The sequence below is a fragment of the Brotocaccenecus cirricatena genome, from assembly GCF_020687045.1.
In the GTDB taxonomy this organism is placed as follows: Bacteria; Bacillota; Clostridia; order Oscillospirales; family Oscillospiraceae; genus Vescimonas; species Vescimonas cirricatena.
Window position 1 is genome coordinate 55,880 of sequence record NZ_JAJEPW010000003.1, and the last position, 56,007, is coordinate 111,886.

The 56,007-nt window shown below is 60.8% G+C and carries 56 protein-coding genes and 2 pseudogenes (2 of these 58 only partly in view); 20 read left to right on the forward strand and 38 right to left on the reverse strand.

Annotated elements, in window-relative coordinates; translation table 11 throughout:
• On the reverse strand, positions 1–722 hold the 5' portion of the coding sequence (gene uvrC / locus LKD37_RS01975) for an excinuclease ABC subunit UvrC (protein WP_302927705.1). Its footprint begins 1,111 nt before the window's first position; the window shows 722 of its 1,833 coding nt (coding positions 1–722); its start codon is at positions 720–722; the stop codon falls past the left edge of the window.
• Positions 723–848: 126 nt separating this feature from the next.
• On the opposite strand from uvrC, the gene LKD37_RS01980 reads away from it, so the two are divergent.
• From LKD37_RS01980 to recG, 3 genes are read left to right on the forward strand one after another with little or no spacing between them, the layout of a single operon-like run.
• Positions 849–1,541, forward strand: a complete 693-nt coding sequence (locus LKD37_RS01980) for a GNAT family N-acetyltransferase (RefSeq protein ID WP_302927706.1) — start codon at positions 849–851, stop codon at positions 1,539–1,541.
• Entirely contained in the window at positions 1,538–2,002 is a 465-nt protein-coding gene (locus LKD37_RS01985; protein WP_302927707.1) for a dihydrofolate reductase, read from the forward strand. The genes LKD37_RS01980 and LKD37_RS01985 overlap by 4 nt, the downstream gene beginning before the upstream one ends.
• A gap of 19 nt (positions 2,003–2,021) precedes the next feature.
• Positions 2,022–4,076, forward strand: coding sequence for an ATP-dependent DNA helicase RecG (gene recG, locus LKD37_RS01990; protein ID WP_302927708.1), 2,055 nt, complete (start codon positions 2,022–2,024; stop codon positions 4,074–4,076).
• A gap of 61 nt (positions 4,077–4,137) precedes the next feature.
• Here the strand turns inward: recG and LKD37_RS01995 are convergent, their stop codons facing one another.
• The 8 genes from LKD37_RS01995 to lepA form a co-directional block, all read right to left on the reverse strand.
• Complete coding sequence (locus LKD37_RS01995; protein WP_302927709.1) at positions 4,138–4,401, reverse strand: HPr family phosphocarrier protein; 264 nt, start codon at positions 4,399–4,401, stop codon at positions 4,138–4,140.
• A gap of 172 nt (positions 4,402–4,573) precedes the next feature.
• Positions 4,574–6,955 carry an endonuclease MutS2 gene (locus LKD37_RS02000; RefSeq protein ID WP_302927710.1) on the reverse strand — a complete coding sequence of 794 codons (2,382 nt, stop codon included), beginning with the start codon at positions 6,953–6,955 and terminating at the stop codon, positions 4,574–4,576.
• Positions 6,948–7,715: a DNA repair protein RecO gene (recO, locus tag LKD37_RS02005; RefSeq protein WP_302927711.1), complete on the reverse strand. Its 768-nt coding sequence runs from the start codon at positions 7,713–7,715 to the stop codon at positions 6,948–6,950. Before recO ends, LKD37_RS02000 begins: the two co-directional genes overlap by 8 nt.
• Positions 7,716–8,069: 354 nt before the next feature.
• A complete protein-coding gene (gene era, locus LKD37_RS02010; RefSeq protein ID WP_302927712.1) occupies positions 8,070–8,975 on the reverse strand; it encodes a GTPase Era in 906 nt (301 codons plus the stop codon).
• A 30-nt stretch (positions 8,976–9,005) separates the two neighbouring features.
• Positions 9,006–9,500, reverse strand: a complete 495-nt coding sequence (locus LKD37_RS02015) for a GNAT family N-acetyltransferase (RefSeq protein WP_302927713.1) — start codon at positions 9,498–9,500, stop codon at positions 9,006–9,008.
• 29 nt (positions 9,501–9,529) lie between these two features.
• The gene (locus tag LKD37_RS02020; RefSeq protein ID WP_302927714.1) at positions 9,530–10,048 is read right to left on the reverse strand and encodes a hypothetical protein; all 519 of its coding nucleotides are present in this window, start codon (positions 10,046–10,048) and stop codon (positions 9,530–9,532) included.
• 17 nt (positions 10,049–10,065) lie between these two features.
• The gene (locus LKD37_RS02025; protein WP_302927715.1) at positions 10,066–10,401 is read right to left on the reverse strand and encodes a tRNA-binding protein; all 336 of its coding nucleotides are present in this window, start codon (positions 10,399–10,401) and stop codon (positions 10,066–10,068) included.
• Between the two features lie 17 nt (positions 10,402–10,418).
• Positions 10,419–12,227: a translation elongation factor 4 gene (gene lepA / locus LKD37_RS02030; RefSeq protein WP_302927716.1), complete on the reverse strand. Its 1,809-nt coding sequence runs from the start codon at positions 12,225–12,227 to the stop codon at positions 10,419–10,421.
• Between the two features lie 362 nt (positions 12,228–12,589).
• Here lepA and LKD37_RS02035 point away from each other — a divergent pair, with 362 nt between their 5' ends.
• From LKD37_RS02035 to LKD37_RS02060, 6 genes are all read left to right on the forward strand, one after another.
• Positions 12,590–14,194, forward strand: a complete 1,605-nt coding sequence (locus LKD37_RS02035; protein WP_302927717.1) for an MBL fold metallo-hydrolase RNA specificity domain-containing protein — start codon at positions 12,590–12,592, stop codon at positions 14,192–14,194.
• 81 nt (positions 14,195–14,275) lie between these two features.
• On the forward strand, positions 14,276–15,628 hold the full coding sequence (gene rlmD / locus LKD37_RS02040) for a 23S rRNA (uracil(1939)-C(5))-methyltransferase RlmD (RefSeq protein WP_302927718.1): 1,353 nt from the start codon (positions 14,276–14,278) through the stop codon (positions 15,626–15,628).
• 167 nt (positions 15,629–15,795) lie between these two features.
• The gene (locus LKD37_RS02045; RefSeq protein ID WP_302927719.1) at positions 15,796–16,494 is read left to right on the forward strand and encodes a LytR/AlgR family response regulator transcription factor; all 699 of its coding nucleotides are present in this window, start codon (positions 15,796–15,798) and stop codon (positions 16,492–16,494) included.
• Between the two features lie 5 nt (positions 16,495–16,499).
• A complete protein-coding gene (locus LKD37_RS02050; protein ID WP_302927720.1) occupies positions 16,500–17,162 on the forward strand; it encodes a sensor histidine kinase in 663 nt (220 codons plus the stop codon).
• Between the two features lie 94 nt (positions 17,163–17,256).
• Entirely contained in the window at positions 17,257–19,080 is a 1,824-nt protein-coding gene (locus LKD37_RS02055) for an ABC transporter ATP-binding protein (RefSeq protein WP_302927721.1), read from the forward strand.
• Positions 19,064–20,938, forward strand: a complete 1,875-nt coding sequence (locus LKD37_RS02060) for an ABC transporter ATP-binding protein (RefSeq protein ID WP_302927722.1) — start codon at positions 19,064–19,066, stop codon at positions 20,936–20,938. The genes LKD37_RS02055 and LKD37_RS02060 overlap by 17 nt, the downstream gene beginning before the upstream one ends.
• Before the next feature lie 302 nt (positions 20,939–21,240).
• Here LKD37_RS02060 and LKD37_RS17815 read toward each other — a convergent pair whose 3' ends face one another.
• The gene (locus LKD37_RS17815; protein ID WP_431833244.1) at positions 21,241–21,753 is read right to left on the reverse strand and encodes a helix-turn-helix domain-containing protein; all 513 of its coding nucleotides are present in this window, start codon (positions 21,751–21,753) and stop codon (positions 21,241–21,243) included.
• Between the two features lie 296 nt (positions 21,754–22,049).
• Between LKD37_RS17815 and LKD37_RS02070 the strand changes: the two genes are divergently transcribed.
• From LKD37_RS02070 to LKD37_RS02080, 3 genes and pseudogenes are all read left to right on the forward strand, one after another.
• Positions 22,050–22,226 (forward strand): hypothetical protein, encoded by a 177-nt coding sequence (locus LKD37_RS02070; protein WP_302927762.1) that lies wholly within the window; start codon positions 22,050–22,052, stop codon positions 22,224–22,226.
• A 119-nt stretch (positions 22,227–22,345) separates the two neighbouring features.
• Positions 22,346–23,131 (forward strand): annotated as a pseudogene (rhuM, locus tag LKD37_RS02075) (RhuM family protein); the annotation flags it as partial.
• On the forward strand, positions 23,131–23,490 hold the full coding sequence (locus LKD37_RS02080; protein ID WP_302927723.1) for a hypothetical protein: 360 nt from the start codon (positions 23,131–23,133) through the stop codon (positions 23,488–23,490). The pseudogene rhuM and the gene LKD37_RS02080, both read left to right, overlap by 1 nt.
• Positions 23,491–23,559: 69 nt before the next feature.
• Here LKD37_RS02080 and LKD37_RS02085 read toward each other — a convergent pair whose 3' ends face one another.
• The gene (locus LKD37_RS02085; RefSeq protein WP_302927724.1) at positions 23,560–23,961 is read right to left on the reverse strand and encodes a MerR family transcriptional regulator; all 402 of its coding nucleotides are present in this window, start codon (positions 23,959–23,961) and stop codon (positions 23,560–23,562) included.
• A gap of 172 nt (positions 23,962–24,133) precedes the next feature.
• Between LKD37_RS02085 and LKD37_RS02090 the strand changes: the two genes are divergently transcribed.
• The 4 genes from LKD37_RS02090 (at position 24,134) to LKD37_RS02105 (ending at position 26,275) form a co-directional block, all read left to right on the forward strand.
• Positions 24,134–24,382, forward strand: coding sequence for a hypothetical protein (locus tag LKD37_RS02090; protein ID WP_302927725.1), 249 nt, complete (start codon positions 24,134–24,136; stop codon positions 24,380–24,382).
• 149 nt (positions 24,383–24,531) lie between these two features.
• Entirely contained in the window at positions 24,532–24,927 is a 396-nt protein-coding gene (locus LKD37_RS02095; RefSeq protein WP_302927726.1) for a pyridoxamine 5'-phosphate oxidase family protein, read from the forward strand.
• A 39-nt stretch (positions 24,928–24,966) separates the two neighbouring features.
• Positions 24,967–25,395 (forward strand): macro domain-containing protein, encoded by a 429-nt coding sequence (locus LKD37_RS02100; RefSeq protein ID WP_302927727.1) that lies wholly within the window; start codon positions 24,967–24,969, stop codon positions 25,393–25,395.
• On the forward strand, positions 25,343–26,275 hold the full coding sequence (locus tag LKD37_RS02105; protein ID WP_302927728.1) for an SIR2 family NAD-dependent protein deacylase: 933 nt from the start codon (positions 25,343–25,345) through the stop codon (positions 26,273–26,275). Before LKD37_RS02100 ends, LKD37_RS02105 begins: the two co-directional genes overlap by 53 nt.
• Before the next feature lie 85 nt (positions 26,276–26,360).
• On the opposite strand, the gene LKD37_RS02110 is transcribed toward LKD37_RS02105, so the two are convergent.
• The 6 genes and pseudogenes from LKD37_RS02110 to LKD37_RS02140 form a co-directional block, all read right to left on the reverse strand.
• Entirely contained in the window at positions 26,361–27,005 is a 645-nt protein-coding gene (locus LKD37_RS02110) for an RluA family pseudouridine synthase (protein WP_302927729.1), read from the reverse strand.
• A 1-nt stretch (position 27,006) separates the two neighbouring features.
• Positions 27,007–27,786, reverse strand: coding sequence for a polymer-forming cytoskeletal protein (locus LKD37_RS02115; RefSeq protein WP_302927730.1), 780 nt, complete (start codon positions 27,784–27,786; stop codon positions 27,007–27,009).
• The gene (locus LKD37_RS02120; RefSeq protein WP_302927731.1) at positions 27,783–28,172 is read right to left on the reverse strand and encodes a DUF4004 family protein; all 390 of its coding nucleotides are present in this window, start codon (positions 28,170–28,172) and stop codon (positions 27,783–27,785) included. The genes LKD37_RS02115 and LKD37_RS02120 overlap by 4 nt, the downstream gene beginning before the upstream one ends.
• A gap of 191 nt (positions 28,173–28,363) precedes the next feature.
• Entirely contained in the window at positions 28,364–29,563 is a 1,200-nt protein-coding gene (gene ilvA, locus LKD37_RS02125; RefSeq protein ID WP_302927732.1) for a threonine ammonia-lyase, read from the reverse strand.
• 194 nt (positions 29,564–29,757) lie between these two features.
• Positions 29,758–30,197 (reverse strand): annotated as a pseudogene (locus LKD37_RS17685) (citrate/2-methylcitrate synthase).
• A gap of 197 nt (positions 30,198–30,394) precedes the next feature.
• Positions 30,395–31,114 (reverse strand): NAD-dependent protein deacylase, encoded by a 720-nt coding sequence (locus tag LKD37_RS02140; protein ID WP_302927735.1) that lies wholly within the window; start codon positions 31,112–31,114, stop codon positions 30,395–30,397.
• 40 nt (positions 31,115–31,154) lie between these two features.
• Here LKD37_RS02140 and LKD37_RS02145 point away from each other — a divergent pair, with 40 nt between their 5' ends.
• Positions 31,155–31,490: an arsenate reductase family protein gene (locus LKD37_RS02145; RefSeq protein ID WP_302927736.1), complete on the forward strand. Its 336-nt coding sequence runs from the start codon at positions 31,155–31,157 to the stop codon at positions 31,488–31,490.
• A 104-nt stretch (positions 31,491–31,594) separates the two neighbouring features.
• Here the strand turns inward: LKD37_RS02145 and LKD37_RS02150 are convergent, their stop codons facing one another.
• The 8 genes from LKD37_RS02150 to LKD37_RS02185 all read right to left on the reverse strand — a co-directional run bounded on the left by LKD37_RS02150 (position 31,595) and on the right by LKD37_RS02185 (position 39,550).
• Positions 31,595–33,280, reverse strand: coding sequence for a Na+/H+ antiporter NhaC family protein (locus tag LKD37_RS02150; RefSeq protein ID WP_302927737.1), 1,686 nt, complete (start codon positions 33,278–33,280; stop codon positions 31,595–31,597).
• 233 nt (positions 33,281–33,513) lie between these two features.
• Positions 33,514–34,959, reverse strand: coding sequence for a sodium-dependent transporter (locus tag LKD37_RS02155; RefSeq protein ID WP_302927738.1), 1,446 nt, complete (start codon positions 34,957–34,959; stop codon positions 33,514–33,516).
• Positions 34,960–35,289: 330 nt separating this feature from the next.
• Entirely contained in the window at positions 35,290–35,475 is a 186-nt protein-coding gene (locus tag LKD37_RS02160) for a hypothetical protein (protein WP_302927739.1), read from the reverse strand.
• Positions 35,450–36,211 (reverse strand): TatD family hydrolase, encoded by a 762-nt coding sequence (locus LKD37_RS02165; protein WP_302927740.1) that lies wholly within the window; start codon positions 36,209–36,211, stop codon positions 35,450–35,452. Before LKD37_RS02165 ends, LKD37_RS02160 begins: the two co-directional genes overlap by 26 nt.
• 10 nt (positions 36,212–36,221) lie before the next feature.
• Positions 36,222–36,518, reverse strand: a complete 297-nt coding sequence (locus LKD37_RS02170; RefSeq protein WP_302927741.1) for a putative quinol monooxygenase — start codon at positions 36,516–36,518, stop codon at positions 36,222–36,224.
• A 13-nt stretch (positions 36,519–36,531) separates the two neighbouring features.
• Entirely contained in the window at positions 36,532–37,380 is an 849-nt protein-coding gene (locus LKD37_RS02175) for an HAD-IIB family hydrolase (protein ID WP_302927742.1), read from the reverse strand.
• A gap of 3 nt (positions 37,381–37,383) precedes the next feature.
• Positions 37,384–38,676 (reverse strand): PSP1 domain-containing protein, encoded by a 1,293-nt coding sequence (locus LKD37_RS02180; RefSeq protein ID WP_302927743.1) that lies wholly within the window; start codon positions 38,674–38,676, stop codon positions 37,384–37,386.
• A 25-nt stretch (positions 38,677–38,701) separates the two neighbouring features.
• Positions 38,702–39,550 (reverse strand): DNA polymerase III delta subunit-related protein, encoded by an 849-nt coding sequence (locus tag LKD37_RS02185; protein WP_302927744.1) that lies wholly within the window; start codon positions 39,548–39,550, stop codon positions 38,702–38,704.
• Between the two features lie 256 nt (positions 39,551–39,806).
• Between LKD37_RS02185 and ppdK the strand changes: the two genes are divergently transcribed.
• Positions 39,807–42,440, forward strand: coding sequence for a pyruvate, phosphate dikinase (gene ppdK, locus LKD37_RS02190; RefSeq protein ID WP_302927745.1), 2,634 nt, complete (start codon positions 39,807–39,809; stop codon positions 42,438–42,440).
• Between the two features lie 471 nt (positions 42,441–42,911).
• On the opposite strand, the gene LKD37_RS02195 is transcribed toward ppdK, so the two are convergent.
• From LKD37_RS02195 to LKD37_RS02235, 9 genes are all read right to left on the reverse strand, one after another.
• Complete coding sequence (locus tag LKD37_RS02195; RefSeq protein ID WP_302927746.1) at positions 42,912–43,283, reverse strand: hypothetical protein; 372 nt, start codon at positions 43,281–43,283, stop codon at positions 42,912–42,914.
• A gap of 9 nt (positions 43,284–43,292) precedes the next feature.
• On the reverse strand, positions 43,293–43,952 hold the full coding sequence (locus LKD37_RS02200; protein ID WP_302927747.1) for a hypothetical protein: 660 nt from the start codon (positions 43,950–43,952) through the stop codon (positions 43,293–43,295).
• 91 nt (positions 43,953–44,043) lie between these two features.
• On the reverse strand, positions 44,044–45,045 hold the full coding sequence (locus tag LKD37_RS02205; protein WP_302927748.1) for a leucine-rich repeat domain-containing protein: 1,002 nt from the start codon (positions 45,043–45,045) through the stop codon (positions 44,044–44,046).
• Positions 45,046–45,478: 433 nt separating this feature from the next.
• Positions 45,479–46,678 carry an FprA family A-type flavoprotein gene (locus LKD37_RS02210; protein ID WP_302927749.1) on the reverse strand — a complete coding sequence of 400 codons (1,200 nt, stop codon included), beginning with the start codon at positions 46,676–46,678 and terminating at the stop codon, positions 45,479–45,481.
• Positions 46,679–46,791: 113 nt separating this feature from the next.
• Entirely contained in the window at positions 46,792–47,337 is a 546-nt protein-coding gene (locus LKD37_RS02215; protein ID WP_302927750.1) for a hypothetical protein, read from the reverse strand.
• Positions 47,338–47,355: 18 nt separating this feature from the next.
• On the reverse strand, positions 47,356–47,892 hold the full coding sequence (locus LKD37_RS02220) for a hypothetical protein (RefSeq protein WP_302927751.1): 537 nt from the start codon (positions 47,890–47,892) through the stop codon (positions 47,356–47,358).
• 18 nt (positions 47,893–47,910) lie between these two features.
• Entirely contained in the window at positions 47,911–48,477 is a 567-nt protein-coding gene (locus LKD37_RS02225; RefSeq protein ID WP_302927752.1) for a hypothetical protein, read from the reverse strand.
• 17 nt (positions 48,478–48,494) lie between these two features.
• Positions 48,495–49,040 carry a hypothetical protein gene (locus tag LKD37_RS02230; RefSeq protein ID WP_302927753.1) on the reverse strand — a complete coding sequence of 182 codons (546 nt, stop codon included), beginning with the start codon at positions 49,038–49,040 and terminating at the stop codon, positions 48,495–48,497.
• An 18-nt stretch (positions 49,041–49,058) separates the two neighbouring features.
• Positions 49,059–49,613: a hypothetical protein gene (locus tag LKD37_RS02235; RefSeq protein WP_302927754.1), complete on the reverse strand. Its 555-nt coding sequence runs from the start codon at positions 49,611–49,613 to the stop codon at positions 49,059–49,061.
• Between the two features lie 200 nt (positions 49,614–49,813).
• Between LKD37_RS02235 and LKD37_RS02240 the strand changes: the two genes are divergently transcribed.
• Complete coding sequence (locus LKD37_RS02240) at positions 49,814–51,589, forward strand: ABC transporter ATP-binding protein (RefSeq protein WP_302927755.1); 1,776 nt, start codon at positions 49,814–49,816, stop codon at positions 51,587–51,589.
• A gap of 98 nt (positions 51,590–51,687) precedes the next feature.
• Here LKD37_RS02240 and gap read toward each other — a convergent pair whose 3' ends face one another.
• From gap to LKD37_RS02260, 4 genes are all read right to left on the reverse strand, one after another.
• Positions 51,688–52,719, reverse strand: a complete 1,032-nt coding sequence (gene gap / locus LKD37_RS02245; RefSeq protein ID WP_302927756.1) for a type I glyceraldehyde-3-phosphate dehydrogenase — start codon at positions 52,717–52,719, stop codon at positions 51,688–51,690.
• Between the two features lie 312 nt (positions 52,720–53,031).
• Positions 53,032–53,616: a hydrolase gene (locus LKD37_RS02250; RefSeq protein ID WP_302927757.1), complete on the reverse strand. Its 585-nt coding sequence runs from the start codon at positions 53,614–53,616 to the stop codon at positions 53,032–53,034.
• Between the two features lie 57 nt (positions 53,617–53,673).
• Positions 53,674–54,207 carry a ferritin-like domain-containing protein gene (locus LKD37_RS02255; RefSeq protein ID WP_302927758.1) on the reverse strand — a complete coding sequence of 178 codons (534 nt, stop codon included), beginning with the start codon at positions 54,205–54,207 and terminating at the stop codon, positions 53,674–53,676.
• Positions 54,208–54,262: 55 nt separating this feature from the next.
• Positions 54,263–55,246, reverse strand: a complete 984-nt coding sequence (locus tag LKD37_RS02260; protein WP_302927759.1) for an AEC family transporter — start codon at positions 55,244–55,246, stop codon at positions 54,263–54,265.
• Between the two features lie 258 nt (positions 55,247–55,504).
• Here LKD37_RS02260 and LKD37_RS02265 point away from each other — a divergent pair, with 258 nt between their 5' ends.
• Positions 55,505–56,007: the 5' portion of a DUF2461 domain-containing protein gene (locus LKD37_RS02265; RefSeq protein ID WP_302927760.1), read on the forward strand. Its footprint extends 163 nt past the window's final position; 503 of the gene's 666 nt are visible here — the first part of the coding sequence; the start codon lies at positions 55,505–55,507; the stop codon falls past the right edge of the window.

Here is a 56,007-nt window from a genome sequence, read left to right on the forward strand (position 1 = left end):
ACGGAGATGGCCCGGATGCGGTCCCGCAGGGCGGCGGCCTTCTCAAAGTTCAGCTCCTCCGCCGCCTGCTCCATCTCCTGCTGCAGCTCCGCCGTCAGCTGGCGGTAGTGGCCGCTGAAGATCCGCACCGCCTGGCGGATCCGGGCCTGATACTCCGCCTGGCCGGGGCCGTCCGGGCGGCAGAAGCCGTCGCAGCGGCCAATGTGGTGATTCAGGCAGGGCCGCTCCCTGCCGATGTCCCGGGGAAACTGGCGGGCACAGGTGGGTAGGTGCAGGGCCCCGCACACCGCCTCGATGGCCAGCCGGGTCTCCCGCCGGCCGCCGAAGGGGCCGAAATATTTCGCGCCGTCGTCAGCGGTCTTTCCCACCAGGGAGAAGCGGGGGTAGGCCGCGTCGGCGTCCAGCCGCACAAAGGGATAGCCCTTGTCGTCCTTCAGCAGGATGTTGTACCGGGGCATGTGGCGCTTGATGAGAGAGTTTTCCAGGATCAGGGCCTCGAACTCCGTGGAGACGAAGATGGTGTCGAAATGGTCCACCTGGGACACCATGGCCCGGGTCTTTTCGTTGTGGGAGGCGGTGTCCTGGAAATATTGGCTGACGCGGTTTTTCAGCTTTTTGGCCTTGCCCACATAGATCACCTTACCGGTTTTGTCCATCATCAGATAGACCCCCGGGGCCAGAGGCAGATCGTTGGCCTTCTGCCGCAGCTCATCCTTGGTCATGGCGTCCCTCCTTTCAGGGTTTTCCCCAGTATAGCACGTTTACCACCGGAAAGGAAGTTTACATTTTCCTCGACAGAAGGTATAATAGGGGGAAAAGACACCACTAAGGAAAGAGGGAGAATCCGTATGCATAACAAATGGAACAGCGCCAACGTGGATCAGGTGCTGCTGCGAAAAGGGGAGGAACATCTGCTGTACCGGGGCCCGGAGGGCAGCGTGGTCCGGAATGACCACCTGGTCATGAGCGATATCGCCGACGGACCGGCTCTGGCGGCGCTTCTGCGCCGCCTGGGGCTGGAAAACGGGGGGCTTTTCTGCGTCCCCCAGGGGGCCAGTGACGAGGTGGCCCGGGCCTTTGGCCTGAAAAAGGGCGTCCCCTGCACCCAGTGGGTCTATGGCGAAAGCCAGCCGCCCCGGGTCCCCGCCGCGGAGGTGCGGCCTATAACGGAGGAATACCTCCCCCTGTGCGCCGCCCACTATCACCCGGAGGACGGCGAGGCGGCATATCTGCGCAGCCGGATGGAGGCGGGGCAGCTGTGGGGCCTGTTTGAAGATGGGCAGCTGGCGGCTTTCATCGGTGTGCACCACGAGGGCAGCATGGGCATTTTAGAGGTCCTGCCGGAGCATCGCCGCCGGGGCCTGGCCATGGCCCTGGAGGGCTGGCTGATCCGGTGGCACCTGGAGCGGGGCTGGACCCCCTTCTGCCATGTGTATGAGGACAACCCCGCCTCCCACGCCCTGCAGAAAAAGCTGGGCCTGACCCCGGCCCCGGAGCAGGTGGTGTGGCTGCATCGTCCCCACGGGGAGGACGAGGAATGATCGCCATTGCAGCCGTCTGCGAAAACGGCGGCATCGGCCGGGAGGGGGCTCTGCTGTTTTACATCCGGGAGGACCTGCGGCGGTTCCGGCAGCTGACCCTGGGGAAAACCGTGGTCATGGGCCGCCGGACCCTGGAGAGTCTCCCCGGGGGCCGGGGCCTGCCGGACCGGCGGAACCTGGTGCTGACCCGGGATACGGATTTCACCGCCCCGGGGGCGGAGGTGATCCATGACCTGGCGGAGGTGCCGGAGGACGCGGTGGTCATCGGCGGGGAAAGCGTGTACCGGCAGCTGCTGCCCCGGTGCAGCACCGTGTATCTGACGAGGATTTTCGCCGCGCCCCAGGCCGACGCGTTTTTCCCCGATTTATCCCGGGACAGTGCGTGGACAGAGGCGGAACAAAGCGAGACATTCACCTCCGGCGGCGTGTCGTTCCAATATGTGACCTACCGCCGGAAATAAGGACGAAGGAGGCGGTCTTATGGCAGACCTGGGCACCAATGTGCGATATATCAAGGGCATCGGCGAGGCCCGGGCCGCCGCCCTGGAAAAGCTGGGCATTACCACCCTGGGGGACCTGATCGCCTATTTCCCCCGGGGGTATGAGGACCGGACCCAGGTCCGCCCCATCCGGGAGCTGACCGCCGGGGAGAGCGTATGCGTCCGGGGCATGGTGGCGGCGGACCTGACGGCCTATCGCATTTCCGGAGGCCGCACCATCGCCAAGACCCGGGTGGTGGACGACAGCGGATCCCTGGACCTGGTGTTTTTCAACATGGAGCACCGGCGGGACGCCCTGCACCAGGGGGATGTGTGCGTCTTTTTCGGCAAGGTGGAGGACAATCTGCGGCGCAAGCAGATGATCAACCCCCTGTTTGAGCCGGAGGGGCGGCAGCAGGTCACCGGGCGCATCATGCCCATCTATCCCCTGACCGCCGGAGTCACCCAGGGGCTGATGGCCCGGGCCGCCCGCCAGGGGCTGGACGCCTGCCGGGAGCTGCTGCCGGACGTGCTGCCGGATGAGGTGCGGCAGGCCCACAAGCTGTGTTATGTAAACTATGCATATGAGAACATCCACTTTCCCGCCTCGCCGGAGGCCCTGGAGGTGGCCCGGCGGCGGCTGGTGTTCGAGGAGCTGTTTCTGCTGACCTGCGGTCTGCAGCTGCTGCGGCAGCGGCGGCGGGACGTGGCAGGCCCGGCCTGCCGGCGGATGAGCATGGAGCCCTTTTACCGGCGGCTGCCCTTTGCCCTGACCGGGGCCCAGCGCCGGGCCATTGCCGACGCCGTGGAGGACATGGTGTCCGGCAAGCCCATGAACCGCCTGTGCCAGGGGGACGTGGGCAGCGGCAAGACCATGGTGGCGGCGGCGTGCATCTGGTTCGCCGTGGAAAACGGGTGGCAGACGGCCCTGATGGCCCCCACGGAAATTCTGGCCCGGCAGCACTATCAGGGGCTGGCGCCGCTGCTGGCCCGGTTTTCCATCCGGTGCGCCCTGCTGACCGGGTCCACCCGGGCCAAGGAGCGGCGGGAGATTTTAGCGGGGCTGGCGGACGGGTCCATCGACCTGTGCATCGGCACCCACGCCCTGCTGACGGAGGACGTGCAGTATCAGAAGCTGGGCCTGGTGGTAACGGACGAGCAGCACCGGTTCGGCGTGAACCAGCGGGCGGCCCTGTCCCAGAAGGCGGAGGACCCCCACCTGCTGGTGCTGTCGGCCACGCCTATCCCCCGGACCCTGGCCCTGGTGATCTATGGCGACCTGGACGTGTCGGTGATCGACGAGCTGCCTCCCGGGCGGCAGAAGGTGGACACCTTCGCCCTGGGGGAGAGCTATCGCCCCCGGGTGCAGGCCTTTATCCGGAAGCTGGCGGCGGTGGGACAGCAGATCTTCATCGTGTGCCCCCTGGTGGGGGAGGCGGACCAGATCCCCGACGAGCGCAAGGCCGTGACGGCCTACGCCAGGCAGCTGCAGGAGCAGGTGTTTCCGGACCTGCGGGTGGCGGTGCTCCACGGGAAGATGAAGCCCAGGGAGAAGGAGAAGGTCATGGCGGCCTTTGCCGCCGGAGAAAGCGACATCCTGGTGTCCACCACCGTGGTGGAGGTGGGGGTGGACGTGCCCAACGCCACCTGCATGGTGGTGGAAAACGCCGACCGGTTCGGCCTGTCCCAGCTGCACCAGCTGCGGGGCCGGGTGGGCCGGGGCAAGGCCAAAAGCTACTGCATCCTGCTGTCGGACAGCCAGAATGAGGAGACCCGGGCCCGGCTGAAGGTGATGACCCAGACCAACGACGGCTTCCGCATCTCCCAGGAGGACCTGCGGCTGCGGGGGCCGGGAGATTTCTTCGGCCAGCGGCAGCACGGTCTGCCGGCCATGAAGATCGCCGACCTCAGCTGCGACATGCGGCTGCTGGACGAGGCCCAGACGGCGGCCCGGCAGCTGATGGAGCGTGACCCGGAGCTGACGGACCCGACCCACCGGCCCCTGCGCCGGCGCATCCGCCAGCTGTTCGACACCAACGCCGATATGCTGAACTGAGGTATGAAAACAAACACCGGAGGGACAGCCGTCCCTCCGGTGTTTTCCGGTTATTTCGTTTTTACTCGCCCAGCTGATTGTCCACCAGCTGCGCCAGGGCCTCCACGGCCTCCTTGGCGTCGGGGCCGTCGGCGATCAGGGTGATGGTGGTGCCCTTCACGATGCCCAGGGACAGAACGCCCAGCAGGCTCTTGGCGTTGACCCGGCGCTCCTCCTTCTCCACCCAGATGCCGCTTTTGAACTCGTTGGCCTTCTGGATAAAATAGGTAGCAGGCCGGGCGTGCAGGCCCACCTCATTGTTCACGGTAACTTCCTGTGTAAACATTCCATTGCACTCCTTTTATGAAGCATTTTCGCAAAATGCGGGGACATACTTCTCTCACACTATAATATTATACCGAAACGGGGAAAGAAAGCAATATCCAAAGCTACAAATTCTTGAAGCGGGGCCTGAAAAAAAGTTTGGCCCTTTTGGCAGAATCCACAAACTCCGTCTGTTATTTCAGCTCCACCACCGTTACGCCGGCCTCTCCCTCGCCATAGCGGCCCAGGCGGAAGCTCTTGACGGCCTTGTTCCGCTTGAGCATCTCGTGGACCGCCTTGCGCAGGGCGCCGGTGCCCTTGCCGTGGATGATGGTCACGGTGCCCAGCTTTGCCATCACGGCGCTGTCGATGTAATTCTCCACCACGCTTTCGGCCTCCAGGGTCTCATAGCCCCGGATATCCAGCTCCGACGAAGCCCGGGACTGGAGATTCAGCTTGGGACTGCCGCCCACCGGAGCGGCGGGCTTCTTTTTGGGCTGGCCCTCCGGCAGGCGCACCTGCTGGGCCTTGACGGTCATCTTCATCTTCCCCGCCTGCAGGAGCAATGTGCCGTCGTTGTTGACGGCCAGCACCGAGGCGGCCATTTTCACCCCGGGAAGCTCCACCAGGTCCCCTACCTCGATGGGGCGGCTGGGGGCGTAGGCAGGCTCCTGGGGCTCGCTGCGCAGGTGCAGGGCCTCCTGGGCCTGGTTCAGACTGTGCCGCACGGCGGCCTTGGCGTCGTTGAGCTCCTGGAAGTTGATCTGCTTTTGCTGCTGGCGGCGCAGCTGGTCCAGCTGGGCGAAGATCTCGTCGGCCTGGGCCTGGGCCTGGCGCACGATGCGCTTGGCCTCGGCCTCGCCCTTGGTGCGGGCGTTTTCCTTGGCCTTCTCCATCTGCTCCCGGAAGGTCCGGGCCTTTCGGGCGTCCTCCTCCCGCTGACGCCACAGGCGGTCCGCCTCGGCCTGGGCCTTCTCCAGCCGCTGGCGCTTCTCCTCCAATTGGGTCAGCACGTCCTCGAAACGGACGGAGTCGCTGTCCATCTGCTGCTGGGCGGCCTGGATCACGGACTCGTCCAGCCCCAGCCGCCGGGAGATGGCGAAGGCGTTGGACTTGCCGGGGATGCCGATCAGCAGGCGGTAGGTGGGGCGCAGGGTCTGCACGTCGAACTCACAGCTGGCGTTTTCCACCCCCGCCGTGGTCATGGCGAAGGTTTTCAGCTCGGCATAGTGGGTGGTGGCGGCGATCAGCGCCCCCTGACTGCGGGCGCTTTCGATGATGGCAATGGCCAGGGCCGCGCCCTCGATGGGATCCGTACCGGCTCCCAGCTCGTCAAACAGCAGCAGGCTCTGGTCGTCCACCTCCCGCAGAATCTGGACGATGTTGGACATATGGGCGGAGAAGGTGGACAAGCTCTGTTCGATGCTCTGCTCGTCGCCTACGTCTGCCAGCACCCGGTGGAACACCCGGACGGCGCTGCCGCTGTCGGCGGGGATGTGCAGGCCGCACTGGGCCATCAGGCACAGCAGGCCGATGGTTTTCAGGGTCACGGTCTTGCCGCCGGTGTTGGGGCCGGTGATCACCAGGGTGTCGAACTGCTCACCCAGCTCCACGGTGATGGGCACTGCCTTGGCCTGGTCCAGCAGCGGGTGCCGGGCCCGGCGCAGGGCCACGCCGCCCCGGCGGCGGACCTCCGGACGGCTGGCGTTGAGCTGATAGCTCAGCTGCGCCCGGGCAAAGATCACGTCCAGGTGCACCAGAATGTCATAGTCCCAGAGGATGTTCTCCATCTGGGCGGCGCAGGCGGCGGACAGCTGCCGCAGGATGCGGTCGATCTCCTTCTGCTCCCGGGCCTCCAGCTCCTTCAGCTCATTGTTGGCCTGCACCACACCCATGGGCTCCACAAACAACGTGGCCCCGGAGGAGGAGATGTCGTGGACCAGGCCGGGCATACTGCCCTTGCACTCGGCCTTCACCGGCACCACGAACCGGCCGTCCCGCTGGGTGATCAGGGCCTCCTGCAGCACCTTGGCATAGGACGGCGAGGAGATGATGCGCTGGAGAATCTGGCGGCCCTTGGAGGCGGCCAGCCGCATTTTCCGGCGGATGTCCGCCAGCTCGCTGCTGGCGGTGTCGGCGATGGTCTCCTCGTCCAGAATGGCGGAGCGGATCTGCTCCTCTAAGTATTTATTGGTGTGCAGGGAGGCAAACAGGCGGTCCAGCACCGTCTCCTCCCCCTGGCGCTGGGCGTCGTAATCCGACACCCGGCGGCTGGCGGTGAGGACGCCGGCGATGTCCAGCAGCTCCCGGGTGTTCAGCATGCCGCCGTGGTCCGCCCGGGTCAGGGCGGCGGATACGTCCTTCACGCCGGAGAAGGACGGACTGCCGTGGAGTCCCAGCCGCTCCTTGGCGGCATCGGTCTCGTCCAGCAGCCGCAGCACCTCCTCCACGTCCGTGGAGGGGGTCAGCTTCAGGCACCGGTCCTTGGCCGCCTGGCTGACGGCCTTGGCCGCCAGCTTTTCCAGCACCGCCGGAAGCTCCAGGGTGCGGATGGATTTTTCAAATAATTCACTCATATTTCGTTTCCTCTTGCGGAAGAATGGTCTTGTAATAGTCCAGGGTACGGAAGCTGCGCTCCAGCTGGGCGGAAACGTAGGCGTCCGCCGCATGGTTCAGGGCACGCAGTCCCTCCGGCGGCAGGGAAAAGCTGTACAGCCGCCGGGGGTCGCCGTAGAGCACGTATCGCAGGGCCGCCAGGCCCGACGCCGTCAGCGGCAGGGACAGGCCCCCTTTTTCCCGGCATTTGCCGCAGTGGACCACCCCGTGGACCACGTCCAGCATGGGATTTTCCGGCTGGGGTGCGCCGCACAGGGCGCAGCCATCGGCCATGGGCTCATAGCCTGCCAGGGCCATCAGCCGGAACTGGAACGCGGGCTTCACCAGCTGAGGCGGCTTTTTCAGGGCGCTGAGGGCATACAGGGCGTTGAGCAGCAGGGGCAGCACGTCGCCGCCGCAGCCGTCGGACACCGCCTCCGTCAGCTCGGCGAAGTAGGCCGCCAGGCTCAGGGCCGTCAGGTCCTGCCGCAGGCCGTCGAACAGCTCGATGGTGTCCGCCGCGTCCAGCATGGTCCACCGGCCCTTTTCATAGAGGGTCATCTCCGAATAGGCCAGCAGCTGGCAGGCCGCGGCCACGCGGCTGCCCTTGCGCCGGGCCCCCCGGGCGATCACGGAGAGCCTGCCCCGGTCCGGGGTCAGCACGGTGAGGATCTTGTCCGCGTCCCGGGTCACCGTTTCCCGCAGCACCAGGCCGCACGTTACGAATCGTTCCGGCTGCATTCAGTCGCCTCCTTATACAGCAAGTATGCCTCCGGCGCTCCGGTGGCCCAGAACAGGGCCCAGCGCTCCTCCATGGCTTTTCACCTCCGCCCATAGCTTGCCGCTTTTCCGGCGGCGTCATGAGTGGAAGCTTTTGGAGGGGGGATTACTGCTCGTCATATCCCCTGGCGCGGATGAAATTCACATTATCCCGCCAGTTTGCCCCAGTCAGATGATATCTGACCGGGGACCCCTCATACCATCTGCTGCGGCGGAAATGAATTCCGCCGGCAGAAATTCTTTGAATTTACGCCGCAGAGCGGCGAGCGGCTGACGCCGCAAGAAAACTGGCACAGCATGGCCGATGGGAAGAAGTCACTGCTCGTCATATCCCCTGGCGCGGATAAAATTCACATTATCCCGCCAGTTTTCTTTGACCTTGACCCAGGTTTCCATGTACACCTTGGCGCCCATGAACTTTTCGATGTCCCGGCGGGCCAGGGAGCTGATGCGCTTGAGCATATCCCCGTGCTTGCCGATGATGATGCCCTTGTGGCTGGCCTTTTCGCAGTAGATGGTCACGTCCAGGTCGATGATGCCGGTGTCCTCCCGCTCGGTGAAGCGGGTCACCTCCACCGCCGTGCCGTGGGGGATCTCCTTGTCCAGGCACAGCAGCATTTTCTCCCGGACGATCTCGGCGCAGACCTGGGCGTCGGGCTGGTCGGTGGTCATGCCGTCGGGGAACAGCTGGGGGCCTTCTGCGGCATAGGTCTGCAGCTGGGCCATCAGGTCGTCCAAACCGTCGCCGGTCCGGGCGGAGATGGGGATAATGGCGTCAAACCCGGGATACACGGCACTGTAGGCGGCAATAACCTCCAGCAGGTCGTCCTTTTTCTCCACGGTGTCGATCTTGTTGATGCACAGCACGCAGGGCAGGTGCTCCTCCTGGATGCGCTGGAGCAGGATCTTCTCCGGCTCCCCCACATGGGCGATGGGCTCCACCAGCAGCAGGGCGGCCTCCACCTGCTCCAGGCTCTCCCGCACCACCTTCACCATGTAGTCCCCCAGCCGGGACCGGGGCTTGTGCAGGCCCGGGGTGTCCAGCAGCACAAACTGGGTGTCCTCCCGGTTCACCACGCCGTAGATCCGGTTACGGGTGGTCTGGGGCTTGTCGGAGACGATGGCGATCTTCTCCCCCACCAGGGCGTTGGTGAGGCTGGACTTGCCCACGTTGGGCCGTCCGCAGATGGTGATCATGGCGGTTCTGGTAATGTTGTTCATAGGTGATCCTCAACTTTCTTTTGAGCAATTTTATTGTGTCAGGGTAAACCGATAAGTGACAGAGTTCTGCCACCGTTCCTCGTTTGCCAGGTCCTGCCCGATCACCTTGCCGCCCATGCGCTCATAGAAGCTGCGGGCGTTAAGATTCTCCGGGACACAGTGGCAGACAAAGGAGGCGGCATGGTGCGCTCTGCAATACGCTTTCACGAAATCGAACGCTTGCCGGCCGATCCCCTGTCTTTGGTATTCGGCGGAAATATACAGGGATTGCAGGGTGATTACATCGGCTTCGTTTATCGTCAGGTAGCCAATGTCCTGCCGATCCTTTCGGACCAAGTACACAGAATACGCCGGATGATGGACCCTCAGCAGCTCCATTTCCCTGTGCCAGTCCCAGTCAAAGTTATCTATCATGCTGTCGGGGTAGACGCCTCGGTATGTGGTGCCCCAGATTCTTTGCCGCAGGGCGATAATGGACGGCACATCCTCTTCGGATGCCTCAATAAACAGCTTTTCCTCGGCCATGCTATCACATCTCCTTCCGGGATTTTTACTCAATTTCCACACTCCGGGGCCGGCACGCTCTCCGCTGCCCGATTGCGGACAGCAAACAGGAACACCGGGCGGAGCAGGCCCAGGGATAAAACGGTGAACACGGTCAGGACGTCCCCATATTTACCGGCGCGGCTTTTATAGATCCGGTGGGCAATCAGGGTGTCCAGGATAAAGACCGCCAACAGGGCCATCAGCAGGAGGATGAACCAAAGGGTATTCAACTCCCGGCAGACGTAGAAATAGACGCAAAGGCAGACGGACAGAAGCGTCAGAAGGGCCGACACGGCGCCCATGACCCGCCGGTCTGCCAGCTTTCCCAGCAGATACTTGCTGTAAAAGGGAATCCAGGCAGGGAATGTATGTGCGTCGCCCGCTTTTTTGCGCATGCAGGCGATGGAAAAGCCCTCCAGCACATAGCTGGCCATGATATACGCCGCCGCGGCGGCAAACACGGCGATGAAGAACAGAAAAATCGCCGATAATATACCCGAAACAATCAGAACGCCGAATCCGGCCATATGCGATACCTCCTATTTTACCCCAGCCGGTCCCCGTTTTCCACGGGCTTGTCCGGCGTGATCAGCACCACGCCGCCCTGGGAGTAGGTCCCCAGCACCAGCACCTCGGAGAAGAAATTGGCGATCTGGCGGGGCGGAAAATTCACCACCGCCAGCACCTGCTTGCCCACCAGCTCCTCCGGAGTATACTGCTGGGTGATCTGGGCGCTGGAGCGCTTCCGGCCCAGCTCCGGGCCCAGGTCCACCAGCAGCTGATAGGCGGGCTTCCGGGCCTTTTCAAAGGGCCGGGCCTCCACAATGGTGCCCACCCGGATATCCAGCTTCATAAAATCGTCAAACGTGGCCTGTTCCATGTGCGTTCCTCCTGTTATCAATCGCTGTCCAGCTTGAGCACAGCCATGAAGGCTTCGGTGGGAACCTGGACTGTTCCAAGATTCCGCATCTTCTTCTTGCCTTCTTTCTGCTTTTCCAGCAGCTTCTTCTTGCGGGTAATGTCGCCGCCGTAGCACTTGGCCAGCACGTCCTTGCGCATGGCCTTCACTGTCTCCCGGGCGATGATCCGTCCGCCGATGGCCGCCTGGATGGGCACCTCGAACAGCTGGCGGGGGATGTTCTCCTTCAGCTTTTCGCACAGCCGCCGGGCCCGGGGATAGGCCTTGTCCTTGTGGGCGATGAAGCTCAGGGCGTCCACGCCGTCGCCGTTGAGCAGCAGATCCACCTTCACCAGCTCGCTGGGCCGGTAGCCGGACAGCTCATAGTCCAGGGAGGCATAGCCCTTGGTGTTGGCCTTCAGGGTGTCAAAAAAGTCGTAGATGATCTCGTTGAGGGGCATCTGATAGTGCAGCTCCACCAGGTGGGTGTCCAGATACTGCATGTCCTTGAACTCGCCCCGGCGGTCCTGGCACATGGGCATGATGTTGCCCACATACTCGTTGGGGCTGATGATGGACACCTTTACATAGGGCTCCTCGGCGTGCTCGATGACCGTGGGGTCCGGGTAGTTGTGGGGATTGTCCACCTTCACCATGGTGCCGTCGGACTTGTACACGTGATAGATGACGCTGGGCAGGGTGGTCACCAGGTCCAGATTGAATTCCCGCTCCAGCCGCTCCTGGATAATCTCCATATGCAGCATCCCCAGAAAGCCGCAGCGGAAGCCGAAGCCCAGGGCCACGGAGCTCTCCGGCTCGAAGGTCAGGGAGGCGTCGTTGAGCTGGAGCTTCTCCAGGGCGTCCCGCAGGTCGGGATACTTGCTGCCGTCCTCGGTGTAAATGCCGCAGTAGACCATGGACTGGGCGGGCCGGTAGCCGGGCAGAGGCTGGGCGGCGGGGTTTTCGGCGTCGGTGATGGTGTCGCCCACCTGGGTGTCCTTGACGTTTTTGATGGAGGCGGTGAAATAGCCCACCTCACCGGCCTGGAGGGCGTCCGTGGGCTCGTTGCCCAGGGGCTTGAGATATCCGCACTCCAGAATGGTATACTGGGCTCCGGTGGCCATCATGCGCACCGTCTGCCCCCGGCGGATGGTGCCCTGCTTGATGCGGAACAGCACCACCACCCCCACATAGGGGTCATACTGGCTGTCGAAGATCAGGGCCTGCAGGGGGGCGTTGGGGTCGCCGGTGGGGGCGGGGACATTGTGCACCACGTCCTCCAGCACCGACTCCACGTTCAGGCCCAGCTTGGCGGAGATTTCCGGCGCGTCCATGGCGGGCAGGCCGATGATGTCCTCCACCTCCTGCTTGGCCTTCATGGAGTCGGCGGCGGGCAGGTCGATCTTGTTGAATACCGGCAGAATCTCCAGGTCGTGCTCCATGGCAAGATAGGTGTTGGCCAGGGTCTGGGCCTCCACCCCCTGGGTGGCGTCCACCACCAGCACCGCCCCCTCGCAGGCGGCCAGGGACCGGGACACCTCATAGTTGAAGTCCACGTGGCCCGGGGTGTCGATGAGGTTCAGGGCGTAGATCTCGCCGTCCTTGGCCTTGTAGAACAGGTGCACGGCCCGGGACTTGATGGTGATGCCCCGCTCCCGCTCCAGATCCATGTTGTCCAGAATCTGGTTCTCCATCTCCCGCTCCGGCACGGCGTCGCACAGCTCCAGCAGCCGGTCCGCCAGCGTGGACTTGCCATGGTCAATATGGGCGATGATGGAAAAATTGCGGATATGGGATTGTTCAAACATTTGCGTTCCTCCTGTAGGTAAGTCCACGCTGACGCGCCAAGTGGCGCGTAACAAGCGTTTTGCGCAGCAAAACCTTGCCGCAGGCGGAATTCATTTCCGCCGAAGGACATTAAATGAAAAGGGCTCCCGGTTTGCCGTCAGGCAAACTGGGAATGGGACTTGCCATGGTCAATATGGGCAATGATGGAAAAGTTGCGAATATGGGATTGTTCAAACATTTGCGTTCCTCCTCAGGGGAATAACAAGTTATATTCCCACCTATTATAACGGATGTTCCGGCAAAATGCAATTCCTGTTGCCGCCGGGAAGAAAAAGTGTTACAATAAAGGCACCCCAATTTTTGAGAGGAAAGGACGAACGCCATGAAGCTGAGTTTTTTCGGCGCTGACCAGTGTGTCACCGGCAGCTGCCATTGTCTGGAGGTAGGCGGCAAGCGCATCCTCATCGACTGCGGATTGCAGCAGGGCCGGGACGAGGTGGACAACCGCTCCCTGCCCTTTGCCCCGGGCAGCATCGACTATGCGCTTATCACCCACGCCCACATCGACCACTCCGGCCGGGTGCCCATGCTCATCAAAAACGGCTTTCAGGGCCGTATTCTCACCACCCGGCTCACCGCCCAGCTCATGAGCATCATGCTCCAGGACTCCGCCCACATTCAGGAGAGCGATGCCGAGTATAAAAACCGCAAGAACCGCCGGGCCGGCCGGCCCGAGGAGGAGCCGCTGTATACCGTGGCCGACGCCCAGCGGGTGCCGGAATTCATCGACACCTGCGAGTATGGCCAGCCCGTTCACCTGTGCGATGGGGTGGACGCGGTGTTTATCGACGCAGGCCATCTGCTGGGCTCCGCCTCCATCCGCCTGACCCTCACCGAGGGAGGCCAGACGAAAACCATCGTGTTCTCCGGCGATATCGGCAACGTGGACCAGCCCATCATCCGGGATCCCCAGTTTTTCACCGGGGCGGACTATGTGGTCATGGAGAGCACCTACGGTGACCGCAACCACACAGAGGTGTGGAGCTATACCGGCCAGCTGGCCCAGATCATCGACGAGACTCTGGGCAAGGGCGGCAACGTGGTGATTCCCTCCTTTGCCGTGGGCCGCACCCAGGAGCTGCTGTATTTCATCCGGGAGATCAAGGATCAGGGCCTGGTGACCTCCGTGCCGAATTTCCCCGTGTATGTGGACAGTCCCCTGGCCAAGAGCGCCACCACCATTTTCTGCGGCGATCTGCGGGGCTATCTGGACGAGGACGCTCTGGAGCTGGTGAAGGACGGCACCCATATGTTCAATTTCCCGGGTCTGCATCTGACGGAGACCGTGGACGAGTCCAAATCTCTGAACGAGGACCATACCCCCAAGGTCATCATCTCCGCCTCCGGCATGTGCGACGCGGGCCGCATCCGCCACCATCTGAAGTATAACCTGTGGCGGGCGGACAGCGCCGTGGTGTTCGTGGGCTTCCAGTCTCCGGGCACCCTGGGCCGCACCCTGCTGGACGGGACTCCCTCCGTGAAGCTGTTCGGCGAGGACGTGGCCGTCCGGGCCAAGGTGGTGAATTTCCAGGGCCTCAGCTCCCACGCCGACCACGACCATCTGCTGGACTGGATCAGCCATTTCAAGGAGCCCAAGCCCCAGCACGTGTTCGTGGTCCACGGCGACCGGGAGGTGGCTCCGGTGTTTGCCCAGACGGTGAGCCAGCTGGGCTTCACGGCCCACGCTCCCCAGTATACCGAGGAGTATGACCTGCTGACCTGCACCCAGCTGGCGGCGGGCTATCTGCCCCAGCGCAAGACCCGTACCTTCGATGGCGCGCCCCGGGTCACCGCGGCGTATCAGAAGCTGGTGCAGCTGGGCGATTCCCTGGTGGGCCTTATCCGCCGCAGCAAGGGCCGGGACAACAAGACCCTGGCCGCCTTTGCCGAGGCGCTGCGTAAGGTCATGGAGAAGTTCGAGATTTAACCAAGTTTTGGAAACCTTTCAGGGGCGGACAGCTCTGTCCGCCCCTAATTTTCGTATGATTCGCACGAAAGGAGGGCGCTTATGCCCGGATTGGAGAAAAACCGCATTTACCGCGCCCATATCGACGGCTATTCCAGCGAGGGCCTGGGCATCGCCCGCATAGACGGCCAGGTGGTGTTCGTCCACGGGGCCATCCGGGGGGAGATCTGCGACGTTCTGGTGATGAAGGTGCTGAAAAACGCCGCCTTCGGCAAGATCGCCGCCCTGGTGGAGCCCTCCCCTGCCCGCCGGACGCCGGACTGCCCCTACTACGGCCGCTGCGGCGGCTGCGACTTCCGGCATATGTCCTATGAGGAGGAGCTCTGGGCCAAGCGGGCCCGGGTCCAGGACGCCCTGACCCGTATCGGCGGCGCGGAGGTGACGGTGGAAGAAATTCTGGGTGCGGAGCAGCCCCTGCACTACCGCAACAAGAGCATCTATCCCATCTCCCCGGTGGGGGAGGTGGGCTTTTACCGGGCCCGCAGCCACCAGGTGGTGAACGTGGAGCACTGTCTCATCCAAAAGCCGGAGGCCGATGCCCTGGCTCAGGCGGTGCGGGACTATATTGCCCGGTTTCAGGTGGAGCCGTATAACGAGGCCACTGGCCGGGGCCTGCTGCGGCACCTGTACGTCCGCACTGGCAGCACCGGGGAATCCCTGGTGTGCCTGCTGGTCAACGGCTCCCGCCTGCCCCATGAGCAGGAGCTGGTGAATATGCTCCGGGCCGCCGCGCCGAAAACCTGCGGCGTGGTGCTGGGGGAAAATACCCGCCGGGGAAACGCCATTTTAGGGGATCGGTACCGGACCCTCTGGGGCCGGGACTATCTGACGGACACCCTGTGCGGCCTGGAGCTGCGGCTGTCGGTGCCGTCGTTTTATCAGGTGAACCACGACCAGGCCCAGCGCCTGTATGAAAAGGCCCTGGAATACGCGGGGCTGACGGGCCGGGAGCTGGCGGTGGACCTGTACTGCGGCGCCGGGACCATCACCCAGGTGCTGGCCCGCCGGGCCAGGCACGTCATCGGCGGCGAGATCGTCCCGGAGGCCATCCGGGACGCGGAGGAAAGCGCCCGCCGCAACGGCGTGGGCAACGTGGAGTTCCTGTGCGGCGACGCCTCCCGGCTGGCGGCGGAGCTGCGGCAGCGGGGCCTGCGGCCCGACGTGATCTGCGTGGACCCGCCCCGGAAGGGCCTGGCGCCCGATGTGGTGGAGGCAGCGGCCTCCATGGAGCCGGAGCGCATCGTCTATGTCTCCTGCGACCCGGCCACCCTGGCCCGGGATGTGGCCCGCTTCGCCCCCCTGGGCTACCGCCCCGTCCGGGCCTGCGCCGTGGACCTGTTCCCCGGCACGGCGAACGTGGAGACGGTGTGTCTATTGACCAAGCGTCCGGACTGAGGCAGAAATGCGGTATCATTGAGCGCGAGAATTACAATAAGCCGAAGCCTGAGGATGCCAGGCAGCCGCAATGCCCACCGGAGAAGGAAAAGGCGATTACGGAGGCACTGCGTCACTTTGGGATGATTTGAGGCGGATGTCTTAATCATAAAGGAAACGGTGAGGGTATGAAGTACAAAATTGCAATCTGCGATGACTCCGGTACGGACAGACAGTTTGTTTTGAATATGGTGCGCGCCTGGGCTTCGTCCGCCGGTCACACGGTGCATATCGACGACTTCCCCTCCGCCGAGAGCTTCCTGTTCCGCTACGCAGAAGAAAGCGACTACGACATTCTTCTGCTGGATATCGAAATGGGCGCGATGGACGGCGTCACGATGGCAAAAGAGCTTCGCAAGAGCAACGACACGGTGCAGATCATTTTCATCACCGGCTATTCCGATTATATTTCAGAGGGCTACGAGGTGGCGGCGCTCCACTATCTGATGAAGCCCGTGAAGGAAGAAAAGCTCCGGTCGGTGCTGGACCGCGCCGTGGAAAAGATAACGAAAAACGAACGGGTCTTGCATTTCGAGGCCGGCGGAGAAATGGTGCGTGTGCCGATTTATCAGATTCGATATGCAGATGTGCTGGGCAACTATGTGACCGTTCACGCGCGAACGGATGTGACGGTGAAAATGACATTGGGCGAGCTTGAAAAGCAGCTCGACGAGTGCTTCTACCGCGTGGGGCGCTCTGCGCTCGTGAATCTGACGCAGATCAGCCGCGTCACCAAGACGGAGATCCGGCTGAGCGACGGAACCGCCATCCCGCTGCCGCGGGGCGCGTATGAGGGCGTCAACCGTGCCATTATCAACATGAGGTAAGGCGTATGGAATTGTTTGCAAAGAAAATCGAAAAGCAGCTCGCCTCCTATCAGCAGGAGCTGATCGAAACGCATTATCGCGAAGTAGACAATATGTACCGCCAGATCCGCGGCTGGCGGCATGACTACCGCAACCATATCCAGACCATGAAGGCTTACGCTGCCGCGGGAGATTGGGACGCCATCCGAAACTACCTCGACCTGCTGGACACCGATCTGCAAACCGTGGACACGGTCATCAAGACCGGCAATCCCATGACCGACGCCATCCTCAACTCCAAGATCTCCCTTGCAAAGGCAAAGGGCATCGAGGTCATGGCCGATGCCCACATTCCCGTCCGGCTGAAGTCCTCGGAGATCGATCTCTGCTGCATCCTCGGCAATCTCTTCGACAACGCCATTGAGGCCAGCATGAAGCTGCCGGAGGACAAGCGCCTCATCCGGGTCTATATGGATATGAAAAATACCCAGCTCTACATTTCCTTCACCAATTTTACCGCCGGGAAGAAAATGCAGAAGGAGGGAGGGCTGTTCCGCAGCACCAAGGGCGAGGGGCATGGCTTTGGCCTTGTCCGCATCGACGCCATCGTGGAGCGGCTGGACGGGTACATCAGCCGCAACAGCGAGGACGGCGCGTTCACCACTGAAATACTGCTTCCGCAGGAGTGAGAGCTGCAATTCATCCCCCGGAAAAAGCGATTCGTCCCCGGAATCAACCGGGGACGATTTTTTCTGCTATGCTATGCGTGTGAGGTGAAACGACATGAAACACAGAGAAAAACCGAAGTACAGCGTCCGGCAAAATGTCTGCTTTATGGTGCGGACCGCTTGGGAGAAGCGCAGGAGAGTGCTGCTCCTTTGCGTTGTGGTCGCGGCCATCAAAGTGGCGTTGGATTTGGCGCAGCTCTACGTCACACCGGAAATTCTTACGAGGGTGGAGCAGGGCGTTCCCGTGGGGGAGTTGCTGACAACTATCGGATTTTTCACAGCGGCACTTCTTCTCTTACAGGGGGCTGCGGCGTATTGCGATGCCATCCGGATGCCCGGTGAGGTCGATGTTCGCTGTGCCATCATCCGCATGATCTCCCGGAAAAGCGGCGAGACCTCCTACCCAAATGTCCACGACTCCAAAATTCTGAAGCTGGAGGAGCAGGCGCAGCGGGCCACCAGCGGCAACGACGATGCGGCGGAGCATATTTGGCGAACGCTGACGGAGCTGCTGGCAAATCTCGGCGGCTTTGCCGTATATCTGCTGCTGTTCTCCCGCTTGAGCCGCTTTTTGATCCTGCTGGTGGTGCTGACCGCCGCAGCAGACTTCTTCGTTTCCCACTACATCAGTGAGTGGGAGTACCGCCACCGGGATGAACGGGAACAGTATGACAAGGAACTGCACTATTTTCTGACGCAGCCTCGGCAGATACAGCTTGCCAAGGACATCCGCGTCTTTGGTTTAGTCCCTTGGCTGCGGGAATTGCGGGAAAAATCCATGAAGGCACTCTCCGCCTTCATCGCCCGCCGGGAAAGGACTTATCTCTGGGCTAATGTGGCTGACGTGGCGCTGACGCTTCTTCGCAACGGCATCGCGTATGCGTATCTGATTCGGCAAACTCTGGTACATGGCTGGCCTGCATCGACATTTTTGCTCTACTTTACCGCCGTCAGCGGCGCTGCATCGTGGGTGACCGGCATCCTGACCCAGTGCAGCCAACTGCATAAGGAGAGCATCGACCTGTCCAAAATACAGGAATATTTGAACATTCCGGAGCCGTTTCGGTTTGAGGGCGGAGCGCAGCCGCCCGCAGCCGACGGATATGAACTGCGGCTGGAGAACGTGTCCTTCCGCTATCCGGGCACGGAGAGGGATATTCTCAGTCACATAGACCTGACCATCCATCCCGGCGAAAAGCTGGCGGTGGTGGGCTTGAACGGTGCGGGCAAGACCACCATGGTGATGCTGCTTTGCGGCTTCTACGACCCCACCGAGGGGCGCGTGCTGCTAAACGGGCAGGATATTCGTGAATTTGACCGCAGCGCGTATTACCGCCTGTTTTCCGCCGTGTTTCAGGGGTTTTCCATTTTGGATACCACCATTGCGGAATGTGTTGCCCAGACCACCGAGCATATCGACAGAGTAAAAGTCGATCACTGCCTTGCACAGGCCGGCTTGACAGAGGCTATTGCCAAATTCCCCCAAGGGGTGGATACCCACTTTGGCCGGGAGGTGTATCTGGACGGCGTACAGCTCTCCGGCGGCCAGACCCAGCGGCTGATGCTGGCGAGAGCGCTTTATAAGGACGGGCCCATCCTCGTTCTGGACGAGCCTACGGCGGCGCTGGATCCCATTGCGGAAAACGATATTTACCAAAAGTACAGCGATATGACGGCGGGTAAGACCTCCGTGTTCATCTCCCACCGACTGGCGTCCACCCGCTTCTGTGACCGCATCCTCTTTATAGCAGACGGCGGCATCGCCGAGGAGGGTACCCACAAGGAGTTACTGGCAAAGGGCGGTGCTTATGCGGAGCTATTTGCCGTGCAGAGCCGCTATTATCAGGAAGGAGGTGTGCAGGATGAAGAAGAAAGCTGAGGGCATGAGCCTGCGGGAGACCTTTGCCATCCACCGCCGGGCGGCACGAGATATGCGCCGGATCGCACCGGGCTGCTTTATGCCGTTTATCCTCTGTGCTGTTGTGGAGGCAGCATCGCCCTATGCGGTCATCTGGCTCTCCGCCCGACTTGTCGATGAACTATCCACCCTTCGCAGACCGGAGATTCTGGCCAAATGGGTCCTTTGGATCGTAGCGGTCAGTGCTGCGGCAGAGCTGCTCAAGGCCGTGCTGGAGAGGTGGAAAAATGTCCGGGGCGAACTGCTTGACAGACAGAAAGAAGTTTTGTATACCGAGAAATTTCTGCGGATGGATTATGCCGACTGTGACAGGCAGGAAACACGTGATCTGTTCTCTCAGATCCGGCAGAATGCCGCCTGGTCCGGTTGGGGCTTTGCCCATCTCAAGCTGTACTATACGCAGGCAGTCCAAGGCATCACCGGCATTTTAGGGGCTGCCGCCTTGACGGTGAGCCTGTTCACCCGGCAAGTCCCGACCTCGGCGGGAAAATTGACCGCTCTCAATCACCCGCTTTTCCTTGTGGGCATCCTTCTGCTGATTGCCGCCGTTACCTGCCTTGGTCCGGCGCTGGTCGGCAGAGCCTATTCTGCCTGGAACACGCTGGCAGAGCAGGTATGCTTCGGCAATCGCGTGTTCAGCCACTTCGTTTTCATGCAGCTGGGGGACAAGGAAAAAGACATGGATCGCAGAATGTACCGCCAGAGCGAACTGGCGGAGCATTATGTCCGCACAGTGAATATCTTCGGCGTCGGCTCTCCCGTGGCAAAGGCGTCCCAAACCACTGTGGGACTGAGCAAGGCGCTGGCCGCCTCTCTATCCGCTGTTCTCTCCGGCGTTGTGTATGTGTTCGTATGCTTGAAGGCGCTGGGCGGTGCCTTCGGCATCGGCAGCGTGACCCAGTATGTCAGCGCCGTGACCACATTTTCCGGCAACGCCGCCCTGCTACTGAGCACCGTCAGTCATATGCGGGCCAATGCTGAGTTCCTCAAGGCCATCTATACGTTTCTCGACATTCCCAATTCCATGTATCAGGGGAGTCTCACCACCGAAAAGCGGTCGGATCGTCAGTATGACGTGGAGTTTCGGGATGTGTCCTTCCGTTATCCCGGCTCGGACATCTGGGCGCTGCGCCATGTGAATATGAGGTTCAAGGTTGGAAAAAGGCTTGCCATCGTGGGCGAAAACGGCAGCGGCAAGACCACCTTCATCAAGCTCCTGTGCCGCCTGTACGACCCGCAGGAGGGGCAGATTTTGCTCAACGGCATCGACATCCGCAAGTACCGCTATGACGATTACATGGGAATATTTTCCGTGGTATTTCAGGATTTCCAGCTCATCTGCCAGCCCTTGGGCAACAATGTGGCGGGCAGCATGGAATATGACCGTGACCGGGCAAAGAAGGCTCTGATCGATGCAGGCTTCGCAGACCGTCTTGCAGCGATGAAAAAGGGTCTGGACACCATGCTTTACAAAAATCTCTCCGAGGACGGTGTCGAGGTTTCCGGCGGCGAGGCGCAGAAGATCGCCATTGCCCGCGCGCTCTATAAGGACGCGCCCTTTATCATCCTCGACGAGCCGACGGCGGCGCTGGACCCCATCGCCGAGGCGGAGATCTACAGTAAGTTCGATGAGATCGCAGGTGATAAGACCGCCATCTATATCTCCCATCGCCTGTCCTCCTGCAAATTCTGCGACGAGATCGCCGTGTTCCACGAGGGCGCGGTCATTCAGCAGGGCAGTCACGCCGAATTGCTCGCCGATCGGGGCGGCAAATACTACGCGCTCTGGAACGCCCAGGCGCAGTATTATACGGAGTGAAGCCGCTCTGCGCGTCAGAAAGAAACCGCTGTAATCCCCATCCCGCGCAAGATGGAGATTACAGCGGTTTTGTGTTTTCAGAACAGACATTGCAAGCTGCATTTTGGCAGTTTGTATATGCACCCGCGAGGAAAATGAGGGATTGTAAAGGGAGGTCTCGCCTGTCGGCTCGGTCAGCGCTTCAAAGCGTTTCACGCTTTGAGGTCTCCACCGGAGACCCGCGCCCCTTTGCCGCTGGGTTTCCAATAGGGGCGCGCAGCATCCCTGTTGGCACACGATTTTCCACAGGAAAGTCTAGTGTGTTATACCTTTGCTTCTATCTGGCGCGGAAAAGGGGTTGGCTTCGCCATCTGCTGTACGGGCAGATAGCGGTTGACAGACACTTTTCGGCGGCAGTATAAGTGACGCTCGAAATCTTTGATTTCGCCAGCGGAACTTATGCAGAGCTGGACAGGCGGATTTTGTGACACCAAGGTGACACAATCGCAGGATTTTTGAGCAGCAAAATCCGACTGGCCGGAAAAGGAAGTGAAGGTATATACATCAATCGAAGCATCACTCAAATGCAGCTCATGCAGAGCTGTGTTTGGGTGATTTTTTGTTTCCGTCCGCCCCATCAGATAATCGCAGGAAACACCGTAATAGTCAGCCAGCAACAGAATGCTGTACGGGCTGATATCCTTGCCATTATCCGATTCATATTTGCCAAGTGCGGATTTCGAGATGCCCACCTCAACAGCAAGCTGCTCCAAGGTCAGTTTTTTCACCACTCGTAAATCCTTCAAACGCTCTCCGATTGTCAGCTTAACCTGCATACATCCACCTCTATTTCAGCTTTTTTGTATGATATCACACTTTTTCACTTTTGTCTAAAAGCGTGGAATTGCCGTCTTTCATGCAACTTTTCCCACCTTTCGGATATACAGGGGAGGGCGCGTTTTCTTACTAAAATTTAGATGGTAACCGCGCAGCACATTGAAAACTTCATGACCGTCCGATGGGATATGTTTTCCGGCGAAGTACCGCATTCCGCGTATCAAGGAGAACGAAACGCCGGGGTGAGATTCTCGGGCAGGAACGGCACCGGGCAGAACGGCAGCACTCAAAAAATTTGGTAGATGAATGGAGCGGCTTCGCCGCTTTGCTGGCAAATTTGATTGAAAAGTATGCCGTGGTTCTGAATCTTGATGCGCTGCCCGATCTCGTCATAGAGGAAGCCGTGCCTGAAAAAGACGGGGCAGATGAGATGATTCACGAAAACGATATTGAGCCCGCGAAAGCGGCATGATATAATTATCATGAAATAAGCGTCCAAACCGCCATTGCAGGAGCAAAAGCTTCTGCAATGGCAGAAAACGAGGTGAAGTGACCAAGGAACGCTGGGAGAATGAGCAGAACGATTCTGAAATGATGATTTTTACCACAGAGGACGGTTTGACAAAGATCGAAACGACCTTCGATGGCGATACGGTTTGGCTGTCCATTGACCAGATGGCGGAGCTGTTTCAGCGTGACAAATCTACCATTTCCAGACATATCAAGAACATTTTCACTGAGGGCGAATTGAAGCGGGAAGCAGTTGTTGCAAATTTTACAACAACTGCCGCTGACGGCAAAACCTATCAGGTGGATTACTATAATCTCGATGTCATCATTTCCGTCGGCTACCGTGTGAAATCCCAGCGCGGCGTGCAGTTTCGTATTTGGGCAACGGGGATTCTGAAAGAGTATATGCGAAAAGGCTTTGCGCTGGACGATGAGCGTCTGAAAAATCTGGGCGGCGGTGGCTATTTCAAGGAGCTGCTGGAGCGTATCCGCGACATCCGCGCTTCCGAAAAGGTGTTTTACCGTCAGGTACTTGAAATCTAAGCCACCAGCATTGACTATGACCCAAGAGCGGAAATCTCCATTCAGTTTTTCAAAAAAGTCCAGAACAAAATCCACTATGCCATTCATGGGCAGACGGCGGCGGAGGTGATTTACACACGCGCCGACGCAGAGAAGGAATTCATGGGTCTGACTACTTTTTCGGGCAGCCAACCCACGCTGAAAGAGGCGGTAATTGCCAAGAACTATCTGAACGAGAAAGAGCTTCGTGCTATGGGGCAGCTTGTGTCCGGCTATCTGGATTTTGCGGAACGTCAGGCGGAACGGGAACAGGCTATGACCATGCAGAACGCCGCCGCGCGGATATGACGCGCCGCCTGAATGACCTCTATGACCAGATTTATAAGGCGGAGGATCTGCTGCAAGAGAGTATGATGAAAAAGGCAACTCTGGAAAGCGAGCAGATGTCTGTGCAATCTATGATCGGAATCCTCTCGTCTTTTGACGCAATCTATGATAGAATGAATGCGGCAGAGCGGCGCGACCTTGTGAAATACCTGATTTCCGAGGTTGAGTTGTTCCCGCGTGAGGAGCAAAAGACGCAGAAACGCTTTGTAAGGGCGATTGCGTATAAGTTTCCCATTGAGCAAAAGGTGCTCACGCAATTTGACGAATGCGGGGCATCTATCGAGACGGTGGTTCTGCTTTCCAAGGACATGCTCTGAATAAACAAGCCGAGGCTTCTTCGGAAGTCTCGGCTTGTTTATGGTATGGGCAGCTGCCGGGAGGGGCGCTTACTCCTTCTCGCAGATCACGTTGCTCTCATAGGGGCGCTGGCCGGAGAGAATTTCGTCATAGAAATTCTGCTTCCAGTCGATATAGGCCACGCCGTCCTCCAGCTCCCGGATAGAGCGGCGCAGCTCCTCCTGCTTCCGGGCCAGCATCTCCTTGCGCTGGGGGATCGTTGACTCTCCCATCAGGCACAGGGACAGATATTCCTTCATCTCCTGAATGCTCATGCCGCACTTTTTCAGGCAGATCAGGCTGCTGATCCAGGCGATGTCCCGGTCATCAAACACCCGGCGGTTGTTTTTGTCCCGCTTGACGTTGGGGACAAGCCCCTGGTTGCAGTAAAATTTCAGGGCCTGGTAGGTCATGTTGGTCTCCTTGCAGGCCTGCATCATGGTGTGCAGCATAACAGACTCCCTCGCAATTTACAGAATGTTCAAATTTTTTCACATGAAAGTTCTTGACCGGTTGCAGCAACCGGTTATTATAATCGACGGTATCAACCGGAAGGAACAACCGGATCATAGCACAGGACTCCCTCCTGCGCAACCGGAAAAACACAGAAAGGATGATACCACCATGAAAAAACTGACCGCTTTACTTCTGAGCCTGGCGCTGGTGCTGGGCCTTGCCGCCTGCGGCAGCACCACCCCGGAGGTCCCCAAGGACGATCCCCAGACCCCGGCCGAAACTCCCGTCCAGGACCCCGCCGCGCCGGAGGAGCCCCAGACCGGCAAAACCCTGGTGGTTTACTATTCCGCCAGCGGCCACACCCGGCAGGTGGCCCAGGCCATCGCCCAGGCCGCAGAGCTGAACAAGGGAGTCTAAAGATCCGGGCAAAAAAATTTATCGCCGAAACCCCAGTAAAATGGGCAATGGTTACCTCCGGGTACCCTTGGTTACCGAAAAGTCACTGCTACAATTGGATCATCAAGAGGAAACACCCCTTCGAAAAGATCACCCTGGAGGTAAATATCATGAACAAAGTCGTTGCATTTCTGAATGCCAATCCCGTGCAGTATCTGGCCACTGTGGGCCGGGACGGCAAGGCCAAGTGCCGCCCCTTTATGTTCGCCGGCGAGCTGGAGGGCAAGCTCTGGTTCTGCACCAACAACCAGAAGGACGTGTACAAGGACATGCAGGCCAATCCCGAGATCGAGATCTCCGTCTCCAGCCCGGAGTACGCCTGGATCCGGCTCCACGGCAAGGCTGTCTTTGAGAACAACATGGCCGCCAAGGAGATGTGCATCCGGAACCCCATCGTGAAGGGTCAGTACCAGACCGCCGCCAACCCCATCTTTGAGGTGTTCTATCTGGACGCCCCCCACGGCGTCATTGCCGACTTCTCCGGCAATCCCCCCTATCAGTTCTGAAATCTGCCCCCGGCAGGTGATCGAAAGGAGAGGCTGACCATGACCCAAAGCGAAAAGCGGCTGTTTCTCATCCAATCGCTGCTGAAGGGGCGGCCGGAGTACCGGCAGGTGGAGACGCCCCGGGACTCGGAGGGCCAGCGGCAGCTTCTGCGGGGCCTGATGAACGTCCGGCCGCCTCAGGCGGCGGACCCGGACTTCCTGCGGGTGCAGGACGCGTATCTGCAGGCGGAGACCGCCGCCCGGGGCATCACCGACCTGGCGGACCTGACCCCGGTGCAGCCGGGGCTGTATGTGTGGCAGGGGAACATCTCCACGGGGATCTTCCGCTTCCCCAACCAACCGGCGGCCCAGATCGCCGTGAAAACCGTCCGGGACTTCCTGGCCGGAAACACCAGCGTAAAGAAGGTGATCTTCAATGTTTTCAAAGACCGGGACAACGAAATCTACCACCGGCTCCTGTCCCGCTGACCGGCTACGGCAGGCCCTGGCGGACTGCGACGCCGTGATCGTCGGCGCCGGGGCCGGGCTGTCCGCGGCGGCGGGCTTCAGCTATGACGGGGAGCGGTTTGAACGGAACTTCGCCGACTTTGAGCAGAAGTACGGCTTTCACGATATGTATACCGGCGGGTTCTACCCCTTCCCCACGGAGGAGGAGCACTGGGCGTACTGGAGCCGCTATATCTGGCTCAACCGCTACTCTCCAGCGCCCAAGCCGGTGTACGATGATCTGCTGAAGCTGGTGCGGGACAAGGACTATTTCGTCATCACCACCAACGTGGACCACCAGTTTCAGGCGGCGGGGTTTGACAAGAAGCGGCTGTTCTATACCCAGGGGGATTACGGCCTGTTCCAGTGCTCGGAGCCCTGCTGTCAGGAGACCTTTGACAACCGGGAGACGGTCCGGCAGATGGTGGAGCGCCAGCGAGATATGCGGGTGCCCTCCGACCTGGCGCCCCGGTGCCCCCACTGCGGCAGGCCCATGACCATGAACCTGCGCTGTGACGACCGCTTCGCGGAGGATGAGGGCTGGCACCGGGCGGCGGAGCGGTATGAAAGCTTTCTCCGCACCCGCCGGGGGCAGAAGCTCCTATTTCTGGAGCTGGGGGTGGGGTACAACACCCCGGTGATCATCAAGTATCCCTTCTGGCGGATGACCGCCGCCAACCCCCGGGCGGTGTATGCCTGCCTGAACCTGGGCCAGGCCGCCGCCCCCCGGGAGATTCAGAAGCAGTCCATCTGCATCGACGGGGACATCGGCGCCGTGCTGGCCGGTCTGGGCGAAAATACTTCTCAGTCTGCAAGTGTGGAATTTGTTCGCTTTCGGCGAACAAATTCTGCGCGCGGCTGACTGCAAGCCTTTTGTCAAAAAAGGCGAAGCCCTTTTTTGACAGTCTCAAGCGCCCGGAGCCAAGTGCTCCGAGCGCTTTTCTGCCTTATTTCCCCGTTTCCGGCAGGGGGAACAGGGTCCAGGGCCAGACCGCCGGGGGCTGGTGGGTGAACACCATATCCCGGCCCGTCTCCGGATGGGTGAAGCCCAGCCGCCAGGCCCACAGGGCCAGGGTCTCGCCGTCTCCGGCCCCGCCGTATTTCCGGTCCCCTACCAGGGGGAAGCCCCGCCCGGCGAACTGCACCCGGATCTGGTGGGTGCGGCCGGTGTGCAGGGTCACCCGCACCAGGGACAGCCCCTCCCGGACGGCCAGCGTCTCATAGGACAGCTCCGCCGGGCGGACGTCCTTCCCCGGCTCCCGGGCGATATATGTCACCCGGCGTACCGGGTCTCTCCCCAGCATGTCCCGCCATATCCCGCCTTGTCCCGGGTCACCCCGGACCACTGCCAGATAGATTTTCCGGAACCGGTGCTCCCGGACCTGGCCGGACAGGATGGAGGCCGCGGCGGCGGACCGGGCAAACACCATGACCCCGCCGGTGGCGGCGTCCAGCCGGTGCACCGTCCGGATGCAGGGGGTGCCCAGCTGGGCCCGCAGCAGCTCCGGTATGCCGCCGGGCTCGTCGGTGCTGAGGACCCCCGGGGGCTTCACCGCCACGGCGATGCGCTTATCCGCGTACAGAAGCTCCATATCACTGGGCGCCTTCACCGGTGCAGACGCTTTCGCCCACGGTTCCGTCCCAGGCGTCCAGGCTCTCGCTGTACTCCACCCGGCCGATGGAGCAGCCCTCGCCGATGCGGACCCGGCGGCCCCGGACCACGTCGGCCTGGGTGTATTCCAGGTCCACGTCGTCGCCCTCGATGTCCCCCACCTGGGCGCAGGAGACGCTGCCGTGGAACAGGCCCAGCAGGGAGACCTGGGTGGGCTTATAGATGCGGATGCTGCTGCCGCCGATGCTGCCGATCCGGATGCCACGGCTGGCGGAGATCTCCACGGTTTCGGCGTTCAGCAGGCCCTGGATCACGGCGCTGCCGGTGAGATGGACGCTTTCGGCCTCCACGCCGCCGGACACCCTGGCCCCGCCGGAGCAGTGCAGTCGTCCGCAGTGGATCTCTCCCGCCTCCAGGCCGCCGGACACGTCTACCTCGCCGCCCTCCAGGCTGCCGTCCAACTTCAGCGCGCCGGAGCTGTGGACCCGGCCGTTGGCCCGGAGACTGCCCTCGCACCGGGTGGAGCCGGAGCAGCCCAGCTCCTGGCAGGTGATGTCGCCGGTGACCCGGTTGCTGCCGCTGCACCGGATCTCCCCGGCGCAGTCCACGTCCCCCTGGACCTTGGCGCTGCCGGAGCAGCGCAGGCTCTCGCAGCGCAGGCTGCCCTGGACCTTGCCCGATCCGCTGATGGAAACCAGGCGGTATTCGCCGCCGGGCATGGCGCTGCTGCCGGAAATTTTCATATCCATGATGTCGTTCATAATGTGATCTCCTTTAATAATTGCAGTACGTCCTCCTGGTGTGTCCCCTCCGCCACCACGGCGCTGCGGACCTCTTCCAGGGGAAATTCCCTGCGGCCATAGGCCGTTTCGATGATGAGCTTTCGCCGGGCCAGCACCGTCTGATGCTTTTCCGCCAGGCTGGCCGCCAGCTCGTCCAGCGTCTGGTGCTCCTTGTTGTCCAGGATCAGCCGGATCCGCTGGCAGATCTGGTCCCGGCGGAAAAATGTCTCCTGTCCGGTGGAAGTGGAGCGGCGCAGAAACCACGCCTCCGGGATCAGTCCCATCCGCTTCCACCGATACAGGGCCCCGTAGGAGATGCCGAACGTCTCCAGCAGCTCCTTCTTGGAAATCAACTCCTCGTCCATACCCTTCCTCCCTGCCATAATAGGTTATCGTACGGCGTTGCGTAACAATGTTCCGTAACACTGTTACGATAATAGCATAACAGTGTTACGTTGTCAATAGGGGCAGGAAAAATTTTTGAAAAGCCCAAAAAATCCCGGTGCCGAAGCACCGGGATTTTTCGTTATAGCAAGCCCCTTCGGGCATTTTCACTTTACCGCTCCATGATGGGATAGCCCTGGGCACGCAGAGTCTCATATATCTGCTGCACATGGAGGGCGTCCCGGGTCTCCACCAGCAGGTGCACCACGCAGGAGCCCACCGGGGCCTTCAGGTTGCCCCGCTCGTGGTTCACCTCCAGCACGTTCACGCCCATGTCGGACATGATGTTCAGCAGAGTGGCCAGGGTTTTGGGCTGATCCGGCAGCACCGTGGCGAAGTTGGCGGTGCGCCCGGCCTTGGCCAGGCCCCGGGTGATGATCCGCTCCAGCATGGTCACGTCCACATTGCCGCCGGACAGCAGGGCGCACACGGTCTTGCCCCGCAGGTCCACCTTGCCGTACATGGCGGCGGCGATGCCCACGGCGCCTGCGCCCTCGGCCACCAGCTTCTGCTTCTCCAGCACCGACAGGATGGCTCCGGCGATCTCGTTTTCGCTGACGGCCACCACCTTGTCCACATACTGGCGGCACATTTCAAAGGTCAGGTCCCCGGGGGTTTTCACCTGGATGCCGTCGGCAATGGTGTGCACGCTGGGCAGGGTCAGGATATGCCCGGCCTCTAAGGAGTCCACCATGCTGGCGGCTCCGGCGGCCTGGACGCCGATGACCTGGCAGGAGGGCTTCAGATGCTTCACGGCGTAGGCCAGACCCGAGATCAGTCCGCCGCCGCCGATGGGCACCAGGATCACGTCCACATCCGGCAGCTGCTCCAGAATCTCCAGACCGATGGTGCCCTGACCGGCCATGACCCGATAGTCGTCAAAGGGATGGATAAAGGTCAGCCCCTGCTCATCCCGCAGGCGCACGGCCTCGGCATAGGCGTCGTCATACACGCCGTCCACCAGCACCACGTTGGCCCCATAGCTGCGGGTGGCCTGGATCTTGGAGATAGGAGCCCCGGCGGGGATGCAGATGGTGGCGGGGATCTTCATATCCCGGGAGGCAAAGCCCACGCCCTGGGCATGGTTGCCTGCGGAGCAGGCGATAACGCCCCGGCGCTTCTCCTCGTCGGACAGGGTGGCGATCTTATAGTACGCGCCCCGCAGCTTGAAGGCCCCCGTCTTCTGCAGGCAGTCCGCCTTCAGATAAAAGTCGCAGTCCGGCACCAGGCCCGGCGCGTGCAGCACAGGGGTCTGGTTGATAACGGGGGACAGCACCCGGCGTGCGTCCTGGAGCATTTCCATAGAGATCATATTGTTGCCTCCTTGATTCTGTTCTATATACAAAATCCTATTTTTTGTTCCTATGCCATGTACTACCATGATACCCTCTCCCGCCGCGATTGTCAATTCCTCTTTGGGCAGAGAGCCGCTTTTTTCGCAATATAGACGGAAAAAAGTGACCCGTCCGGCCCTTAAGAGCCGGACGGGAGGGACAAATCACCGGTTTATCTTCTGTCCATAGGCACATAGGCCCGGCCTGCCAGCAGGTCCGTCAGATACTGCCGCACCTGCTCCGGGTCGGCGGGGTCCCGGACCCGGCTCCGCAGGTCCGCCATCATCTGCACCACCTTGGTGTTGGCTCCGCCGTGGCGGGGATCCTTCAGGGAGCACAGGGAGGCCGTCATGGCGGAATAGGTGTCGGTGCCGGTGGAGGTGGTACATGGTTGGTGAAGGTGGAGTTGTTGCTGCCGTGGTCGGCGTGGAGGATCAGCGCCGCGTCCAGGGCCCGGGCCTCCAGGTCCCGGACGTCATAGCCCCGGTAGTACAGCACACCGGGGCATGGGATGGTGTCCTGACCGTCCACGGTGCAGCCCTTTACCTCGGATATGCGGGTGAGGCTGGTGAGGACGCCCCGGCCCGTGGCGTCCCGCAGTCCCCGCTTCACATCATATTTTTCATAGAGCTGCCGGTCAATGTGAGCGTTTTTGCAATTCTAACACGATAAACTTGCAAAACCAATACGCAGAATGAAAATATTTCTACCAATATGCAGGATTCAATGAGCAATTATGCAAAAATTCCGCGGCAGAGGCCCTCCCCTGCCGCGGAATTGAAAACCGGGCAAAGCTGTGCTATACTATATTACAACTGTGCGAATATCTCGCCGATGGGGCCGTCGATGGTCAGGTCCGCTCCCACGCCGCTGCCGGTCTGGCCCTTGTTCACCACCACCAGGTGGCGGCCCCGGAAATACTGCACCAGCCCCGCCGCCGGATACACCACCAGGGAGGTGCCGCCGATGATCATCAGGTCCGCCTGGCGGATATAGTGGACGGCCCTGGCCAGCACGTCCTGGTCCAGGCTCTCCTCATACAGCACCACATCGGGCTTGATGTCCCCGCCGCAGGCGGGGCACCTGGGGACGCCGGTGGTAGAGAGGATGGTGTCCAGGCCGTAAAAGGCCCCGCATTTTTCGCAGTAGTTCCGCAGAACGCTGCCGTGCAGCTCCAGCACCTGGCGGCTTCCCGCCTTCTGGTGCAGGCCGTCGATGTTCTGGGTGATCACGGCCTTCAGCTTCCCCTCCTGTTCCCACTGGGCCAGCTTCCGGTGGGCGGCGTTGGGCTGGGCCCAGGGGGCCAGCATCTTGGCCCGGTAAAAGTCGTAAAATTCCGCCTTGTGGCGGACATAGAAGCTGTGGCTGAGGATGGTTTCCGGCGGGTATTGGAACTTCTGGTGATACAGGCCGTCCACACTGCGGAAATCCGGGATTCCGGACTCCGTGGACACTCCGGCCCCGCCGAAAAACACCATGTTGTCCGATTCCGCCACCCACTGCCGCAGCTTTTCGATCCATTCCGTCATCCGTAAGACCTCCATTTCTTGAATTTATAAGGAGTATGCCATGAACATTCAGATTTTCGGGGCCCGCAAGTCCTTCGACACCAAGAAGGCGGAGCGCTGGTTCAAGGAGCGCCGCATCAAATACCAGTACATCGACCTGGACAGCAAGGGCCTGTCCCCCGGGGAGTACCGCAGCATCCGGGCCGCCGTGGGCTATGACGCCCTGGTGGACCGGGACAGCCCCGACTACCGGGAGCTGGGGATTGACTATCTTCTGCCCCAGGCGGCGGAGGAGAAGCTGCTGGAAAACCCCTGGCTGTTCCGGGCGCCCATCGTCCGCAACGGCCGCCAGGCCACCGTGGGCTACTGCCCCGACGTGTGGAAAACCTGGGAATAAGGGCATTATACCACAAAAATCTGCTGGGGGACAGCCCCGGCGGAAAAATGCGCAAAAAAACAGGTCCGCTCCAGCGGACCTGTTTTTTTTATGGAGTGAGGCGATTACTTGTTGGCCAGAGCCTTGTCGGCAGCAGCCATTTCCTGGAAGATGCCCTGGTGCTTCTTGGCGGTGATTGCCTTGATCACCAGCAGGGTGCCGATCATCAGGACGATGGCGATGATCATGCAGACCACGACGTTCTGCACCAGACCGGCGATGATGAAGCTGACGAAGGACACGGCAGCCACGGTGACGCCATAGGGGATCTGGGTGGCCACGTGGTTCAGGTGGAAGCAGTGGGCACCGGCGGAAGCCATGATGGTGGTGTCGGAGATGGGGGACAGGTGGTCGCCGCACACACCGCCGGCGCAGGAGGCAGCCAGGCCGATGGACAGCAGGGTGGACTGATCATACCAGTCAAACACGGCGCAGACCAGGGGGACCATGATGCCGATGGTACCCCAGGAGGTACCGGTGGCGAAGCCGATGAAGCAGGCCACGATGAAGATCACGGCAGGCAGGAACTTGGCCAGGCTGCCGGTGCCTTCCATAATGCCGCCGACGAAGTCGCCTACCATCAGGCCATTGTCACGGCACAGGCCGCACAGGGTCCAGGCAAAGCACAGGATCAGAATGGGGGAGATCATCTGGATGAAGCCGTTGGGGATGGACTCCATGGACTTGGTGAAGCCGATGAGGCCCCGCAGCCAGTAATAGATGAAGGTGAACACCAGGGCCACGATGGAGCCCAGGCACAGGCCGGGACCGGCGGAAGCATCGGAGAAGGCCATGACGAAGTTCTGATAGTTCTCACTTTCGGTGTCGAACATACCGCCGGTCCAGACCAGGCCGATGATGCACAGGGCGATCAGGACGATAACGGGCAGCAGCAGGTCCAGCACGGAGGAGTGCTTCTCGCCTTCCTCATAGTCGTCGGCGCCTTCGAAGGGACGCTCGGGGGTGGTGAACAGATCGTCCTTCACCTGGGCATTGTACTCATGGGTCAGCATGGGGCCGTAGTCAATGTTCAGCACGGAGATGGTGATGACCATGATCAGGGTCAGGATGCAGTAGTAGTTCCAGGGAATCTGGCTCAGGAACATGCTGATGCGGGAGCCGGGGAAGCCATCGGGCACATAGGAGGCAACGGCGGCAGCCCAGGAGGACACGGGGGCCAGCATGCAAACGGGGGCGGCGGTGGCATCAATGACGTAGGCCAGCTTTGCCCGGGAGATCTTGTGGCTCTCGGTGACGGGACGCATAACGGCGCCCACGGTCAGGCAGTTGAAATAGTCGTCGATGAAGATCAGCACGCCCAGCAGCATGGTCATCAGCTGCGCGCCGCAGCGGGTCTTCACGGCCTTGGAGGCCCAGCGGCCGAAGGCGGCGGAACCGCCGGCCTTGTTCATCAGATCCACCATGATGCCCAGCATCACCAGGAAGATCAGGATGGAGATGTCGATGGCGTTGATCATGCCCACGCCCTCACCGGCGCCGACAAAATTCACGACCATCTGCCAGGGGTCAAAGTTCGCCAGCAGCAGGGCGCCAGCCAGGCAGCCCAGGAACAGGGAAGAATACACTTCCTTGCTGATCAGGGCCAGGGCAATGGCCACGACCGGGGGGAACAGAGCCCAACCGGTGGCGACGAAGCCGCTGCCATCGTTGGTAACCTTCGCGATGACCAGTGCGATCACAACGATCGCCAGCGCAATAAAATACGCTATCTTGGTACCTTTCTTTTCCATTAGAGTGATTTACCTCCTCAGATTTGGTGCCTTCATCTTACTCGCAAACAGCACGTTTTGTCAAGTTCTTAGCGATACTTTCCATTATTTTAACAAATTGTGAACTCGCCTTTTTACCTTTTTCACAAAGGATTGGCGCGAATTATGGAAAATCCTTGGAACGCAAAAAATTCCGATACCGGGGCAGCTGCCCCGGTATCGGAAATAGCGCTCATATCAGGAATATGTATTGCTTAGAAGAAGAACTCCTTGATCTGGCCGTACAGCACCAGCAGCATGGCCAGGGGGGTAATGTACTTGATGCAGATCCTGAACCAGCCGTAGGCTCCGAATTTCTGCCCCTCGCAGGTGGCCTCGGCGTGGACTACCTCGGGCCCGAGCTCCCAGCCGTACATAATGCTCATCAGCAGCGCGCCCAGAGGCATCAGAATGCCCTCGGCGATGCAGTCAAAGAAGTCCAGCCAGTCGGCGCTCCAGGTGGGCACCTTGTCGGAGGGATCCACACGCATGCCCAGAATGTCGGCCGGGGAGATACCGGCGTTGCCCAGAGCGTCCAGGCAGACGATGACGCACAGGATGCCGGCGCCGATGGCGCCGATGAGGGAATAGAGCTTGCGCTTGTCGCCCTTGCCCTCGTCCCGGGCCTTATCCACAAAGTGGGCCACAACGGCCTCCAGCAGGGAGATGGAGGAGGAGACGGCGGCAAACACCACCAGCAGGTAGAACAGGATGCCGAAGATGGGGCCTGCAGCGCCCATGCGGTCGAACACGTTCTGCATGGTGACGAACAGCAGGGAGGGGCCGCCCAGCTTGCCGGTGGGGTCCAGGGCGAAACGGCCGGGGATCACGCACAGACCGGCCATCAGGGCCACCAGGGTATCCATCACCACGATGATGATGGCGTTTTTCTGCAGGTTCTCCTTCTTATCCAGGTAGGAGCCGTAGGTGATCATGGCCGCCATACCCAGAGACAGGGAGAAGAACATCTGGCCGCCTGCTGTGGATACTACAGAGAAGAAGTCAGGCGCTTCCTTGATGACGCCGTTGGCCAGAGCCCAGCCGGGGACGAACATATACTTCAGACCCTCTGACGCGCCCTCCAGGGTGCAGGAACGGATGATGCAGATCACCAGCATCACGAACAGAGCGGGCATACCCACGGAGCAGACCTTTTCGATACCGCCGCCGACGCCGCCCATAACGATGATCATGGTCAGGGCCACGAAGATCAGACCGTAGATCACGGCCTCGCCCTGGTTGGCCATCAGGGCGCCGAACACGCCGGCGCCGTCCAGGGTGCCGGTGCCGAAGCCGGCATGGAACAGGTTGCCCACGTTCAGGGTCACATACTTCAGGCAGTAGCCGCCCAGGGCGCAGTAGAAGCCCAGGATCAGGAACGCCGACAGAACGCCCAGCCAGCCCAGCCACTTGAACCTCTTGGACAGGACCTTGTAAGCGCCGATGGCACCCCGGCCGGTCTTGCGGCCCAGGGCCAGCTCGCCCATCATAACGATGAAGCCGCAGCACGCCGCCAGGATCAGATAGATGATGAGGAATGTGAAGCCGCCGTTGGCGCCCATCTTATTGGGGAAGCCCCAGATGTTGCCCAGGCCGACGGCTGAGCCGATGGCCGCCATGAGGAATCCAAAATTGGACCCGAAGCCTTTTCTTTCTTCCATTGCTTTCTCTCCTTACTCATATGGATGTCCCGCTTTGTCCGGAAGGGGACTATGGTCACTTTACCATGACTGTTTTCTTGTGTAAAGCAATATACAGGCTTCTTAACGCTATCTTGTCAACCGGCACAGCTTCCTTGATTGATTTCTTACGGATTTCCCCTCCTTTCTGGGCTGTGCCCTTTCGCCTCAGTCAAAATCACAGCCCCATTTTATGCAGAACTTTGTGAATTATGTCACAAAAATCAGGCTGATCCAGCGGCCTTTGTGGGTATTCATACGGCGGTTTCGGACGTTTTGTGCAAAATGCCTATACGATTCTGTGATAGAAATTTATTGATGTGAAACTTTTTCATCAAAAGAAAAAGCCCGGCAATTGCCGGGCTTTCCGTTTTTCAAGAAAAGCCTCGCAGAGTTTGCCGCCCGCAGGCGGCAAATCAAGTGCGAGCCTTTTGCCCAAAAAGGGCTTTGCCCTTTTTGGGCAGTCTCAATATCAGATTCCGAAGAAGCGTTTTCCATTGTCCCAGGTGGCCTGCTCCGCCGCTGCCGGGGTCATGTCCCGCAGCTGGGCGATCTTCTCCGCCACCAGGTGAACGTAGGTGGAGTCGTTGCGGCGGCCCCGGTAGGGCACCGGGGTCAGGTAGGGGGCGTCCGTTTCGATCATCAGCCGCTCCATGGGTACGGCCCGGATGACCTCCGGGGCCTTCCGGGCGTTTTTGAAGGTAGCTGCTCCGTTGAAGGACAGGTACCACCCCATATCCACCAGCTCCCGGGCCATTTCCACGGACCCGGCGAAGCAGTGGAACACCCCCCGCAGGCCGGGAAATTCCCGGACGATGGCCATGGTGTCGGCGTGGGCGTCCCGGTCGTGGATGATCACCGGCAGCGACAGCTCCCGGGCCAGGGCCAGCTGGCTGCGCAGCACCTGCTGCTGCAGGGGGCGGGGGGGATTTTCCAGCCAGTAGTAGTCCAGGCCGATCTCGCCGATGGCCACCACCTTGTCCTCCCGGGCCAGAGCGCGGATGGCGTCCAGGTCCTCCGGGCGAAAATCGCCGCAGTTTTCCGGATGGATGCCCACGGCGGCGTAGACATGGGGGAAGCGGCGGGCCAGCTCCACCGCCGTCCGGGAGGACGCCACGGTGCAGCCGGGATTCACCACCAGGCCGACGCCCTGCTCCGGCAGGGAGGCCAGCAGGGTCTCCCGGTCGCCGTCGAACTGGTCGTCGTCATAGTGGGCGTGGGTGTCAAACAGCATAGGGGGCCTCTCAATCCAGGCGGACCCGGCCCAGTCGGGCGTCGGCCACATACTCGCTTTTCAGCCGGCGCAGCTGGTCCATGTGGGGGGCCCGCAGGTGGGCCTGCTGCTTCTCCTCCGTCTGCCACTGCTCCACCAGGAGGATCTCGTCGGCATTCTGGACAGACAGGAAATAGTCATACCGCAGGCAGCCGTCCTCCCGGCGGATGGCGTCGATGACGCCATGGGTGGTCAGCTGGCGCAGGAAGGTCTCCCGGCAGCCGGGCTTGGCCAGATAGCGCACATACAGAGTCAGGGTGTTTTCCATGGTGATTTCTCCTTTACGAATAGCACCGGTCCAGAATTTCGATCATGGCGGCCATGGCGTTTTCCCGGCAGTCCGGCAGGATGTGGATCCCCGGCACCCGGTGCACCGCCGGAATGGCGTTTTCCGGGGCGAAGGCCATGCCGGCGTATTCCAGCATGGGGATGTCGTTGGCGTGGTCCCCCACGCAGCAGACGTTCTCCTGCCGAACGCCCAGAAGCTCCGCCAGGCGGCGGACCATGCCGCCCTTGTTGGCTCCCCGGGCGGTGATCTCCAGCAGGTTCACGGCGGAGGCCACCACCTCGTACTCCCGGCTCCAGTCCTGGGCCCGGATGGCCTCCTCCAGCTGCCGCAGCCGCTGGGGCTCCTCCTCGAACAGCAGCTTGGAGATAGGCGACGGGGCCTGGTCCAGGCTGGCGATCTGCTGGGAGGGGGTGTGGGTCAGGTGCAGATGGCGGGCGGTGATCTCGTTGGGATTCACCACATGGATGGAGTTGTCGTCGTGATAAATCTCGAAGGTCAGGCCCGGTATCAGCTGGGACAGCTGCCGCACATGATCCCGGATGCACTCCGGCAGAAAGGCGGTGCGCAGATACCGCCCCGCCGGGAAGTCGTAGATGGCCGCGCCGTTGAACAGCACCGTGGGGCCGTTCATGGGCACGCCGTCCATAACGCTGGCGAAGGAGGGCAGGGCCCGGCCGGTGGCCACGGAAAATGTCCCGCCCTGGGCCATAAAATACTCGATGGCGACCCGGTTTTCCCGGGATATGGCCGGGACGGGCCCGCCGCTGCGCAGGGCCCCCTCGGTATACACCATGGTGTTGTCAAAATCGCTGGCGATGAGCACGCCGTCAAACTTTCCCACGGCTCAGCCCTCCGATGCCGGGGAGTTGCCGCCGCTTCTGCGGCGTCCGCCCCGGTGCCGGGGACGGCGGCGGGACTGGGCTCCCTCCTGGGCCTCGCCTGCGGGCTTCTGGGGCGGCTTGGGGGCGGCGGGCTTGGGGGGATTCTTGGCCGCCTGGGGACGGCTGCCGCCCTCCTGGGGCCGGTCGCCAGACTTGCGGCGGCGGCTGCGGGGCTTGTCCTCAGTCTTGGTGGCCTCCGGGCGCTTTTTCTCCGTCTGGCGGGGCTTTTCGGTCTTTTCCGGGGCCTTTTCCCCGATCTGCTGGGGACGGCTTCCGCCCTTTCTGCGGCGGTCGTTCCGGCGGCGGGGAGGACGCTCCTCCCGGGCGGGGGCGTCGGGGTCAAAGTCCGCGATGACCAAAGGCATGGGGACCTCCTCCTCGGGCCGCTCCTCCACATACCGCTCGGGCCGCTCCTGGGGCACCTGGATGCCGTCACGGCTTCCTTTGCCGTTGCGCAGGACGCACACCTCGCAGTTGTGATAGCACCGGGGGGAATCCGGCTTTTCGTCCAGCCGGACCTTCATGGTCTCCCGGAGCACGTTCACCTCGCACACGTTGCCGAGGCCGTCGGGGGTCTGGACAAAGGAGTCGTTTTTGGGCATGCGCTTCAGGGCGTCCTCATAGGCGTCCTGCTCGTATTTCAGGCAGCACATCAGCCGCCCGCAGGTGCCGGAGATTTTGGTGGGGTTCAGGGACAGGCTCTGGGTCTTGGCCATTTTGATGGACACCGGCACAAAGTCGTCCAGGAACTGGGCGCAGCAGAAGGGCCGGCCGCAGATGCCCAGTCCCCCCAGCATCTTGGCCTCGTCCCGGACGCCGATCTGCCGCAGCTCGATGCGGGCCCGGAACACGGAGGCCAGATCCTTCACCAGCTCCCGAAAGTCCACCCGCCCGTCGGCGGTGAAGAAGAACAGAATCTTGTTCCCCTCGAAGCTGCACTCCACCCGCACCAGCTTCATCTCCAGCTTGTGCTGGAGGATCTTCTTCTGGCAGATGTCGAAGGCTTCCTTTTCCCGGGCGCGATTGTGGGCCGCTGTGCGGCGGTCGTTCTCCGTGGCCACCCGGACCATGGGCCGCAGGGGCTGGATGACGCAGCAGTCGTCCACCGGGTGGTTGCCCATGGTACACTGGGCGTATTCCAGGCCCTGGGCCGTCTCCACGATGACGTGGTCCCCGGTCTGCACCTGCACGTCGCCGGGGTCAAAGAAGTAGGTTTTGCATCCGCTGCGGAAGCGGACACTGATCACAGTTGTCATATATTTCGATTCCTTTCCGTGTATGTCAAAGCAGCTTTTCCCACCCGGCGCACAGGGCTCCCAGCACATGGCCCACGCCCACGTTATAGCGGCACTCCAGGCAATAGCGCTTCATCAGCTCCGTCAGGCCCCGGAGCTGCCGGACGGTAAGGCCCCGGCGCAGCTCCTCCGCCCCGGGGATATCCGCCGGGTCCGGTTTTCCATAGGCGGCCAGCAGGGCCTCGGCGGCGGCGCGCCATCCGGCCTCCAGCAGCTGCTGCAGCTGCTCCCGCTTCAGGCGCTTGTTCTCCAGCCCCACCAGGTATTGGCTCACCGGCAGCAGCTGTCCGCTGGCAAAGGCCCGGCACAGGTCCCGGGCGGTGTCGTCCCGGGCGTCCTCGTCCCCGCCCCGGAGCTTCCACTCCACGCAGCGGGAGCGGATGGTGGGCAGCAGGGTCGCCGCCGTTTCCGTGCAGAACAGGAAGGCCGCATAGGGCGGACCCTCCTCCACCAGCTTCAGCAGCACGTTCTGGTCCCGCTGGTTCAGGGCGTCGCAGTCCGGGAAGATATACACCTTGGCGGCCCCGTCGTTGGGCCGGATATAGGCGTCCTGCCGCAGGCTTCGCAGCAGGTCCACCGGCAGCTCCCGGTGGTCGGGGTCCTGCACCGTCTGCACGTCCGGGTGGATGTCCTCCATCACCTTGCGGCACTGGCGGCATTGCAGGCAGGGCCGCCCCCCCTCCGCCTGGCACTCCATGGCGGCGGCGGCGAAGCGGGCGGCGGCCATGCGGTCCCCGCTGCCGGAGAAAATGATGGCATGGGGCAGGGCTCCGCCTGCGGCGGCCCGGCGCAGGCGGCGGGCCAATGTGCTGTTTTCCGGCAGAAGCTGCCCCATGGTCCGCCCTCCCTTCCATGGCTGCTGTGATGGTCATACGAACCGATTCTATAAGTATAGCACACCCCCGGGTTCCTCCGCAAGGCACAGGCGCGGCTTTTCCGCAAAAAATAGTTTCCTGTCGGGAGAATATTCCCGGTAATTTTCGGCCATAATGGCAAAAAGATTCCTTTTTGTGAAAATCCTCTTGCTTTTGGCGGGGGATGTGCCTATAATGAGATGTTCGTAACTATATTTTATATACGGAGGGAACTAAATGAGTAAGAAGTATTGCTATCTCTTTACCGAGGGCAACGCCAAAATGCGCGAGCTGCTGGGCGGTAAGGGCGCCAATCTGGCCGAGATGACCAACATCGGCCTGCCCGTCCCCCAGGGCTTCACCATCACCACCGAGGCCTGCACCCAGTATTATGAGGATGGCCGCCAGATCAACGACGCCATCATGGCCGAGATCATGGAATACATCGAGAAGATGGAGAAGATCACCGGTAAGAAGTTCGGCGATCACGAGAATCCCCTGCTGGTCTCCGTCCGCTCCGGCGCCCGGGCCTCCATGCCCGGCATGATGGACACCATCCTGAACCTGGGCCTGAATGAGGACGTGGTGGACGTTATTGCCAAGAAGTCCAACAACTCCCGCTGGGCCTGGGACTGCTACCGCCGCTTCATCCAGATGTACTCCGACGTGGTCATGGAGGTGGGCAAGAAGTATTTCGAGCAGCTCATCGACGAGATGAAGGAGAAGAAGGGCGTCACCCAGGACGTGGAGCTCACCGCCGAGGATCTGAAGGAGCTGGCCGGTCAGTTCAAGGCCGAGTACAAGTCCAAGATCGGCGAGGACTTCCCCTCTGACCCCAAGGAGCAGCTCATCGGCGCCATCAAGGCCGTGTTCCGCAGCTGGGACAACCCCCGCGCCAACGTGTATCGCCGTGACAACGACATCCCCTATTCCTGGGGCACCGCCGTCAACGTGCAGTCCATGGCCTTCGGCAACATGGGCGACGACTGCGGCACCGGCGTGGCCTTCACCCGCAACCCCGCCACCGGCGAGAAGAAGCTCATGGGCGAGTTCCTGACCAACGCCCAGGGCGAGGACGTGGTGGCCGGCGTGCGCACCCCCATGCCCATTGACCAGATGGCCGAGAAGTTCCCCGAGGCCTATGCCCAGTTCGTGGACGTGTGCAAGACCCTGGAGGATCACTATCGCGATATGCAGGATATGGAGTTCACCGTGGAGCACGGCCAGCTGTATATGCTGCAGACCCGCAACGGCAAGCGCACCGCTCCCGCCGCCCTGAAGATCGCCTGCGACCTGGTGGACGAGGGCATGATCTCCGAGCAGCAGGCTGTTGCCATGATCGACCCCCGGAACCTGGATACGCTGCTGCATCCCCAGTTTGACCCCGCCGCTCTGAAGGCCGCCGCCCCTGTGGGCAAGGCTCTGCCCGCCTCTCCCGGCGCCGCCTGCGGCAAGATCGTCTACTCCGCCGAGGACGCCAAGGAATGGGCTGCCCGGGGCGAGAAGGTGGTCCTGGTCCGTCTGGAGACCTCTCCCGAGGATATCGAGGGCATGAAGGCCGCTCAGGGCATTCTGACCGTTCGCGGCGGCATGACCTCTCACGCCGCCGTTGTGGCCCGCGGCATGGGCAAGTGCTGCGTCTCCGGCTGCGGCGCCATCGTCATGGACGAGGAGAACAAGCAGTTCACCCTGGCTGGTAAGACCTATCACGAGGGCGACTGGCTGAGCCTGGACGGCTCCACCGGCTCCATCTACGACGGCGCTATGCCCACCGTGGACGCCAGCGTGGGCGGCGACTTCGGCCGCATCATGGCCTGGGCCGATAAGTATCGTCGGCTGCAGGTCCGCACCAATGCCGACACCCCCCACGACGCCGCCAAGGCCCGTGAGCTGGGCGCTCAGGGCATCGGCCTGTGCCGCACCGAGCACATGTTCTTCGAGGGCGACCGCATCGCCGCCATCCGCGAGATGATCTGCTCCGACACCGTGGAGCAGCGCGAGAAGGCCCTGGCCAAGCTGCTGCCCATGCAGCAGGGCGACTTCGAGGGCATCTATGAGGCCATGGAGGGCTGCCCCGTGACCATCCGCTTCCTGGATCCCCCTCTGCACGAGTTCGTTCCCACCGAGGAGGCCGACATCGAGCTGCTGGCCAAGGATATGGGCAAGACCGTGGCCGAGATCAAGGCCATCATCGCCTCCCTGCATGAGTTTAACCCCATGATGGGCCACCGCGGCTGCCGTCTGGCCGTGACCTTCCCCGAGATCGCCGTGATGCAGACCCGTGCCGTGATCCGGGCCGCCATCAACGTGCAGAAGCGTCACCCCGAGTGGAACATGGTTCCCGAGATCATGATCCCCCTGGTGGGCGAGGTGAAGGAGCTGAAGTATGTCAAGAACGTCGTGGTCAAGACCGCTGACGAGGAGCTGGCCGCCGCCGGTGTGGAGATGAAGTACCTGGTGGGCACCATGATCGAGATCCCCCGCGCGGCCCTGACCGCCGACGAGATCGCCACCGAGGCCGAGTTCTTCTCCTTCGGTACCAACGACCTGACCCAGATGACCTTCGGCTTCAGCCGCGACGACGCCGGTAAGTTCCTGGGCGCTTACTATGACAAGAAGATCTATGAGAACGATCCCTTTGCCAAGCTGGACCAGGTGGGCGTTGGCAAGCTGGTGAAGATGGCTGCCAAGATGGGCCGCGAGACCCGTCCCGACCTGCACCTGGGCATCTGCGGCGAGCACGGCGGCGATCCCAGCAGCGTGGAGTTCTGCCACAAGGTGGGCCTGGACTATGTGTCCTGCTCCCCCTTCCGCGTGCCCATCGCCCGTCTGGCCGCCGCACAGGCTGCCATCAAGGAACAGCAGAACTGAGCTGCGCCTGAGGGCATAGAGGACAACGCATAAATGAAACGGACACACCGTCTCCACGAGGCGGTGTGTCCGTTTTTTTTACCTATTTTGGATCAGGGCACTCGTCAAAGCTCCTGTTTTCGCAAGAAAGCAGTGGGCATTCACAGAGTTCCGTGTATCACATCATGAGCCGGTTTCCGAAATATAATTTATGAATCGGCAGCTCGTGTTGGATCTTTTCGACGACGACATACTCACCGTTGACCAGGACGAGAATATCCCCCGCCCGGAGGTGCGCCGCATCCGTCCAGCCCTTATATATGAACCTCTTGATTGTTAGCGCATTGTTCTGTCCCCTGCACTACGGCTGCTTATTTTGTTCATGCCGCTGTTGGCTGTTTCGCTTTTTTCTTTTTTTGCGAATCCGATTTTTCCTATGCCTCCACTTTCTGCACATGTAAGGGATTAGCGGCACAGCAAGGAATAGAAGCGCTACACCAGGGGCATTCCAGCAACATAGGTTACAGTGATAGGCCGTCCGGTTATAAATTGCTGTTCCAATGCTTGCATTTGCTCAGGTACTTTGTCTGAGGGAAGCAATTGATCCGCTGTGTCCTTATAAACAGCAACTGTTGTCCCACATTTTAAGTGGAAGCTATAAATTGTAAAAAACGAATAACGTCTTGGTTCGTTTGTGCGGTCAACGGAAATGGATATGCACTCTGATGTCACAGTTTTTGTGCTGCCATTCTGATACTCAAAATAAATCCGAATATCGCGCCAAGCAGGCAGGCACAGGAGGCTGACAGCAGCCACAGCAAGTGCAGCTTTCACATTTAATCCTAATGGCTTCTTATTTTTCATACACGTGCCTTAATAATACTGCTCCACGGTGCGTTCTTCACCGGTGTCTACATCCCGGAAGCGCAGCTCTACCAGTTCTCCGTCTCGGCGCTGACCGAGATACTCCATGGGAGAATTCTTGCCCATAGGCCAATCAGCCTCCTGCGCCCAGCGAGGAAATTTCCTATCCTTGATGTGAAAGGCTTTCCATAAGGCTTCTTTACCGGCTGCCGCACGGTCGGCCTTTTTCATCGTCCTGGGGAATTTGTCCAAAACCTCTGCCGCATAGGACATTACTTCTGCACCACCAATAGACCTTCCAAGTGCCTTGAAGTAATAATCGTCATCATCCTTGTAGCGCTTTGTCCTTTTAGCATCGGGGTATCTCGTCAAAATCGCTGTAAGCATTAAATTATATATGCCGCATTGCCTGCGAACGATCGTTGTGTACGAGTCTTTGGGCGGATAGGGACTTTCCACCAGCATTCTCAGTACGTGTCCATCATATACTAAAGCTATTGTCCGGTATAAAGCATAGAGTAATCTATCCTTAGCAATAACCGGAGGTGGCTCATGGCTGAAATCAGCAATACTGTCCAGCCACTCTCCGATTTTGGGGTCCGCACAGTAGGCGTCCCAAAATTCATCAAAAGGGATATCTCCGGCGATAAAGTCAAATACGATCTGCATAGTACCTCCTAATAATCCGCTTATTTGCTGGCTATTGCTGGGACTTTCTTTTATGATGTCCGCAGCCCTTTGGGGCCGAAAAGCCAAACAATCAGCATCGCCGCCACAGCTCGACTCCGTGGTCATCCTGCACAGAGCAAAGCTGTTTTGGCAGCTCTGCGTCCCGCAGATTGAAATGGCGACGGTTTTTGCAGGTCACATAAGGGACGTTCATACATAGACTCAGGTCTCCATCGGAAACATCCATGCCCAAATTAAAAACCTTCAGATTTGGCATATTGCAAAGAAAAGATAGGTTTGGCAAGATGCTATTTCCTTGTAACTCCAGATATTCCAGCGCCGATAAAGCGGACAGAGCAGAAAAATCCGTGATATGAGAGCAGTGATCAAGGCACAGCTGGAATAAGGTACTCTTTACGTTTACCAGGGCGGAGATATCCGTCAGATTTCGCTGATAACACAAGGAAAGCGACTTCAAGGATTTTGCCTTATGCAAGCCATTTAGCGAGTGAATTTTGCCCTGCGTCAGCGATAGCCAGTCTAAGCTTTCTCCCCCGATAACATCCGCAAGGTCATTTCCTTGATATGCGCAGAGATTAAGGGATTGTAAGTCCAGCGCATTGGCGAAACCATACTCGTACTTCGTATGTGATACATACAGGCACCGCAGACCAGGGACCTTCCCGTAATCTATTTCACCGTGCAGTTTTCCTGCTATACCATAGGCCGTTTGACAGCGAAGCCATTTAACGCATGGCATATAATACAACGGCGAAAAATCGAATCCGTCTGCCGCAGAGTCTGATGGAATGACCCACAAGAACTGAAGCGACGGGCATTGAGACAGCCAACCGATCTCGTCCGAAATGACGATTGCCTTTTCAAGCCCCTCTGACTGTATTAGTGCCAGATGTTCCGCAAAACTTCTGGAAGAATGCGGAAGCTGCGGCGTTATACAGCCTGCGCTTTGCAGAACATGAACGACAATCGCGTCATGCACATTGGCCGGATCAGTCAGCGCCGTAAAGATGAAGCCATTCCGTTTTGTATATCCCTGCCGCAATTCAGCATAGGTTGCCTTTGCAAAAAACATGATTTACCTCTTAGAATAACAATGCAGCAATTTTCTTTCCGGGACTCCAAATCTTATTAACAGTAGGCGTCCCAAAATTCATCGAAGGGGATATCTCCGGCGATAAAGTCAAATACGATCTACATAACTCTTCCTGCATTTCAACAAAATCATACATAGGGAACTCCCTCTGAATAAGTATACAAGAGACTTCCCTTATTTGCAAAGACTTTTTTCGTCACCCGGCCTTTGGAGTCGTAAGTGGTTGTCGTTGTGTTCCCCTTGGCAGCGCTTACAGCCGCACCGCCTGCGACACAGGCTGCCATCCGCGAACAGCAGAACCGAGCTGCGCCTGAGGGCATAGAGGACAACGCATAAATGGAACGGACACACCATCTCCACGAGGCGGTGTGTCCGTTTTTTGCATCAGATGTTGCTGATTTTCGACAATATATTACGCCTTCACGCTTTCGGCCAGCTGCGCGGCCATGCGCTCCAGGTCCTCCTGCTGCCCCTGGCGCAGGGCGGAGCGGAGGGTCACGGTGTCCGCCGCCGTCTCCCAGTTCAGGGGCTCCAGCAGCTTCTGCATCCCCCGGGCGCTGGTGGGGGCCCAGGAGCCGTTTTCGATATACGCCGCCCGGCGGCCCTTGAGGCCGTGGGCCGTCAGGTCGTGCAGCAGGTTCTCCATGGTGACGAACACGCCGCCGTTATAGGTGGGAGCCGCCAGCACCACATGGCTGAAGCGGAAGGCCGCCGCCAGGATATAGGACGCCGGGGTGACGGAGGTGTCGAACATCTCCACCTGCACCCCCTGCTCCCGCAGGCGGCAGGCCAGGATGTTGGCGGCGTTCTCCGTGCCGCCGTAGACGGAGGCATAGGCGATGACCACGCCCCGTTGCTCCGGCTCATACCGGCTCCACAGGTCGTATTTGCCCAGGATGTACCCCAGGTCCTGCCGCCACACGAAGCCGTGGAGGGGCAGCAGCATCTGAATGTCCAGCCCGGCGGCCTTTTTCAGCACCGCCTGGACCTGGGTCCCGTATTTGCCCACGATGTTGGTGTAATACCGCCGGGCCTCGTCCAGATAGTCCCGGTGGAAGTTCACCTCGTCGGCGAACAGCGCGCCGTTCAGGGCCCCGAAGGTGCCGAAGGCGTCCGCCGTCAGCAGGAGCTTGTCCGTCTCGTCATAGGTCATCAGCACCTCCGGCCAGTGGACCATAGGCGCGGCCACAAAATGCAGGGTGTGCCGCCCGGTGCAGAGGGTGTCCCCCTCCTTCACCACGCTGACGCGGCCCTCGTACCCGGGGCCGAAGAACTGGGCCAGCATATTCCTGGCGGCGGCGGAGCACACCACGGTGGTCTCCGGGTGCCGGGCCAGCAGGTCCCGGATGTCGGCGGCGTGGTCCGGCTCCATATGCTGCACCACCAGATAGTCCAAAGCCCGGCCTCCCAGCCCGTGGGCCACGTTTTCCAGAAAGCTGCGGCACACGGAGACGTCGGCGGTGTCGAACAGCACCGTTTTCCCGTCCATCAGCAGATAGCTGTTGAAGGAGATGCCCCGGGGCACGTCATAGACGCCCTCGAACATAGCCAGGCGGCGGCCGTCGGCCCCCACCCAGGTGTAATCGTCATTGACCTTTCTTGTGCAGAACATCAGAAAACCCCTCTTTCCCTATTTTATCCGTTCTATTATAGCCTCTTTCCAGCAAAAATTCTGTGTTATATGCAACACTTTCGCAAAAAATGCGCCCCGCCGGGGCGCATTTTTCAGGCTTCGTTCAGGTCGATGATAACGTGGCACGCCGTCCGCAGCGCATCCTCCACATACGCCGCGTCCTCCTCCGGCAGGGTCACATTCTCCGGATAGTACAGTTGGATGATGTACTCGCTGCCGTCGATACACAGCTGCGCCATATAGAACCCCTGGTTCCGGAACAGGTACACCGGCACATAGCGGTACACGTCCCACGGGGACGGCAGATCCCCCACAACGCCGGTGACTCCCACGGAGACCTCTGCGTTGAAGGCAACGCCGCCGCGCTCCATGGTGCCGGATATGGCAAAGCCGCTGACCTTGGCCAGCCGGGAGGGGCCGTCCATCCGGAGCTGACGCTCCGTCACCGTCCACGGCAGCAGTTTTTCCCCGGGAACCCGGATATCCGTTTTCTTTTCCACCGTGTCCCGCAGCTGCTCATAGCTTTTCGCCGGTTTCATCCGGGTGGGATTCACCGGCCAGACCATAACGGCGTACACGATCACGCCCACCATGGCCAGCAGCACCACCAGCAGGACGATTTTTGCAGCTTTTTTCATGGCAGGACTCCTTTCCCGTTACGAATACAGGTCAATGATGTCGTGGCAGGCGGCCAGCAGCAGACCGTCGAAATAGTCGGTCACGTCCTGGGACGCATCCTCTGGGAGATACACCCGCGCGGAGTATTCATTGCCCCGGATATTGAATATGTACAGCATCGCCTGCTCTCCCGTGGACCGGCAAATGGGTACCGTCCGGTAATTTTCCAGCAGCGGTATTTCCCCGGAAACAGAGGAGTGGTCCTCCAGGCCCACCAGCTCCACAAAGCAGGACGCATCGCCCCGGGACACATGGCCGCTGATCAGGAAGCCTCGGGCCTTGCTGGTTCTGCCGCGTCCGTCCAGCTCCTCCCCATAGGTCACATCGTGCCAGGGCAGAATATCCTCCGGCGGCGCCAGCAGCTCGGTCTGCGCCAGGTCCTCCCGCAGCTGCGCGTAGCTATCCACGTTTTTCTTGGGTTGGGGATATATCGGCCAGGTCAGCACAGTATACACGATCCCGCCCACCATGGCCAGCAGCACCACCAGCAGGACGATTTTTGCAGCTTTTTTCATGGCAGGACTCCTTTCCCGTTACGAATACAGGTCGATAATTTCGCGGCAGGCGGCCAGCAGGAGGCCGTCGAAGTAGTCCACGGCATCCTGGGGAATCGTCTCCTCCGGCGGGGCCATCATCCCCATGCTGTAGGTATAGCTGTGGCCGTCGATCACAAAAAACAGCCGCAGCCCATCCTCACTGCACTCCCGGTAAATGGGCACATGCTTGTAATTCTCCCGCAGCGTCGGATATTCCTCGTGCTTCTCCGTATTTCGTAACGCCAGGATGTACACCGGGTATGTGGTCCCGTCATAGATAACTTTCCCGGCCATATCCCAGCCGGTGGGCCGGGCGAAGCGCCTGATGCTGGACAGATAGATGCTGTACTCCTCCTGCTTCCAGGGCAGGATATCCTCCGGCGGAGCCAGGACCCCCAGCTTTTTCGCCGTCTGGCTCAGCTGCTCATAGCTCTCCGCCGGCTTCTGCAAGGACGGGTGCACCGGCCAGCAAAACACCAGGTCGTATAGGACGACTCCTGCCACAACGGCCAGAATCACCAACAGGACGATTTTCCGGACCTTTTTCCCGTTTTTACGTTTCATTACAGCAATCTCTCTCATCACTGATACAAATCCACCACCGTGTGACACGCCTCCAGCAGGAGGCCGTCGAAGTAGTCCACGGCATCCTGGGACATCTTCCCGTCGGCGTACACCGTGACGGTGTATATATGGCCGTCAATGCTCAAGAAATACAGCACCGAATCGTCCCACGCGTCCCGGTAAATGGGCGTCATCCGATAGTTTTCCCGCAGCGAGATCTCCGCGCGCCACTCGAAGCTCCATTTCTGAGACTCGAAGATCTCCGCCCTGTATGACGCACCGCCGTATTCCACGGTCCCCGACATCAGAAAAGCCTTGGGCTTACTCAGCCGGTCCCGGCCATCCAGCTCCTGACTGTAGAACGTTTCCACCCATGGCAGGACGTTCTCCGGAGGGACCAGCACACCCGTCTTTTCCATATCCTGCCGCAGCTGCGCGTAGCTATCCACGTTTTTCCGGGGTTGGGGATATATCGGCCAGGTCAGCACGGTATACACGATCCCGCCCACCATGGCCAGCAGCACCATCAGCAGAATAATTTTCTTCCCGGTTCCTCGCTTCATGGCACGTCTCCTTTCCCGTTACTGATACAGATCCACCACCGTGTGGCACGCCTCCAGCAGGAGACCGTCGAAATAGTCCACGGCATCCTGGGGCATCTTCCCGTCGGCGTACACCTGGACGGTGTATATATGGCCGTCAATGCACAAGAAATACAGCATCGAATTGTCCGATGCGTCCCGGTAAATGGGCGTCATCCGATAATTCTCCCGCAGCGGGACCTCCATGCTCCGGTCGTAGTTCCATTCCCGAGACCCGTAGAGCTCCGTCCAGTATGACGCACCGCCGTATTCCACGGTCCCCGACATCAGAAAAGCCATAGGCTTACTCAGCCGGTCCCGGCCATCCAGCTCTTGACTGTAGAATGTTTCCACCCATGGCAGGACGTTCTCCGGAGGGACCAGCACACCCGTCTTTTCCATATCCTGCCGCAGCTGCGCGTAGCTATCCACGTTTTTCCGGGGTTGGGGATATATCGGCCAGGTCAGCACGGCGTACACAATTCCGCCCACAATAGCCAACAGTGCCACCAGCAGGAGGATTTTTCCGATCTTCTTTCCGGTTCTTCGCTTCATGACAGTACCTCCTTTTCAGTATTTTACCACATCCCCGCTTATATTGCAAGTAGTATTCGCAATTCGCCGACACTGTGTCGGTTATCCGGTCATTCTGCCGTTTAGGCCCTGTCAGATTTGCCCAATCTGACGCTTGGTTTGACTTCCCCCGCGGACGATGATATAATAAAGTATTAAGTTTTTTGGCGGGAGGTGGACATATGCAGGAGGAACGGCAGCCCATGGGCTCGGAGTCCCTGGGGACGCTGCTGCGCAGCTGGCGGGACGGCACATTTTCCGAGATATGGGCCGACTGGAAGTGGATCTGGGGCTATACAAAGCGTTATCGCCGGGCGGTGTGGTTCTACACCATCCTGGGGGTAGCCAGCTCCACGCTGGGCCTGGTGTCCGCCGTGGCCAGCAAATACTCCATCGACATCATCACCGGCTATGACAGCGACCGGCTGTGGTTCGTCATCACGGTGATGGTGGCCTCGGCCCTGGTGGGGCTGCTGCTCAGCAGCGTCACCTCCCGCATTTCCACGAAAATCTCCCTGCGGGTGAACAACGACATCCAGGCGGAGGTGTTCGACCGGCTGCTGGGAGCCGACTGGAAGTCCCTGAACGATTTCGCCAGCGGCGACCTGCTCAGCCGCCTGTCCACCGACGCCGGAGCCGTGTCCTCCAGCGCCATCCGGTGGCTGCCGGACCTGGTGGTAAGCGTTTATACCTTCATCGCCACCCTGGCGGTGATCCTGCACTATGACTGGATCATGGCCCTGCTGGCCCTGGCCAGCGCTCCCTTCCTGCTGCTGACCTCCCGCCGCCTGATCCGGGGCATGCGCACCCACCAGCAGGAGGTGCGCCAGGTGGGAAGCCGCCTGATGTCCTATGAGACGGAGACGCTGCACAACCTGGACGCCATCAAGGGCTTCGGCATCACCGGCCGCTACGGCGCCGGACTGCGGCAGCGGCAGGAGGAGTTCCGCCGGGCCAGCCTGGATTACAACCTGTTCAGCATCCGCACGGAAATTCTCATGTCCGTGCTGGGCTCCGCTGTGCAGATGGCGGCCTTCGGCTACTGCCTGTATCTGCTGTGGTCGGGGAAGATCCTGTACGGCACCATGACTCTGTTCCTGTCCCAGGGTACAAAGCTCAGCTCCGCCTTCAACGCCCTGGTGCGGACGGTGCCGTCCTTCCTCAGCGCATCGGTGTCCGCCCGGCGCATCCGGGACCTGTTCGCCCTGGAGCCGGAGCCGGTGCTGCCGGACGACGGCCTGGACCGGCAGGCATCCCGGGGCTTTACCGTGGCGGCGGAGGGCGTCAGCTATGGCTATGCGCCCCGGCAGCTGGTGCTGACCCGGGCGGACTTCCGGGCCGCGCCCGGGGAGACCGTGGCCCTGGTGGGTCCCTCCGGCGGCGGCAAAACCACCACGATCCGCCTGCTGCTGGGGCTGGTCCGGCCCCAGGAGGGCCGGGCATATCTGCAGGCCGCCGATGGGCGGCAGGTGGAGATGAACGCCGGACTGCGGCGGTATTTCTCCTATGTACCCCAGGGGAACACCCTGCTCTCCGGCACCATTGCCGACAATCTGCGGATGGTGAAGCCCGACGCCGACGACCGGCAGCTGCGGGAGGCCCTGGAGGCCGCCTGCGCCTGGGATTTCGTCTCCGCCATGGACGGGGGGCTGAACGCCTCCGTGGGGGAGCATGGCCACGGCCTGTCCGAGGGGCAGGCCCAGCGCATCGCCATTGCCCGGGCCCTGCTGCGGGACGCGCCGGTGCTGCTGCTGGACGAGGCCACCAGCGCCCTGGATGTGACCACCGAGCGGACCATCCTGCGGAACCTGGCCGCCCGCTACCCCCACAAGACCTGCATCGTCACCACCCACCGGCCCACGGTGATCTCCCTGTGCCGCCGGGTGTATCAGGTGTCCGGCGGCCGGATGGAGCTGCTGGACAATGACCGGGCCCAGCGCCTGGCCATGGACTTCTGAAAAAATATTCCGGAACCGGTCAGGTTCCGGAATATTTTTTCAGACTATCCAAAAAGCAGCAGAGCCTTCGCTCTGCTGCTTTTTTCTGGAAAAACGATTTACTGATTCAGGGCGGCCTGATCCACGTCGTACATATGCTGCAGCATACGCACCACCATGTTGCTGTAGCCGAACTCGTTGTCGTACCAGGCGATGAGCTTCACGAAGTCGTGGTCCAGCATGATACCGGCCTTCTCATCGAACACGCAGGGGCAGGGATCGGCGATCAGGTCCGTGGACACCACCTGGTCGGTGGTGTAGCCGATGATGTCCTTCATATACGTCTCGGAGGCATGGCGGACGGCATAGCAGATCTCGGCATAGGTGGTGGTCCGGGACAGCCGGGCGGTCAGGTCCACCACGGACACGTCGGCGGTGGGCACACGGAAGGCCATGCCGGTCATCTTGCCCTTCAGGCTGGGGATCACCCGGCCCACGGCCTTGGCCGCGCCGGTGGAGGTGGGGATGATGTTGTTGAGGATGGAGCGGCCGGTGCGCCAGTCGCTGCCGCCCCGGGAGTCCACGGCCTTCTGCTTGGCAGTGGAGGCGTGGATGGTGGACATCAGGCTCTGCTCGATGCCGAACTCCTGGTGGATGACCTTGGCCAGAGGGGCCAGGCAGTTGGTGGTGCAGCTGGCGTTGGAGACGACCATCATGTCCGGCTGATACAGCTCGCTGTTGACGCCGTATACAAAGGTGGGAGTGACCTCGTCCTTGGCGGGAGCGGTCAGCAGAACCTTCTTGGCGCCGCCCTTGAAGTGGCGGGAGGCCTTCTCCGTGGTGTTGTTGGCGCCGGTGGACTCGATGATGTACTCCGCGCCGCACTCACTCCAGGGGATCATGGCGGCATCGGACTGGCTGAACACCCGGATCTTGTGGCCGTTGACCACCAGGTCGCCGCCCTCATGCTCCACGGTGCCGTTGAAGCGGCGGAACACGGAGTCGTATTTCAGCAGATAGACCATATAATCCACGTCTGCTTTCCGCAGGTTGATGCCGCAGACCTCATACTTATCGGGCTGCTCCGCCAGAATGCGCAGGACCACGCGGCCGATGCGGCCGAAACCATTGATACCGATCTTGATAGCCATAATTTGTTCCCTTTCTATATCCGCCCCCAGGGGGCGGTCTTTTTGTTCCGTTTATATTATACCAAATGGGCCCGGTTCATGTCTCCCATTTTTGTGCAAAATGGTGCACAAGATTCCAGGGAACTTTTCGTGACTTTTGAACATCCGGAACAAAAAAATCAAAAATATCCGCCAAATATTCCATACATTTGAAACCTTTTTGACAAGTTTTGCAGCAAAAACCGAGGGCGCAGACGCACCCCCGGAGAACCGGCGAAAAGGGCCCGTTATGGCAAGCCGCCCGGCGGCTGCCGGGCGGCTTTTGGATCAATGTTACAGATTTTCCATGGCGGCGTTGACGGCGTCCTCACAGCTGCACATGGCCAGGATGGTTTTCTCCATCAGTTCCTCCAGGGTCCAGCCCAGGCGGTCGGCCCCCTGCTGGATCACGTCCCGGGAGCACCCGGCGGCGAACTTCTTGTCCTTGTACTTCTTTTTCAGGCTCTTGACCTCCATGTCCTGGCAGCTCCTGCTGGGACGCATCAGAGCCGTGGCCCCGATGAGGCCGGTCAGCTCGTCGGCGGCGAACAGGACCTTCTCCATCAGATGGGTGGGCTCCACATCGCAGCAGATGCCATAGCCATGGCTGCACACGGCGTGGATCAGGTCGTCACCGCAGCCCGCTTCCCGCAGAAGCTCCGGCGCCTTCTGGCAGTGCTGTTCCGGCCACTGCTCAAAGTCGATGTCGTGCAGCAGGCCCACCGTGGCCCAGAAGTCCGCCTCCTGGCCATAGCCCAGCTCCTGGGCATACCAGCGCATGACTCCCTCCACCGTCAGGGCATGCTGAAGGTGGAAAGGCTCTTGATTATACTTCCGCAGCGCCGCCAGCGCCGTCTCCCGGGTGATGCATTCTCTCATGCGCGCACATACTCCTTTGTATCGGGATGATTTGCCTGAATTGTAGCAGTGTTTCCCTTAAAATGCAAGAATATTCTGCTCCAGCAGGCCTAACAGCTGCCGGGCGTGGCAGTCCTCCTCCCGGCTCAGCTCCCGGAACAGCCCCGCCAGGCACGGGTCCCCCACGCTTCGGGCGGCCTGATCGTATTGCCGGGCGGCGCAGACCTCCTGATGATACCGCTGCCGCAGCAGCTGCCGCCAGGGCAGCGTCTCCCCCGGCCCCGACGCCAGCGCCGGGCGATAGCACTGGCCGCAGGCCAGGTAATACACCGCCAGCAGCCGCCGGGCGTGTGCTCCCTCCCGTTCGGCCATCCGCTGCATCATCCGCCGGGCGGCGGGATTGGGCGCCCGCCGGGCGGCCTCCAGATAGGCCCGCCGGTCCCCCAGCTCCCCTTCGATCATCTCCTGCAGACCCTTCAGATCCGGGGCCGGGGCCGCCGGGCAGTCCGTCGCCTCCTTCTCCTCCGGATACGGGTCCAGCTCCGGCGACACCCGCCGCCATACCCGGCGGCAGCTTTCGTAATCCAGGGCATTCCGGTCCGTCTGGTCCATGTGATCCCCTCCTTCTCCCCCATTCTATGCCGGCGGGAGAAAAAGAGTTCCGTCCTCACATCACGCCCATGGCCCGCAGGCCTGCGGCGAAACAGAAGATGGTGACCATGGACAGCGCCGAGCTCCAGGCCACCACCTGCTGGGCCAGCTGCTCGTCTCCGCCCATCTCCTGGACCATCACCGCGCTGGTCACCGCCACCGGCGAGCAGAAAATGGCCACCACCGTGGGCATTTCCTCCGCCGTGATGCCCAGCGGATCCCGCAGCAGCACCGCCAGGGTCAGCACGATCCCCGGCACCACCACCAGGCGCATGGCCACCGCCGCCGTGATCTTTTTCCACAGGCCCTGCACCGCGTCGAACCGCAGCCGGGCCCCCAGGATCACCAGTACCAGCGGCGAGGCCGCCCGGGACAGGTCGCCGCACACCTTATAGACGGAGGGCAGGGTCTGCGGCAGGTCGAACACCGACGGCGCCAGCTGCCGCAGCAGCACCGCCGCAAAGCCCGCCAGAGCGCCCAGGATCAGAGGGTTCTGGAAAATGCGCCGCACCTCATCCCGCCAGGACAGGTTTTTTTCCTCGCTGTAGGCCGTCAGCACCAGCACCGCCAGCACGTTGAACACCGGCACGCACACCGAGGTCACCAGGGACGCGAAGATCAGCGCCTCCTCCCCGCCCAGGGCGCTGGCCAGGGGGATGCCCATGATTACCTGGTTGGCCCGGAAGGTGGCCTGGGCGATGACCGCCCGCTGGCCCCGGTCCCGGGCAAACAGCGGGGCCGCCGCCACACCCAGGCCCGCAGCCCCCAGGATGCACGCCACGATGAAGCCCAGCAGCCGCCAGTTCAGCACCGACAGATCCTCGATGGCGTATACGTTTAAAAACAGCTGCACCGGCAGCAGCACATGAAAGCAGAAGCCGTTGAGCTGGCGATAAAAATCGTCGCTCCACCGGCCCGCCCGCCGCAGGCCGCAGCCCAGCGCCATCATCAGCAGCAATGGCATAATGGCTCGCCCGGCGTACAAAAAGATATCCAGCATGGTGTTCTCCTCGGTAAAATCTTCTCCGCTTCCCGTTGACACAGGCGGAGAATCTGATATAATAGACGTGAAAGGGCGCTGCGACAAGCGGTCAGCCCTGTAAGTGAATTAAGCTTCTAAAAAAGAAACCGTCACTTGGCAGAGTGGCGGTTTCTGCGTTCTGCGTTAGTATAGCACGCGGCATTTTGGATTGCAACTTGCAAAATATCGCCCCAGGGTTTACACTGTACCCAAACCCAACGCAAAGGAGAATACCGTATGTTTCAGGGATACAGCCAGGAAACCGTGGATTTTATGTGGGGCATCCGCTTCAACAATGAGCGCGGCTGGTTCCTGGCCCACAAGGACGACTATCAGCAGCACCTGCTGGCCCCCACCCGGGAGCTGGGCCAGGCGGTGTACGAGGGGCTGTCGGCGGCCCTGCCCCAGGAGCCGCTGATCCTGAAGGTCAGCCGCATTTACCGGGACGCCCGGCGGCTCCACGGTCAGGGACCCTACAAGGACCATCTGTGGTTCTGCGTCCGCACCGGGGACCAGGACTGGACCGGCCGCCCTACCTTCTATTTTGAGATCGCCCCGGACTATTACAGCTATGGCATGGGCTTCTGGGCCGCTTCCGCCGCCACCATGACCCGCTATCGCCAGCAGATCGACCGGGACCCCAAGACCCTGGAGAAGCTGGTGCGCCAATTTGACCGCCAGCAGGTCTTTCAGCTGACGGGACCGGACTATGTCCGCAGCAGAGGCCAGGTCAGCGACCT

Bases quoted from the DNA above. Each gene is read 5' to 3' on its own strand.
- LKD37_RS01980 (WP_302927706.1), top strand. From the start codon at position 849: ATGCATAACAAATGGAACAGCGCCAACGTGGATCAGGTGCTGCTGCGA.
- LKD37_RS01985 (WP_302927707.1), top strand. From the start codon at position 1,538: ATGATCGCCATTGCAGCCGTCTGCGAAAACGGCGGCATCGGCCGGGAG.
- recG (WP_302927708.1), top strand. From the start codon at position 2,022: ATGGCAGACCTGGGCACCAATGTGCGATATATCAAGGGCATCGGCGAG.
- LKD37_RS01995 (WP_302927709.1), bottom strand. From the start codon at position 4,401: ATGTTTACACAGGAAGTTACCGTGAACAATGAGGTGGGCCTGCACGCC.
- LKD37_RS02000 (WP_302927710.1), bottom strand. From the start codon at position 6,955: ATGAGTGAATTATTTGAAAAATCCATCCGCACCCTGGAGCTTCCGGCG.
- recO (WP_302927711.1), bottom strand. From the start codon at position 7,715: ATGCAGCCGGAACGATTCGTAACGTGCGGCCTGGTGCTGCGGGAAACG.
- era (WP_302927712.1), bottom strand. From the start codon at position 8,975: ATGAACAACATTACCAGAACCGCCATGATCACCATCTGCGGACGGCCC.
- LKD37_RS02015 (WP_302927713.1), bottom strand. From the start codon at position 9,500: ATGGCCGAGGAAAAGCTGTTTATTGAGGCATCCGAAGAGGATGTGCCG.
- LKD37_RS02020 (WP_302927714.1), bottom strand. From the start codon at position 10,048: ATGGCCGGATTCGGCGTTCTGATTGTTTCGGGTATATTATCGGCGATT.
- LKD37_RS02025 (WP_302927715.1), bottom strand. From the start codon at position 10,401: ATGGAACAGGCCACGTTTGACGATTTTATGAAGCTGGATATCCGGGTG.
- lepA (WP_302927716.1), bottom strand. From the start codon at position 12,227: ATGTTTGAACAATCCCATATCCGCAATTTTTCCATCATCGCCCATATT.
- LKD37_RS02035 (WP_302927717.1), top strand. From the start codon at position 12,590: ATGAAGCTGAGTTTTTTCGGCGCTGACCAGTGTGTCACCGGCAGCTGC.
- rlmD (WP_302927718.1), top strand. From the start codon at position 14,276: ATGCCCGGATTGGAGAAAAACCGCATTTACCGCGCCCATATCGACGGC.
- LKD37_RS02045 (WP_302927719.1), top strand. From the start codon at position 15,796: ATGAAGTACAAAATTGCAATCTGCGATGACTCCGGTACGGACAGACAG.
- LKD37_RS02050 (WP_302927720.1), top strand. From the start codon at position 16,500: ATGGAATTGTTTGCAAAGAAAATCGAAAAGCAGCTCGCCTCCTATCAG.
- LKD37_RS02055 (WP_302927721.1), top strand. From the start codon at position 17,257: ATGAAACACAGAGAAAAACCGAAGTACAGCGTCCGGCAAAATGTCTGC.
- LKD37_RS02060 (WP_302927722.1), top strand. From the start codon at position 19,064: ATGAAGAAGAAAGCTGAGGGCATGAGCCTGCGGGAGACCTTTGCCATC.
- LKD37_RS17815 (WP_431833244.1), bottom strand. From the start codon at position 21,753: ATGCAGGTTAAGCTGACAATCGGAGAGCGTTTGAAGGATTTACGAGTG.
- LKD37_RS02080 (WP_302927723.1), top strand. From the start codon at position 23,131: ATGACGCGCCGCCTGAATGACCTCTATGACCAGATTTATAAGGCGGAG.
- LKD37_RS02085 (WP_302927724.1), bottom strand. From the start codon at position 23,961: ATGCTGCACACCATGATGCAGGCCTGCAAGGAGACCAACATGACCTAC.
- LKD37_RS02090 (WP_302927725.1), top strand. From the start codon at position 24,134: ATGAAAAAACTGACCGCTTTACTTCTGAGCCTGGCGCTGGTGCTGGGC.
- LKD37_RS02095 (WP_302927726.1), top strand. From the start codon at position 24,532: ATGAACAAAGTCGTTGCATTTCTGAATGCCAATCCCGTGCAGTATCTG.
- LKD37_RS02100 (WP_302927727.1), top strand. From the start codon at position 24,967: ATGACCCAAAGCGAAAAGCGGCTGTTTCTCATCCAATCGCTGCTGAAG.
- LKD37_RS02105 (WP_302927728.1), top strand. From the start codon at position 25,343: ATGTTTTCAAAGACCGGGACAACGAAATCTACCACCGGCTCCTGTCCC.
- LKD37_RS02110 (WP_302927729.1), bottom strand. From the start codon at position 27,005: ATGGAGCTTCTGTACGCGGATAAGCGCATCGCCGTGGCGGTGAAGCCC.
- LKD37_RS02115 (WP_302927730.1), bottom strand. From the start codon at position 27,786: ATGAACGACATCATGGATATGAAAATTTCCGGCAGCAGCGCCATGCCC.
- LKD37_RS02120 (WP_302927731.1), bottom strand. From the start codon at position 28,172: ATGGACGAGGAGTTGATTTCCAAGAAGGAGCTGCTGGAGACGTTCGGC.
- ilvA (WP_302927732.1), bottom strand. From the start codon at position 29,563: ATGATCTCTATGGAAATGCTCCAGGACGCACGCCGGGTGCTGTCCCCC.
- LKD37_RS02140 (WP_302927735.1), bottom strand. From the start codon at position 31,114: ATGACGGAATGGATCGAAAAGCTGCGGCAGTGGGTGGCGGAATCGGAC.
- LKD37_RS02145 (WP_302927736.1), top strand. From the start codon at position 31,155: ATGAACATTCAGATTTTCGGGGCCCGCAAGTCCTTCGACACCAAGAAG.
- LKD37_RS02150 (WP_302927737.1), bottom strand. From the start codon at position 33,280: ATGGAAAAGAAAGGTACCAAGATAGCGTATTTTATTGCGCTGGCGATC.
- LKD37_RS02155 (WP_302927738.1), bottom strand. From the start codon at position 34,959: ATGGAAGAAAGAAAAGGCTTCGGGTCCAATTTTGGATTCCTCATGGCG.
- LKD37_RS02160 (WP_302927739.1), bottom strand. From the start codon at position 35,475: ATGGAAAACGCTTCTTCGGAATCTGATATTGAGACTGCCCAAAAAGGG.
- LKD37_RS02165 (WP_302927740.1), bottom strand. From the start codon at position 36,211: ATGCTGTTTGACACCCACGCCCACTATGACGACGACCAGTTCGACGGC.
- LKD37_RS02170 (WP_302927741.1), bottom strand. From the start codon at position 36,518: ATGGAAAACACCCTGACTCTGTATGTGCGCTATCTGGCCAAGCCCGGC.
- LKD37_RS02180 (WP_302927743.1), bottom strand. From the start codon at position 38,676: ATGACAACTGTGATCAGTGTCCGCTTCCGCAGCGGATGCAAAACCTAC.
- LKD37_RS02185 (WP_302927744.1), bottom strand. From the start codon at position 39,550: ATGGGGCAGCTTCTGCCGGAAAACAGCACATTGGCCCGCCGCCTGCGC.
- ppdK (WP_302927745.1), top strand. From the start codon at position 39,807: ATGAGTAAGAAGTATTGCTATCTCTTTACCGAGGGCAACGCCAAAATG.
- LKD37_RS02195 (WP_302927746.1), bottom strand. From the start codon at position 43,283: ATGAAAAATAAGAAGCCATTAGGATTAAATGTGAAAGCTGCACTTGCT.
- LKD37_RS02200 (WP_302927747.1), bottom strand. From the start codon at position 43,952: ATGCAGATCGTATTTGACTTTATCGCCGGAGATATCCCTTTTGATGAA.
- LKD37_RS02205 (WP_302927748.1), bottom strand. From the start codon at position 45,045: ATGTTTTTTGCAAAGGCAACCTATGCTGAATTGCGGCAGGGATATACA.
- LKD37_RS02210 (WP_302927749.1), bottom strand. From the start codon at position 46,678: ATGTTCTGCACAAGAAAGGTCAATGACGATTACACCTGGGTGGGGGCC.
- LKD37_RS02215 (WP_302927750.1), bottom strand. From the start codon at position 47,337: ATGAAAAAAGCTGCAAAAATCGTCCTGCTGGTGGTGCTGCTGGCCATG.
- LKD37_RS02220 (WP_302927751.1), bottom strand. From the start codon at position 47,892: ATGAAAAAAGCTGCAAAAATCGTCCTGCTGGTGGTGCTGCTGGCCATG.
- LKD37_RS02225 (WP_302927752.1), bottom strand. From the start codon at position 48,477: ATGAAACGTAAAAACGGGAAAAAGGTCCGGAAAATCGTCCTGTTGGTG.
- LKD37_RS02230 (WP_302927753.1), bottom strand. From the start codon at position 49,040: ATGAAGCGAGGAACCGGGAAGAAAATTATTCTGCTGATGGTGCTGCTG.
- LKD37_RS02235 (WP_302927754.1), bottom strand. From the start codon at position 49,613: ATGAAGCGAAGAACCGGAAAGAAGATCGGAAAAATCCTCCTGCTGGTG.
- LKD37_RS02240 (WP_302927755.1), top strand. From the start codon at position 49,814: ATGCAGGAGGAACGGCAGCCCATGGGCTCGGAGTCCCTGGGGACGCTG.
- gap (WP_302927756.1), bottom strand. From the start codon at position 52,719: ATGGCTATCAAGATCGGTATCAATGGTTTCGGCCGCATCGGCCGCGTG.
- LKD37_RS02250 (WP_302927757.1), bottom strand. From the start codon at position 53,616: ATGAGAGAATGCATCACCCGGGAGACGGCGCTGGCGGCGCTGCGGAAG.
- LKD37_RS02255 (WP_302927758.1), bottom strand. From the start codon at position 54,207: ATGGACCAGACGGACCGGAATGCCCTGGATTACGAAAGCTGCCGCCGG.
- LKD37_RS02260 (WP_302927759.1), bottom strand. From the start codon at position 55,246: ATGCTGGATATCTTTTTGTACGCCGGGCGAGCCATTATGCCATTGCTG.